A 57,671-nucleotide genomic window follows, 5' to 3' on the forward strand; every position below is an offset into this window, starting at 1 on the left:
GGCTGGGCGGAGTGGCGAAGTACTTCGACGTGCACCCGGAGAATCCGCAGACGCGGACCATTCACCAGATCGTGGACCTGATCCGGGAGGACGGGCTGATCGCCTATCCGACTGACTCGTGCTTCGCGCTCGGTTGCCGGATGGGCAACAAGGACGGACTGGACCGGATCCGCAGCATCCGGCATCTGGACGACAAGCATCATTTCACCCTGATGTGCCACGACTTCGCTCAGCTCGGGCAGTTCGTGCAGATCAATAACGCGCTGTTCCGGGCGGTCAAGGCGAACACGCCGGGGCCGTACACGTTCGTCCTGCCGGCCACCAGAGAGGTACCGCGGCGGCTGCTGCACCCGAAGAAGAAGACAGTGGGGGTACGGATCACCGGGCACACCACCGCTCAGGCGATCCTCGCCGAGCTGGGTGAGCCGCTGGTCTCCAGCACGCTGCTGCTGCCCGGCGAGCTCGAGCCGATGACCCACGGCTGGGAGATCAAGGAGGCCCTGGATCACGCGCTGGACGCGGTGGTCGACTCCGGCGAGTGCGGAACCGAGCCGACGACAGTGGTGGACCTGTCCGGGGGCGTGCCGGAGATCCTCCGGGTCGGGGCCGGCGACCCGTCCCGCTTCGGCGGCTGAAACAGCGTCAGCGGCACCGCGGCGGCCAGCGCCAGCGCGCCCGCGTCGTTCGGGTGCAGGTGGTCGCCGCTGTCGTAGCCGTGCCAGAGCCGCTCCGGGGACGCCGGATCGCGCACCGCGGCGGCGAAGTCGATCACCGCGTCGAACTCCCCGCCCTCCCGGATCCACTGGTTGAGACGGTTGCGGGCGGCCCGGTGCGCCGGCTCGTCGTAGACGCTGCCGGCGAACGGCAGCACCGTGCCGCCGAACACGCTCACCCCGGCCGCCCGCGCCCGGGCGATCAGCCGGCGATGACCGGCGATCAGCGCCGTCGCGCCCACCCCGTGACCGAGGTCGTTGACGCCGATCAGCGTGATCACGTGGGTGGCGCCGGGCTGGGCGAGCACGTCGCCGGCGAAGCGGCGCACCGCGGCGGGGCCGATGGCGCCAGCGGCGTCCGGCACGTCGGCGGCGGGGAGCAGGCGGTTCCCGCCGATCCCGGCGTTCAGCACGCCGACCGGGAGCCCGGCCGCGCCGATCCGGGCGGCCAGCAGGTCCGGCCACCGGCGGTTGGCGCCGACAGTGGAGCCGGCCCCACAGGTGATCGAGTCGCCGAAGGCCACGACCGCGGAGCTCGGCCCGGGCGTGTCCACGCTGACCCCGCCCAGCAGCAGGTAGCCCGCGGTGACCACGCCGCCCCCCGGGTCCGGCACCGCCGCGACGTCACCGGTCAGGATGTGGTTGCGCTGGTAGGAGTGCTTGTTCAGGGTCTCGATCCGGTCGCTCTCCGGCAGGTGGAAGCTGATCACCAGGTTGTCGCCGGCCGCCACCGGCAGGTCCGAGACCGGGTCGCCGAGCAGGGTGCCGCCGGCCGGGAGCACGGCCCCGGAGCGGCCGCCGAAGGTGACCGGGCGGATCGTGGCCGGCCACATCGCGGCGCTGTCCGGGCCGCCGGCGCGCAGACCGGCCCACACCCGGCCGAGGCGGACCGGGGCCGTGCCGTACACATTGGTGAATCTGATCGCCGGCGCGGTCCCGCCCAGGCTGAGGTGGACCACCTGCCGGACCGTGCGGTCGGCGGCGAGCGGCGGACTGTCCGGGGCCGCCGCCTCCGGCGCGGTGGCCCAGCTGCCGGTCCGGGTGGACGGCGAGGCGGCCACGCCAGGGACGGCGGCCAGTGCGGCGGCGCCCGCCCCGCCGAGGATCAGGGCGCGCCGGGTGACGGCGGGCAACAGATGGTTTCGCAAGATAGGCGGAACCTAGCGAACGGATCCGGGGGTGTGAACGCATGTCACACCCCCGGACCCGGGGATCACCCGGTCGTGCAGCTCAGGTTCTGCACGGTGGCCGGCGCGGTGCCGGAGGCGAGGAACCCGAAGGTGACGTGGTTGCCCGCGGTCACCGTGCCGTTCCAGGCCTCGTTGCTGGCGTTGACCTGCGAGCCGCTGGAGGTGGCCTTGGCGCTCCAGGCGCTGGCCAGACTCTGGCCGCTCGGCCAGGTCCAGGAGACGCGCCAGTTGTTGATCGCCGTGGTGCCGGCGTGCACCATCACCTCACCCTGGAACCCGCCGGTCCAGGTGGAGGTGATGGTGTACATCGCGGTACAGCCGCCACCGGTGTTCCCGCCGGGGTTCGACGTGGACGGCGACGGGGACGGGCTGGACGGCGGGGGCGAGCTCGGCTGACTGCCGATCCCGGTGACCTCGCCGTTGCCTCCGTCGAAGACCACGTCGGAGCAGCCGTAGAAGGTCTCCTGGCTGTCCGAGCGGGACCAGACGGAGTAGATCAGGTGCTTGCCGGTCTTGCCGGACGGCAGCTTCCCGGTCCAGTAGTAGTGCCCGTCGTCGGTGCCCGGCCCGCCGTTCGCGGGCGGGTTGGTCACCTGGTCGAACGGCGTCGGCTCCAGATCGCTCCAGGCGAGCGGCTTGGTCGGGTTGTAACCGTCCTTGGTGATGTACAGGTAGAACGTGCCGGGGTGCTTGGCCCAGTCGTTGTAGCGGAACTGGATGTTCGCGCCGGCCGTCAGGTGCGTGGTGGGCCAGTCGTTACGGGCCAGGTTGAAACCCGTGAAGTTGTACGGGCCCCCGGTGCCGCCGCTGCACAGCTGGCCGTCCGGCAGGAAGCCGTTCACCCGGCCGGCGCCGTCCGAGCGGAGCACGGCGAACCAGTTGTACAGCGAGGTGGTGCCGCTCTGGGCGACTGCCGCGGCGCAGGCCGGGTTCTTCGGCTCGATCGCGCCGGTGCTGGCGTTGCGGCCGTCCTGGTAGCAGAGCCAGGTCCGGCTGCCCGGCACCTGGATGGCGCCGTGTGCCTGGGCCGCGCCCGGCAGGGCGAGGATCCCGGCGGCGGTGGCGAGGGCCAGCGCCGCGACGATGCGCAGAATTCTCATGTGCTTCACCCGTTCGGGAAGAGCCGGGCGTAGTCGGCGTAGCCGGTGGCGACGTCGACCTGGGCCCAGAACCGGTGGTAGTTGAAGGTGGGTGCGGCCCCTCCGTTCAGGTACGCCTGGACCTTCGGGAAGTCCGGGTCGTTCTTGTAGAAGGAGCGGATGTCCAGGAACGACACCCCGGGCTTGATCACGTCGCCGTTCGGCATCTTCCCGGTCCAGCCCTGCGGGATGTAGATGCCCTGACCGGTGGAGGCGTTGTAGGTGTCGTCCATCCGGTTGTAGTCGGCGCGGGTCTCGGTGACCGAGACGCCCTTCCCGTCCTTGTGCGTCCAGATCGCGTCGAGCAGGTTCTTCGCCGCGGTCTTCGCCGCCGTGTTGCCGGACTTGGCGGCGTAGAAGGTCAGCAGCTTGGCGAACGAGCCCGCCACGCCCAGGTCGGTGCCCTTGCTCTTGACCGTGACGTGCAGGTTGGTGTTGGCGGCCGGGCTGGACGCGTTCCAGGTGGCCGGCGCGCCCGACCAGGTCAGGTCGGACGGGATCTCGAAGCTGCTGGCGGTGATGGTGGAGTTCGCCAGCGCCCAGGTCACCCACTTGTCGAGCACCGACTTGGCCTTGGTGTCACCTGTCGTGTAGTAGTACTCGGCCAGGCGCTCCAGCGACCAGGTCTGCATGCCGAACCACTGGTTGGACGGCGGGTCGGCGTAGACCGGCGCCTCGGCGTAGGCCAGCCCGTAGAAGGTGGGCGTGCCGGCCGGCGGCGCCGAGTAGTTGCCGTTCCAGCTGTTGGTCGCGCCCCCGGCGATGGCGCCCTCGCTGGACTGCAGCCACTGGTAGAACTCGAGCTGCCGGCTGAGGCTGGCCTGCCAGTCGGCCTTGCCGGTCGGCGACTTCGGGTTCAGCACGCTGACGTTGCCCAGCGCGTACGCGGCCATCGGGTTCTGGTAGCCGAAGTGGCTGGTGCTGGAGCCGATCCGCCACGCCCAGCCGGCGCTGGTGTCGTACGCGCCGCCCCAGGCGTAGTACCAGGACATCAGGTTGTTGGAGCTGTTCTTGCCGGTGCCCGCCGGGCACGAGGTCGACGTGCAGCCCGGCTGCTTGAAGTACTTGTCGTAGAACGAGTACCGCAGGTAGTCGCCCATCTTGGCGGCGTTCGCCACGGTGCCGGAGATCTGCGACTGCTTGCCCTGGGCGGTGGCCCACTGGTTGGCCCAGTAGGCGACCTGGACGGCGCGGGCGTCGGCGTCCGGCGCGTTGGTGTACTTCCACTGCTTGGCGTACGACGTGTCCTTGGTGAACAGGTCCAGGAAGCCGTTCGGGCCGCCGAACTTGAACGTGTCGCAGGACGGCTGCGGGACGGTCTCGAAGGTCGACTCCTGCTGGCCGCGCTGGAAGGTGTTGATGTAGGTGACCCGGCTGGTCCCGTCACCGCAGTGGCCGAAGCCGTAGACGTTGTCCACGTCCATCAGCCAGTGCATGCCGTAGATGTCGTCGGTGTTGTAGGTGCTCTTCAGCTCCGCCGCCAGCGGGTCCGACCCGACCGACACGGACGAGTCGAGCTGGGACGGGTACTGCGAGGGCAACGGGTACTCGGCCGCGTACGTGGCCGGCTTGGACGCGTTGTAGTTCGCGTTCGTCGGCTGGTCCGCGTGCGACGGGATGATGTACTTCTCCATCGCCGCCCAGGCGCTGTTGAACGGCGCCCAGTCCCCGGTCACCTGGCCGTGCTCGGCCTCCAGCCACAGCCAGTAGCTGAACGCCTCGCTGGTGGTCTCGTGCCCCTGGTCGGGCGCCTCGTCGATGAGCGTCTCGACCGAGTGGTAGGGCACGCCCTCCGGGCTGAAGTAGCCGTTCGACGGGTTCTTGATGTCGTTGTACATCTGGGTGAACCGCGCGTCCACCGCGCCCGCCTTGACCACTGTCACCGCGACGTTCGCGGCGGTGTAGCCGCTGGCGGTGGCCGCGATGGTGGCGGTGTCCCCGGCCGTCGCCGAGGCGGCCGCCGCGATCGTCACGGCCTGCCCGGTGCTCCAGTTCGACGGGGTGAACGTGAGCGTGGCCGGGGTGGCGGTGACCGCGGTGCTGCCGGCGCTGCGGGCGACCGCCACGGTGACGTTCTCGGCCGGCGCCTTGCTCAGCGCGATCTTGAACGATCCGCTGGCGCCCGGCTCCAGGGTCGCCGACGTGACGTCGGCGACGATCGCCGGGGTGGTCGAGGCGTCCACGTAGACCGGCACGTCCGCGGTGCTGCTCTTGGTGCCGGCGTTGTCGTACGCGATCGCCTGCAGGTGGTAGGCCGCGGTCTGCGCGGGAACCCCGGTCCAGGTGTACGCGTACGGCGCGGACGTGTCACTGCCGAGCAGCAGCCCGTCGTGGTAGAACTCGACCTTCGCGATGCTCTGCCCGCTCGCCGGGGTGGCGGTGGCCGCGATCGGGATGGACGCCGGCGCGGTGTACCGGGCGTTCGCCGCGGGGCTGCTGATCGCCACGGTCGGCGCCGCGGCCGAGCCGTTGCAGGGCTGCCCGTTGAGCGTGAACGCGGTCGGCACCGGGTTGCTGGAGCCGAACGTGCCGTTGAACCCGGTGCTGGTGGAGGCGCCGGTACCGAGCGTGCCGTTCCACGACGCGTTGGTCACGGTGACGTGCCGGCCGCTCTGCGCGTAGGTGCCGCTCCAGCCCTGACCGACCTTCTGGGCCGCGTCCGGGAAGTCGTACTCGAGCTTCCAGGACGTCAGCGGGTCGCCGGAGTTGGTGATCGCGATGTCGCCGGTGAAGCCGCCGGACCACTGGCTCTGCACCTTGTAGACGACGGCGCAGCCAGCCGCGGCATAGGCGGGTGGTCCGCCGGCCACGAAGACCGCGCCGGCGCCGAGAACGGCGGCGCCGAAGACGGCCAGTCTGCGTCGCAGACCTTTGACGGGGGGTCTCACGGGGTGTCCTCCTAGGGGACGCGGGAGCAGGAGACGAGAGACGGGACGGGATTGGTGGTGCCGGTGGTGCCGCCGAGGAATCCGAACGTGGTGGAGGCCCCGGACGCGAGGGCGCCGTTGTACGACGCGTTGGTGACGGTCACCGCGGTGCCGGACTGGGTGGCGGTCCCACCCCAGGCCTGGCTCACGGTCTGGCCGCCGGTGAAGGTCCACTTGACGGTCCAGCCGGTGGTGGCGGTGGCGCCGTTGTTGGTGACCGTGACCTCTCCCTGGAAGCCGCCGGACCAGGAGCCGGTGACCTTGTACGCCGCGGAGCACCCGCCGGACGTGGAGGGGGAGGCCGAGGGCGAAGCGGAGGGCGGGACCGACGCCGACGGGGACACCGGGGACGACGGCCGCACCGAGGAGGACGGGGTCACCGAGCTGGACGGGACCGGGCCGGTCCGGTCGGCGTAGAGGATGCCGCGGCCGTTGGTGCCCAGGTAGACCCGGCCCCAGATGCGCGGGTCGCCGGCCAGGGCGTCGCCGGCGTTGCCGTACCGGTGCTTGTCGTCGTTGATCCGGAGCCAGGTGGCGCCGGTGTCGTCGGAGCGGTACACCCCGTTCACGCCGTCCACCGTGCCGACCAGGAAGACGCCGGGTGCGTGGCGCCCGGGGCGGCCTTGCCGAAGGCGACGGTGATCCCCTCGGTGACCTTGGCGGAGACCGAGGCGAACGTCTTCCCGGAGTCGGTGGAGCGCAGCAGGCCGGTGCCGCCGGCCACCCACACCTCGCCGGCGATGCCCGGGACCGCCTTGAGGTGCAGGCGCCCGGTCGCCGGCAGGGTCACCGACTGGGCGGTGAACGTCGCGCCGCCGTCCGTGCTGGTGTAGAACCTGCCGGCGGCGTACGCGTAGAAGGTCCTGGGGTTGACCCGGTCGGATTCGACTGTCGCCCCGGCCGGCACTCCGCTGGAGGCGGTCCAGCTGCTCCCGCGGGTGGTCGAGTAGTGCACGCCCGTGCCGGCCGGCGACCAGACCACCGCGTTGGCGTCGGCACCCACCGCGACGGTGCCGCCACCGGTCACGCCGGACGGCTGCTGCCCCTGGTACCAACTCTTGCCGCCGTCGTTGGAGATGCCGATGTGCGGCGCGGCGTCGGCGTTGCCCACCCGGACGAAGAACCCCGGGCTCAGCTCGGCGAAGTCCAGGCTGGTGTTGCTTCCCAGGCTCGGCGTGTCGTGGAACTGGGCAGGCACGGTGTCCAGGTCGGCGTGGTAGAAGCCACCGATGTCACCGAGCGCGCTGACCAGCGGGGCCCCGCTGGGCGGGCTGGCCAGGTCGAGGACCGCGGTCTCCTCGATGCCCTTGGCCACCGGCTTGATCGTGATGGTGCCGCCGGAGTCCCATCGGGTCAGGTCGGTGGTGCCGTAGAGCGTGGCGCCGGTGCCGTAGAGCAGCCGGTTGGAGTCGAACGGGTCGATCGCCAGGGACTCGTTCATCCAGCCCAGCTTCGGGCTCTCCTCGGGCGCCTGGGCGGTGCTGTTGAAGTCCAGCCACGGGTTGGCGGAGATGTCCAGGGTGTAACGCTTGGTGCGGCTGGGGTAGCTGCTCCAGTCCCAGGCCCGGGTCCAGGTGGCGCCGTAGTCGGTGCTGCGGAAGAAGATCGCGTCCGGCCACCAGGAGATCTGGGTGGCCACCATCAGCGTGCCCGGGTGCTGTTCATCCACGGTCAGGCCGGAGTAGCCGTAGTAGCGGTCGGCGACCGGCGTGGGTGAGATGTCGGTCCACGTGCCGGTGCTGATCCGGTACTTCCACACCTCGCCGGCGGTGCCGTCGTACGGCCCGCCGGTGTCGCTCGTGGCGATGAACAGGTAGTCGCCCTGCACGACGCCCTTGTGCGCGAGGTAGCCGGTCGGCTGGCCGGCGATCCGCGACCAGGTGGCGCCGCTGTCGGCGGACGTGTAGACCGGGTTGTCCTGGTCCGCCACGCCCACGAAGATCCGCCCGGCGGCGCCGAACGTGACCCAGGTCAGGCCCTGGTTCTGAGCGAGGTAGCCGTTGGCGTCGGCGGGGTCCTGGACGTAGTTGCCGGCGTTCGGGAAGTTGGCCACCCTCGCCCAGGTCACGCCGTAGTCGGTGCTGCGCCAGAGCCCGTTGCCGCCCTCGGCCGCGAAGTAGACGTTCCGGTTGTGGTCCGGGTCCACGGCGAGCCGCTCCCCCATGCCGCGGCCGGGCATGTTGCCGCCCACCTTGAACGGCAGATTCGTCTGCTGCCAGGTGCCGCCCTTGTCGGACGAGCGCAGGATGGCGCCGTTGTTCGGGTCCCAGCTGTTGGTGTACATGCCGACCGCGGCGTAGACCCGGTTGGTGTCCACCGGGTCGGGGGCGATGCTGAGCACCCCGTTGTGGCCCCAGTCGTCCTGGCCGACCCAGTCGAGCAGCGGGGACCAGCTCTGACCCGCCTGGTTCCAGCGGTAGGCGCCGCCGATGTCGGTACGGGCGTAGATCAGGTTCTTCTCGCCCGGGTTGAAGACGACGCCCGGGATGAATCCGCCACCGTCGATCCGGACGTTCTTCCAGGCGTACGGGCCGCTGGTCGCGGCCGAGGCGGACATCGGCTGCGTGACGACGGCGACCGCGGCGGCGGCGACCGCCAGGGCGGCGACTATGACGCCGCCGGGGGACCTTCTCATGGGGCCAGACCTTCCATTGACGCGCATGAACCTGGGAGCGCTCCCAAAGCGTCTGTCCCCGTCATCGTCATGTCAAGAGCCGGAAACACTCCACACCTGTCGCCGTGTAACTACGGAGAGCGACAATTTCCCGAGCGACCGGGCTCGATCCGCGGACCCGCGGGCAAAACCCCACGTCAATCCGGGTAGGCACCGGTCCGGCGCTGTGAGCTGGGACAAGTTTCCAAAGGGGCGGCTGTGTATCATTCGGCGGAATGCGCGGGCCATTGCCTACCGGTCGGGTCCGCGGCCAATCGGCGGCTAAGTGACCGGTACACGGCGTGACGACGGCCCGGCGTAGCGGTGGAGGAGATTGCATGAAGGTTTGCGTTGTGGGCACCGGCTACGTCGGCCTGACCACCGGCGTCAGCCTCGCCTTCCTGGGGCACGAGGTGACGTGTGTGGATCTCGACCAGGCGAAGGTCGACTTGCTGCGCGCCGGGAAGTGCCCGATCTACGAGCCCGGGATGGAGGAGCTCCTCGCCGAGGCGGCGCCGAACCTGCGCTTCACCACCAGCTACGACGACGGTGTGCCCGGGGCCGACGTGGTCTTCGTGGCGGTGCAGACCCCCTCGGCCGCCGACGGCAGCCCCGACCTGCGGTACCTGCGCTCGGCAGCGGAGAGCGTGGCCCGGTCGCTGGACCACGACTTCACCGTCGTGGTGAACAAGTCGACAGTGCCGATCGGCAGCGGCAACTGGGTCGACGCCATCCTGCGCGAGTCGTTCGCGCAGCGCGAGCAGCGCCCGGCCGGCGTCGAGTTCGCTGTCGCGTCCAACCCGGAGTTCCTGCGCGAGGGCAACGCCATCGCGGACACCCTCTACCCGGACCGGATCGTCATCGGCTCGGACAACCCGCGCAGCCTCGAGGTGCTGAACCGGCTCTACCGGCCGATCATCAACCAGACCTTCACCCCGCCGTCCTTCCTGCCCCGGCCGCAGGACGCCACAGCGGTCCCGCTGGTCTCGACCGACCTGGCCTCGGCCGAGCTGATCAAGTACGCGGCCAACGCGTTCCTGGCCCTCAAGATCAGCTACGCGAACGAGATCGGCCAGCTCGCCTCGAAGGTCGGCGCCGACATTACCGAGGTGGCCCGCGGCATGGGCCTGGACCAGCGGATCGGCTCGCGCTTCCTGCAGCCCGGCGTCGGCTGGGGCGGCTCCTGCTTCGGCAAGGACACCAAGGCGCTGATCGCCACGGCCGCGGAGTACAACTACGAGATGCCGATCGTGAAGGCGGCCCGCGACGTCAACCAGCGGCAGCGCGCGATCGCCGTGGAGCGGCTGCAGGACGAGCTGCGGATCCTCAAGGGCCGCAAGATCGGCCTGCTCGGCCTGGCGTTCAAGCCGAACACCGACGACCTGCGGGACGCGCCGGCGCTGGACATCGCGAACCTGCTGCTGTCCCGGGGCGCCCGGGTGCGGCTGCACGACCCGGTCGCGGGTGAGCGGTTCCGCCGGGAGCAGCCGGAGCTCGCGCCCTTGCTGACCGAGTCGCTGGACGGCGTCTTCGAGGACTGCGACGCGGTCGTACTGGTCACCGAGTGGGCGCAGTACCTGGAGCTGGACTGGAGCAAGTTCGTCGGGCTGATGCGCAACCCGCTGGTGCTCGACGGCCGGCACGCGCTGGACCCGGAGCGGATGCGCCGGCTCGGGTACAAGTACCTCGCAGTGGCGGGCTGACCGCCGTACCGCAACCCCCGAACCGCCGTGGCTAGATCGCCACGGCGGTTCCTTTTTGCGCCGTAGGGCCGAATCCGCCCGGGCTTCCCGGTTGCCGGCTCAAGCCGGTTCCCACGAAGACCAACAAAACCGGCTCACCGTCCGTACCATGACCGATAACTGCGGAAAAATCAGTCTTAATAATCCCGGAAGGACCAGGCACTTCCGTCAATCTTCTTAACCGGTTAAGGTGCGCTGCCGCCGCAGCTATATCGTTACCGACTCGATCACGCGGAAATCATTGCGCAACGTGCCGGTTACCTCTTGACTGTTGGTCAAGAAGCGCTTCGGACGGCGGCGTCGTTGACGCCGGAGGCGCTCAAGACATAGGGAGCGGTATGTTCGGTCACAGTGGGAGTTCGCGATCCCGAGTCGCGCTCGCCGGTGCCCTCGGCGTCGGGCTGGTCTTCGGCCTCGCCGCGTGCGGCGGCGACAAGGACGGCGACTCGAGCGGTTCCACCGATTCGGCGGCGTCGAGCATCGACTGCGCGCAGTTCAGCCAGTTCGGCGAGCTCAAGGGCAAGACGGTCTCGGTCTACACCGGCATCGTCACGCCGGAGGACGCCCCGCACAAGAAGTCGTACGAGCCCTTCGAGAAGTGCACCGGCGTCACGGTGAAGTACGAGGGCGACAAGTCCTTCGAGACGCAGATCCTGGTGCGTGCGAGGGCCGGCAACCCGCCGGACCTGGCGTTCGTGCCGCAGCCGGGTCTGCTGCAGCAGCTCGTCGCCACCGGCAAGGCCGTCGCGGCCCCCAAGGAGGTCGCCGACAACACCGACAAGTGGTTCGGCAAGGACTGGAAGGCGTACGGCACGGTCGACGGCAAGTTCTACGCCGCGCCGCTGGGCGCCAACGTCAAGTCCCTGGTGTGGTACTCCCCCGCGGAGTTCAAGGACAAGGGTTACACCGTCCCGACCACGCTGGACGAGCTGAAGGCCCTCAGCGACAAGATCGCCGCGACCGGCTCGAAGCCGTGGTGCGCCGGCATCGGCTCCGGTGACGCCACCGGCTGGCCGGTCACCGACTGGGTCGAGGACTTCATGCTGCGCCTCAACGGCGTCGACGCCTACGACAAGTGGGTCAAGCACGAGGCTCCGTTCAACAGCCCCGAGGACATCGCGGCCTGGGACGCGGTCGGCTCTTACCTGAAGAACGACAAGTACGTCAACGGCGGTCTCGGCGACGTCAAGAGCATCGCGTCCACCACGTTCCAGGACGCCGGCCTGCAGATCCTCGAGGGCACCTGCTCGCTGCACCGCCAGGCCTCGTTCTACGCGGCGAACTTCCCCGAGGGCACCGACATCTCGGAGAACGGCCAGATCTACGCGTTCTACCTGCCGGGCAAGGACGCCACGACCAAGCCGGTCCTGGGTGGTGGCGAGTTCGTGCTGGCCTTCGCCGACCGCCCCGAGGTCAAGGCGTTCCAGTACTTCCTGTCCACCGACACCTGGGCCAACCTGAAGGCCAAGTCGTCGAGCGGCTGGGTGAGCGCCAACAAGGGCCTCAAGATCGAGAACCTGACCAACCCGATCGACGCGCTCTCCGCGAAGATCCTGCAGGACCCCAACGCGCAGTTCCGGTTCGACGGCTCGGACCAGATGCCCGCCGCGGTCGGCTCCAACGCGTTCTGGCGGCAGGCCACGGCCTGGATCACCGGCCAGGACACGCAGACCACGGTGAACAACATCGAAGCCGCGTGGCCCAAGAAGTGATCTGAGTTCCACTCCGAGGCCGGCCGGGATGCTCCCAGCATCCTGGCCGGCCATCGCCCTCTTTCCCCTCGGAAACACCGAAGGAGGTCCGGGTCGCGTGTTTTCCACTGCGAGCACCACCCCAGAAAAGCTTCTGCAGATGCTCTCGGCGCTGCTGCTGTTCGCAGCCGTGCTGGGCGTCGTCCTGTTCTTCGCGAGCCGGGTTCGCGGCAAGCGCTCCGACAACCTGGTCGGTTACCTCTACCTGCTGCCGGTCGTGCTGCTGCTGGCCGTCGGTCTCGTCTACCCCGGCCTGCGCACCATCTACGAGTCGTTCTTCGACGCCCAGGGCAACGCGTTCATCGGCGTCGACAACTACAAGACCATCCTCACCGACGGCGACCAGCTCACCGTGCTGGGCAACACGATCGTCTGGGTGCTCATCGTCCCGGTCGTGGCCACCGCCGTCGGCCTGATCTACGCGATCCTGGTGGACAAGTCGCGGTTCGAGTCGTTCGCCAAGGCGCTGATCTTCCTGCCGATGGCGATCTCGATGGTCGCGGCCGGCGTCATCTGGAAGTTCATGTACGAGTACCGCGTCGACCAGCCGAACGTGAAGCAGATCGGCCTGATCAACCAGATCCTCGTCTGGTTCGGCGGCAAGCCGGTCCAGCTGCTGATCACCGACACCGGCAAGCTGAACACCCTGCTGCTGATCGTGGTGTTCATCTGGATCCAGGCCGGCTTCGCCATGACGATCCTGTCGGCGGCGATCAAGGCGATCCCGGACGAGATCGTGGAGGCCGCCCGCCTCGACGGCGTCAGTCCGTGGAGCATGTTCGTCAAGATCACGCTGCCCAGCGTGCGGACGACCATCGTGGTGGTGCTGACCACGCTCGCCATCGGCACGCTCAAGGTGTTCGACGTGGTCCGCACGATGACCGGCGGCAACTTCAAGACCAGCGTCATCGCGAACGAGTTCTACAGCCAGCTGATCCGGGCCGACAACCAGGGTCTCGCCGCGGCTCTCGCGGTCGTGCTGTTCATCCTGGTGATTCCGATCATCGTGTACAACATCCGCCAAGTCCGTCAGGAGGCATGATGACGGTCACCCCGCTGACGACCACGCCGGAGGTCACTCCGGTGCAGCTGAGCGCCGCCGCGGTGGCGAAGAAGCGGCTCAGCTCGCCGTGGGCGTCCCTGGCCGCGATCGTGATCGCCGTGCTGTGGACGCTGCCGACGTTCGGTCTGCTGCTCTCGTCGTTCCGCCCGGAGCTGGACATCAAGCGGACCGGCTGGTGGACGTTCTTCACCGACCCGCAGGTCACGCTGGACAACTACCGCGCGGTCTTCGACAGCGACAGTGTCAACCTCGGCACCTACTTCGTCAACTCGCTGATGATCTGCATCCCCTCGGTGCTGATCCCGCTCTCGCTGGCCGCCCTGGCGGCCTACGCGTTCGCCTGGATCAACTTCCGTGGCAAGAACATCCTGTTCGTGGCGGTCTTCGCCCTTCAGATCGTCCCGCTGCAGGTCACCCTGATCCCGCTGCTGACCATCTTCGCGAAGGTCGGGATCGCGGGCACGTTCTGGCCGCTGTGGCTGGCACACTCCACGTTCGCCCTGCCGCTGGCGATCTACCTGCTGCACAACTTCATCAAGGAGATCCCGGCCGGTCTGATCGAGGCCGCCCGGGTCGACGGCGCGGGCCACGTGTCGATCTTCTTCCGGGTGATGCTGCCACTGCTCACCCCGGCCCTGGCGGCCTTCGGCATCTTCCAGTTCCTCTGGGTCTGGAACGACCTGCTGGTCGCCCTGGTCTTCGCCGGCGGCGGCGACACCGTCGCCCCGATCACCCTCCAGCTGGCCAACCTGACCGGTACCCGGGGCACGGCCTGGCACCTGCTGGCGTCCGGCACGTTCGTCTCGATCATCGTGCCGGTGACGGTGTTCCTGCTGCTCCAGCGCTACTTCGTCCGCGGCCTGCTCGCCGGCAGCGTCAAGGGCTGAGACCCGCGCACCATCCCGGGGCCGCGCCGATTCCGGCGCGGCCCCGGTCTGCTTTCCCGCCCTTGGCGGTACGCCGCTGAGCCGTCCACGGCAGCCCCGCCCGGCCCGGGCGCGGAGTGCGGCGCAGGTCCCGTGCCGGCCCTACAGCGAGTCCACCAGCCGGCCGTCGCGCAGGGCCAGGACCCGGTCGGCGCGGTCCATCAGGTTCGGGTCGTGCGTGGCGACCAGAGCGGTCATGCCGCGCGCGTCGACCACCGCGCGGAGCAGGTCCATGATGGCCCGCCCGGTGTCCGAGTCCAGCTGCCCGGTCGGCTCGTCGGCGATCAGCAGCTCGGGATCGTTGGCCAGCGCCCGGGCCAGGGCGACGCGCTGCTGCTGGCCGCCGGAGAGCTCGCCGGGACGCTGGTTCGCCTGGCCGCCCAGGCCGACCATCTCCAGCAGCACCAACACCCGCTCGTCCCGCTCGCGCGGGTCGCGCCCGGCCAGCCGCATCGGGATGCTGACGTTCTCGGCCGCGGACAGGATCGGGATCAGGCCGAACGACTGGAAGACGAACCCGATCGTGTCCCGCCGCAGCACGAGCAGGTCGGACTCGGCCGCGCCGGTGACGGAGCGGCCGGCGACGGTGATGCTGCCGGCGGTCGGCCGGTCCAGGCCGCCGATCAGGTTCAGCAGGGTGGTCTTGCCGGCGCCGGACCGGCCGCGCACGGCGACCAGCTCACCCTTCCCCGCGGTGAACGACACCTCGGACAGCGCGCGCACGACCCGCTCGCCGGCCCCGTAGTCCCGGGAGAGCGCGGACACCTCGACGACGCTCATGCCGCCACCTCGGCCGCACCGGACGACCCACTCGCCAACTCGCTCATGCGGACTCCCCGGGACGGACTTCGACGTGGTCGGATTCGAGGTCGAGACGGACCCGGTCGCGCAGCTCCAGCGCCTCCACGAAGGCCGCCGGGAGCTGGAGCCGGCCGGCCCGGTCGAGCAGGGCGTACTCCTCGGAGACGTGCTGCTCGGTGCCGTCGGCGGCGAGGCGGGCGGAGCGTCGTACCTCGGAGGCGGTCTTGCCGTCACGGATCGCTACCGCGCGGCGGACCTGGCCCGCCACCGCCTTGTCGTGGGTGACCACCACGACGGTGACGCCGAGCTCGGCGTTGACGGTCCGCAGCGCGCCGAAGACCTCGTCGGCGGTCGCCTCGTCCAGCTCGCCTGTCGGCTCGTCGGCGAAGAGCACCTCGGGGTCGTTGGCCAGCGCGACCGCGACGGCGGCGCGCTGCTGCTCGCCGCCGGACATCTCGGCCGGGCGGCGGCCGGCTCGATGCGCGATGCCGACCATCTCCAGCAGCTCGTCGGCCTTCCCGCGGCGGCGGGCGCCGGCCAGCCGCATCGGCAGCTCGACGTTCTCCCGCGCGGTCAGGTACGGCAGCAGGTTCCGCGCGGTCTGCTGCCAGACGAACCCGACGATCCGCCGCCGGTACTCCAGCCGCTTCTTGGCGGTCATGCCGAGCAGGTCGAAACCGGCCACCTTGGCGATCCCGGCGGTGGGCTCGTCCAGACCGGAGAGGATGTTGAGCATCGTCGACTTGCCGGAGCCGGAGGCGCCCACGACGGCGAGCAGTTCGCCGCGGTCGACCACCAGGTCCAGGCCCTGCAGCGCCATCACCTCGACACCTTCGGTGCGGAAGATCCGGACGAGGCCGTCGCAGACGATGTGCCCGCTCAGGCGGTCCTGTCCCCCGGCCCGGGCGGCGGCCCGCTCGGCCGCCCGCCGTTCCAGGTCCGCGAGATCCGCGCTCATGCCGGTTCCTCCGCCCGCCGCCGCGCAACGAACGGACGACTCACGACTGCTCCTCTCCGAGCAGCCGGGAAACACAGCGGACAGCTCACGACTGCTCCTCTCCGAGCCGCAGCACCGTGCCGAGGCGCAGGCGGCGGTTCGCGACGTTCTCCAGGGCGAGCGCGACGATCACGGCGAGCACCGCGAGCGCCAGGACACCGCCGGCCAGCCACGGGTCCAGACTGGTGCCGGCGGACACGCCGGCGGTGAACCCGCCCAGGTCCAGCGCCGGGCCGATCAGCGCGGGCAGCGCGAACCCGGCCAGGCCGCCGGCGACCACCGCCACCGCGATCAGCGGGACCAGCTCGAAGACCAGCAGGCGGCGGCCCTGCCCGGGGGACAGGCCCATGGTGCGCAGCCGGGACAACGTACGGCCCCGCGCCGGCGCCCCGGTCAGCACGGCGAGTGCCACCGCCGTCAGCGACAGCACCGCGGCCGCGATCATCCCGGCGACGAAGGTGAAGCTCAGCGCCCCGTCGACGCCGCGGTTCTCCAGCGCCGAGCGGTACGAGTCCCGGGTCAGCACGCTCGCCGGCACGGCCAACTGATGGTCCTCGACGACCCGCCCGGTCGCCCGCCTGAGTTGCTCGCGCTGCCCGGCGTCGGCGGCCTTGCGGATCTGCGCCACGTCGAACCCGGCGCCGTCGACCAGGATCCGGTTCGGCTGGACCGGCTGGTAGTCCGGGATCGGCATGGCCTGCTGCGGCAGCACCAGGAAGTCGCGGGTCCCGACGGGCAGGCCCGGTACCTGGCCGGTCACCTCGGCGACGGTGAACTTGTAGCTGCGGCCCAGCACCTCTACCGATCCGCCGGCGCCGATCTGCCCGGCCAGGTGCGGCGAGACGACCGCGGGCACCGGCCCGCCGGTCCCCCGGGCGCCGGTGAGCACCGCCGGAAAATCGAGCCCGGCGGTGGCCGCGTCGACCACCATCGTCTGGCCCTGCAGGATGTTGACGCTCGCCTCGCCGCGGATGGTGGCACCGGACGCGAGCAGCATCGGGGTGGCCTTGCGCACGTGCGGCAGCGCGGCGATCTGGCGCGCGGTCTCCGGGGTGAAGTAGAAACCGCTGACCACGGCGTCGGCCGGCACCGCCAACTCCGCGGCCCGGTCCCGGGAGGCGCCGATCGTGCTGGTCACGGTGCCGGTGAACAGGCCTGTCGCGATCGCCACGACCAGCACGGCCAGCGGCCCGGAGTGCAGCGGGGCGCGCCCGGCGCCGCTGAGGCCGAGGAAGGCGATCGCGCCGCGCGCGCGGGCGGCCAGCCGCCCGGCCCAGCGCAGCGGGACCGGCACCGCGCGCAACGCGACGACCGAGGCGGCCAGGGCGAAAAGAACAGGAACGCCGATGAGGTACGGATCCACGCCCGCCCCGGCGTCCAGTCCGCGCAGCCGGACCAGGTAGATCCCGCCGGCGGCGAGCAGCACCAGGAAACCCTCGGCGGTGAGCCGGCGCGGTGACGGGCGCAGCGCGGCGACGTCCGAGCGGTGCCCGGAGAACGCCGGATGCCGGGCGACGAGGGCCGCGGAGACCGGCGCGGCCAGCACCGCGAGCAGCGCGACGCCGCCGATCAGCACCGGCTCGAAGTGGTCGGCCCGCCCGGGGGTGAGCATCCCGCCCAGCCAGCCGATCGCGACCGCTGCCGGAACCACGACGAGAACTTCCTGGAAAGTCCGGGCGGCCACCGCCCGGACCGCGCCACCACGCGCCCGGAGCAGGGCGAACTCGGGTCGCCGCCGGTCGGTCATCAGCCGCGCGGCGAGCAGGATCAGCCCGGCGGCGGTGGCCAGGATGCCTGCCTGCACCACGGCGAGCAGCGACCGTACCGCATGGACCTGCCTGTCGAACTCGGCGAGCGTGCTGTCCACACTGCTCTGGACGGTGGTCTTCTCCGGTGGGGTGCGCCGCGCCTCGGCCACTGCCCTGGTGAGCGCCGGGACCTGGTCGGCGGTGATCCGGTTCTCGTCCAGGCGATACCGCCACCGGTCGGTCAGGTCGTTGATCAGGCTTCCGGCGGCCCGAGCGCCCTCCTGGTCGGTGAGCAGCACCGCCTCCTCGCGCAGGCCGTCCAGCGGGTCGGGGCAGCCACCCTTGGCCAGTTGCTGGTCGGACCAGATCGGGTCGGCCGGGTTCACCGGGGCGAACACGCCGGCCACGCGTATCGGCGCGCTCCCCCAGCGGGCGTTCATCGCCAGCCGGTCGCCGACCTTGAGCCGGAGCGCCTGGGCCGCGTCCTCGCTGACCATCGCCTCGGTGATCTGCGCGGACTCGGGGGCCCGCCCGGCGACGACCCTGATCGCCGCGGCGGTGGCCGGCTGGTATCGCAGCACCGCCACGTCGGGGCAGGAGCGCGGCGCGGCGCCGGCCGGCAGGATCCCGGCCTGGCCGGTCTCGGCGATGTACCAGGCGCCGCTGATCAGGCCGGGCAGCGGCCCGGGCAGCTCCTGCCGGATCGTCGGGACCCGGCCGGCCCCGGTCGCGGAGCTGATCTCGCCGAGCACGTGCACACCGGAGAAGGTGAGGTCGCGGTTGGCGGCGGCCAGCCGGCGGATGTCGCCGCGCAGGCCGTCGTCGGTGCGACCGTTGGCCAGCCGGGCCGGCCCGGAGACCAGGAACGCGGTCAGCCCGCCGAGCACCGCCAGCAGCAGGAGTTGCCCGGAGAAGGCACGGACACGACGCAGGACGATCACCGGTCCTCCCCCAGGCGCAGACGGGACGCCGGCAGCCGGCGCGTGGCGGAGACCGCGGTGATCGCGCTGACCGCGAGGGCGGTCACCACCAGCAGGGCCGCGCTGCCCAGCGTCCGTCCCCAGAGGACCTGCAGGACCGCGTCGGGGATCGGGCGGCCGGCCGCCGGGGTGAGCACCAGCAGCGGGGCCATCGCGGCGGCGACCAGCAGGCCGACACCGAGGCCGGCGAGCGCGCCCAGCCCGGCCAGCAGCGCCTGCTCGACGACCAGCGAACTGGCCAGCAGCCGGGGGCCGGCGCCCAGGGTGTGCAGCACCGCGAGCTCGACGGCGCGGTGCCGGGCGGTGGCCCGGGCGTCGGCGGCGATCCCGGCCACGGCGAGCAGCATCGCGCCCAGCGCCGCGCCGAAGAGCGCGAACCGGGCGACGTCGCCGAGCGGGTCGCTGCCGGACGCCAGCTCGCGCCGGTCCAGGACCTGCAGGCCGGTGAGGTCGGCGACGCCCTCCGGGTGTCCGCCGATCCACCACTCGCCGGCGTCGCGGACCGCGCCGAGGTCCCAGAAGAGCCAGTTGTCCAGGGCGGTCCGGTCGGCCAGGATCGTGGTGGCCCGGGTGCTGCCGGGCACCCGGGCGACGGTGGCGACCACCACGACCCGGATCGAGTCCCCGCCGACGGAGAGCGTGGTGACGTTGCTGAGCGCGTCCCGGGTCGCCTTGGTGATCGCGACCGGCACCGGGGGCGGCGGCTCCTTGCCGCTGACCGTGAGCCGGCCGAGGAACGTGTAGGCGCCGTCGGGTGCGGGCAGCACCGTCGGCCCGCCCTGGTCGCGGGCTCGCCAGTCGTCGCCCTGGCCGGTGATCCGCCAGCGCACCGGCTCCTGGGCCGTCGACTCGACGACGAAACCGAGCAGCCCGGCGCCGCCGGCCGGGAACGACAGGGGTTTGCCGGCGTCGGTCCCGCCGAGGTCGACGCGGCGCCCGCCGACGAAGACCGCTGTGGTGCGCGCCGGTCCGGAGCTGGTGATCCGCCCCGCTCGCAAAGTGGTGGCCGGTGGCGGGCCGGCCGCCGTGGACAGCGTGGCGAGCAGCCGGCCGGGCGGCCCGCCGGTGGCGTCGCCGCGGGCCTGGACCACCCCGGCGGCGGCCGTGGTGTCCAGGGCGATCAGCTCGGCCGGGTCACGGCCGGCGATCAGCGGCACGGAGTCGCGCCAGGCCGGCGCCACGGCCCGCACGCCGGGGAGCGCGGCGAGCTGCTCGCCCCGGCCGGGCGGGGCGATCCCGCCGGTCTCCACCAGCCGCAGGTCCGCGCCCACCTGCTGGACCGCCTGGTCGGCCCGGGACTGCTGGGCGGTGGCGGCCAGGCACCAGGAGACGGTGGCCGCGGCGACCGCGAGGGCCAGCATCACCATCGGGCCGGCGTGCGCCCGGCGGCCGGCCTGCCAGGTGCCGAGCAGCGCGGCGCGGGCCCGCCCGCGGCCGAGCCGGGCCGCGGTGAGCCGGGCGACCGGCGGCAGCAGCCGGATGGCCAGGACCGCGCCGGTCAGCACGCCCAGGGTGGGCGCGGCGGCGAGCAGCGGGTCGATCCCCAGGCCGCCGGCGCCGGTGGGCGTCGAGTACTGCCGCAGCTGCAGCCAGGCGAGGGCGGCCACGGCGACCACGACCAGGTCCAGCCCGGCCCGGCGCAGCATCGGCAGGCGTTTGCGGCCGGCCGTCTCGGCCACGTAGGTGCCGCCGCGGCGCAGCGCCGGAGCGGTCAGGGCGAGTACGCCACCGAGCGCGACCAGGGCGGCGACCAGCCAGACGCCGGCGTCCAGCGCCACCCCGGAGTACCTGCGTCCCAGCAGGGCGACGGCCAGCGGCGGGCCGATCAGCGCGGCCGGCAGCACCAGCGCCGCCGCTTCGACGCCGGCCAGGCCGGCCAGCTGGCGGCGGGACGCGCCGCGGGCGCGCAGCAGCGCGGTCTCGCTCCGGCGGGACTCGGCGAGCAGCACGGCGACCAGCGACAGCGCGTAGCCGCCGAGGACGACGACCAGCAGCATCGGGGTGACCAGTGTGGACCGGCGGACCAGGTCGGCACGGGTGAGGCGGTCGGCCAGCTCCGGCAGCCCGGTGTTCACCGTCGCCGACGCGCCGAGGCCCGAGGTGCGCGGCAGGCTCGCCTTGGTCGCGGCGGCGTTTTCCGCGGTACGGCGGATCGAGTCCAGAGTCGGATCGGCCAGATCCGGTTCGGCCAGCCAGCCGCCCGACGCCCCGACGAAGAACGCCGGGTCGGTGCCCACGATCGGTCCGTAGGTGGCGGTCTGCGGCAGGTGACCGGCCGCCACGTCCGGGGTGAGCAGCCAGTACGGGTCGGCCGGGTCCCGTGGCCGCCACACGCCGGCCACCGTGCGGGCCAGCACCTTGCCGGTACGCCGGTCCTCCAGCCGCAGCACCTGTCCGCTGGACAGCCCGAGGGCGGTGGCGGCCGGCTGGGCGAGGGCGACCTGCCGCGGCCCGGTGGGCCAGGCGCCGGACACCAGCTCGGCGTGCTGGTCGAGGCCGTCGAGCCGGACCAGGGAGGCGTAGACGACGCCGGAGGAGTCGGGCACCGCGGTGCCGGCGGCGCCGCGCACCGCCCACCCGGAGCCGTAGCGGGCCGCGCTGACCCGGGCCGGGGCGTAGGCGTCGCGCACGGCCTCGTCCCGGGCCTGCGCGTCCTTGTCCAGGGCGCCGCGGACCAGCACCGATCGCTCGTCCGGGCGGGCGGCGCCGACCGCGGCCCGGAGCCCCTCGCCAGCCGAGACGGCAGCGTACGCGGTCAGCCCGGTGAGCAGGAGCATCGCGGCGATCATGACCGCGACCGCCGCGGCGAGCAGTCCCCGGGCTGCCGCCGCACGCCGGATGATCAGCGCCATGGGCGCCCCGGTTCGAGCATGCGGCGGATCTTGCCAGACGGGAACGTCCTTCGGGTACCCGCACCCGGGCTCCGCCCGGGTTTGACCCGCTACACCGTTTTTCCCATCAGCACTCGCCCACCCAGCACCCTCGTCGGCTGGTCGCCATGGGTCTCTCAGGGCCTCGGCGACACCCATGACTGCCGGCCGGGAAGTGGGACCGCCGGTACGAATTATCAGGGGAGGCCCATTCGCCCATTCGGACATAATTGCGTGGAGAGAGGATGGTGTTTTCCCATTTTGCTCCGCAAACGTGGGGCTGCGATTTCACGGGGGAATGCGACGGGACAGGGTTCACGGCGTACCGACGCAATCGCGGCAGAACCACAGCGGACCGGAACGGAGAAACGGCCGGGGGCCGCATCCGTGGCGGACGCGGCCCCCGGCCGGAGCGGGACAACCCTGTTCAGTTCTTCTTCCACGAGCCCGGACCGCCCCCGTACGAGCCGGGACCGCCGCCATGCGGGCCCGAACCGCCCCCGTACGAGCCCGGACCGCCCCCATACGGGCCCGAACCGCCCCCGTACGAGCCCGAACCGCCCCCATACGGGCCCGAACCGCCCCCATACGGGCCCGAACCGCCCCCATACGGGCCCGGACCGCCCCCGTACGGGCCGCCGTGGAAGTCCTGGCCGTAGTCCACCTTCAGCAGCCAGCCACGCCGGAGGTCCGCCCGGAGCGGGACGCAGTCGAAGTCGATCCACTGCTTACGGAACGCGCCGCGCTCGCCTTCCAGATGGCATGCGCCCAGGGTGCGGTAGAAGCCGACCACCGGGGAGTGCGACCAGTCCTCGGTGGCCGGGGCGGCGCCGGACGGCGCGCCCGGGATCGCGGCGGAGGTGGACGAGGCGGCGGCCGGGCCGGCGCCGACGACCAGGCCCGCGGCGACCGCCAGACCGGACATCGCGTACCCGCGAATCGCCTTCTTCATGGGATCACCTTTTCCTTATAAAGGTAATTACGGATAAACCGATCATATGGATCGCGTGACTGTCGGCCGGGCGACACACGAACACGATCAGGTGACCCCGTACTCCCATTCGGCTTCGGCGACTCTTGATCAGCCGACCATTGCCGCGGCTCATTACGCATTCACCGGAACGCCGGGCCCGGCGGCGGGCCGGGCGCGCGAATCAGACCGCGATCGTCGCGCGGACACCGGGCCGCAAGTAGACCGCCCAGGTGACCAGCACGCACAGGGCGTAGAAGCCGATGAACCCGAGATATGCCGCGTCCGCGTCCCGGTAGGTCAGGAACGACTGCCGGAACGCCAGGTTGACCAGCACGCCGCCGACCGCCCCGATCGCCCCGGCGATGCCGATCACCGCGCCGGAGATCCGGCGCGCCTGGTGCCCGTCGGCGCCGTACTTCCCCTTGAAGATCGCCGGGATCATCTTGTACGTCGACCCGTTGCCCAGCCCACTGAGGACGAACAGGCTGATGAACCCGGCGATGTACAGCGGCAGCGACTGTTGCTGCGCGGCCACCAGGACCACGCCCGCGCCCAGCCCCATCGCGATGAAGTTCACGAACGTCACCCGCGCCCCGCCCAGCCGGTCGGCCAGCGCCCCGCCCACCGGCCGGACCAGCGAGCCGAGCAGTGGCCCGAGAAAGGTGAGATAGGCGGCCTTGATCGGGGTGTCGAACTGGCCGGCGAACTGCACCTGCAGCACCTGGCCGAACGCGAACCCGAACCCGATGAACGAGCCGAACGTGCCGATGTAGAGCAGCGACATCACCCAGGTGTGCCCCTCCCGCACGGCGTCGCGCATGCCGCGCCTCTCGTTACGGGCCTGGCTGAGGTTGTCCATCCCGATCGCCGAGCCCAGCGTGGCCAGCACGATCAGCGGGAGGTAGACGCCGGCCACGATCCCGGGGTGGCCGGCCCCGGACACGGCGAGCACGAACAGGCCGACCAGTTGCACCGCGGCGACGCCGATGTTGCCGCCGCCGGCGTTGATGCCCAGCGCCCAGCCCTTGTAACGGTCCGGGAAGAAGGCGTTGATGTTCGCCATCGAGGAGGCGAAGTTCCCGCCGCCCACGCCGGCCGTGGCCGCCAGCAGCACCAGCGTCGTGAACGAGACGCCCGGCTCAATCATGAACGCCGCCAGGATCGACGGGACGAGCAGCAGGGACGCGCTGACGATGGTCCAGTTCCGGCCCCCGAAACGGGCGACGGCGAAGGTGTACGGGATCCGCAGCCCCGCCCCGACCAGCGTGGGAACGGCAGTGAGCAGGAACTTCTGTGCCGGGTCGAATCCGTACTGCGGGCCCAGGAAGAGCACCGTCACCGACCACAGCGACCACACCGAGAAGCCGATGTGCTCGGAGAAGATCGAGAAGATCAGGTTGCGCCTGGCGATCCGGGCGCCACCGTTGGCCCAGAACACCGGGTCCTCGGGATTCCAGTCGTCGATCCAGCGACCCGTGAGCGAAGCGGAGGAAGGACGCTCGACGGCGGCAGTTCTCATGTCACTCTCCCAGAACGATCTGACCGTCGTCGGCCCGGACCGGGTAGACGGCGATCGGGGGTTGGCCGGACTGGGAGCACCCGGTGGAGAGGTCCCAGGAGAACAGGTGCAGGGGGCAGACCACCACGGAGTTGTCGATCTGCCCGTCCGCCAGCGGGCCGCCCTTGTGCGGACAGACCGCCGAGACCGCGCGCAGGGAGCCGTCGCGGAGGCGGAAGACGGCGATCATGTCGTCCCCGACGGCGTAGGCGCGTCCCTCGCCGAGGGGGATGTCGGAAAGTGGGCCGAGAACGGTCAGGGTCTTCATGAGCGCACCGGGACCTGAGGGAGGACGGTCAAGGGAAGGGAGGTACGGAACTGGCCGGGCGTGGCCGGTTCGGCACGCTCCTTCCAGGGATCCCGGTAGGCCTGCACGGCCTCCTCGACGGCGGCGTCCAGGGCGGCGGCGATACCGTCCACGTCGTCGACGACGATCTCCCGGATCCGGTCGATACCGACCCGCGGAACGAACGCGTACGTCCGCTCCAGCCAGTTCGCGTTCTCCCGGTAGTACTGCAGGAACCGGCCGGTCAGCCGGATCACCTCGTCGGCCGAGCCGACCGTGGTGAGCAGGTCGCCCTTGCGGATGTGCGCCCCGGCCGCCCCGCCGACGTAGATCTCCCACTTGCCGCCGTCGATGGCCACCACCCCGAGGTCCTTGACGTACGCCTCGGCGCAGTTGCGCGGGCACCCGGTGACGGCGAGCTTCATCTTCCCGGGCCCTTCCAGGCCCTGGTACCGCTCCTCGATCGCGATGCCCAGCGCGGTGGAGTCGCCCACGCCGAACCGGCAGAAGTCCGAGCCGACGCAGGTCTTCACGGTGCGGAAGCTCTTGGCGTACGCGTACCCGGACGGCATGCCCAGGTCCGCCCACATCGCCGGCAGCTGCTCCTTCGGCACGCCGAGCAGGTCGATCCGCTGGCCGCCGGTCAGCTTCACCATCGGGACCCGGTACTTCTCGGCCACCTCGGCGATCCGCTTCAGCTCCGCCGGGGTGGTGACGCCGCCCTTCATCTGCGGGACCACCGAGAAGCTGCCGTCCTTCTGGATGTTGCCGTGGACGCGGTCGTTGATGAACCGGGCGTCGCGCTCGTCGACGTAGTCCGCGCCCCACATCATCTTCAGCAGCGAGGCCAGGCCCATCTTGCTTTTGGCGTCCTCCGCGCCGCCGGGAACCAGCGTCGCGAAGACCGACGAGACGCTGGTGAGACGATGTTTCCGGATCGCCGCCATGAGCTCCGGCTTCGGCATCGGGACGCCGGGGACGTACCAGGAAGCGGCCGGATCCTCCTCGGCGGCCCCGCCGTTGGCCCACTCGACGATCCGCTGCACGAGCGGCTTGCAGGTGCCGCAGCCCTTGCCCGCACGGGTCTTGTCCATGACCCCGCCGACCGTCGCGCAGCCACCGGCCACCGCCCCGCAGACGGCGCCCTTGCTGACCCCGTTGCAGTTGCAGACCTGGGTGTCGTCAGGCATCTGTTCGGGCGAGGCCTCGACCGCTCCCCCGATGTCGAAGATCAGCTCGGAGCGCTCCTCGGGAAGCGCCGTGCCCCGGTCGAAGTGCCGGATCAGCGAGGCCGCCTTGCTGTTGTCCCCCACCAGGGTCGCGCCGACCAGCACGTCGTCCCGGATGATCAGCTGCTTGTAGACGCCCTTCTTGGGCTCGTTGTAGACGATCACCTCGTCCTCGTCGTGCTCCGGCGCGATCAGGCCCATCGAGGCGACGTCGATCCCGGCGACCTTGAGCTTGGTGTGCAGCTTCGAGCCGGTGTAGGCGACCCCGGCCGTGCCGGTGATGTGGTCGGCGAGCACCCTCGCCTGCTCCCACAGCGGCCCCACCAGGCCGTACAGGTTGCCGCGGTGCTGCGCGCACTCGCCGACCGAGTAGATGTCCTCGTGGCCTCGCACCCGCATCTGGTCGTCGACCACGATGCCGCGCTCGACCGGCAGCCCGCTGTCCGCCACCATCCCGGTGTTCGGCCGGATACCGGCGGCGATCACCACCACGTCGCACTCGACGACCGTGCCGTCGGCGAGCGTGACCCCGGTGACCCGGTCCTTGCCGAGGATCTCGGTGGTCATCGCGTTGGTGATCACCTTGATCCCGAGCTTGCCCTCGACGCTGGCCTGCAGCATCTGGCCCGCCTTCGGGTCGAGCTGACGCTCCATCAGATGCCCCATGGCGTGCAGCAGGGTCACGTGGCTGACGTGGTTCTGCAGGCCGCGGGCCGCCTCCAGGCCGAGCAGGCCGCCGCCGATCACGACCGCCCGTTCGTGGTCCCGGGCGTACCGGATCATCCCGCGGGTGTCGTCGAGCGTGCGGAAGGCGAAGACGCCCTGGTGGTAGCCGCGCTTCGGGTGGTGGATCCCTTTGATCGGCGGCGTCCACGAGTAACTGCCGGTCGCGATGATCAGCTTGTCGTACGGCGTCGCGTTGCCCTCGGCGTCGTAGACGGCCTTGCCCGCGGCGTCGATCCGCTCGATCCGGGTGCCGGTGTTCAGGGTGATCCCGTTCTCCCGGTACCAGGCCAGGTCGTTGAGGAAGATGCCCTCCTCGGTCTCCACCCCGGCGAGCAGGTTGGACAACATGATCCGGTTGTAGTTGCCGTACGGCTCGTCACCGAACATGGTCACGGAGAAGCACCCGTTGCGGGCGAGGATCTCCTCGACCGTGCGGGCCCCCGCCATGCCGTTGCCGATGACGACAAGCTTTTGAGTCACTGCACTCGGTCCCTTCTTCTCCGGTGCGGTCACTCTGTCGGCGCGTCGTTAACCCGGAAGACCACTTACGGTGACGCTGTTGTTCGGAAATCCCTACAACCGGCCGGCCGTCGTTGTGAGGGCTCCGGGCGTACTCCATCCGCGTTCGTGCGGGCCTCAGACGTACTCCGCGCGGCCCGTCGCCGGGGCGGTGACCGCGGCGTCGAAGCGGCTCAGCACCAGGTCGGCGATCGCGGCGTCGTGGCACAGCGGGGGCGTCACGAAGTCCGCGCCGGCATCCCGCAGCGAGCGGTAGAACAGACCTTCGGCCAGCAGGTACGCGGCGATCGCGACGCGCTTCGCGCCCTCGGCCCGGAACTGGGCGACGACGTCCGGCACCCGCGGCCCGGCGCCGGAGACGTAACCGACACGGACCCGCGGCGCGCCGCCCGATCGCGCCAGCCGGGACGCGACACCCGCCACGTCCGCGCGCCAGCCCGGGTCCGAGGAGCCCGCCGCGGCCAGGACGACCGCGTCGGCGGGCGGCAGGGCGCGGGTCAGGATCTCCAGCAGCACGGGGTCCGGCCCCAGCGGCGCGGTCACCGGGATCCCGGTGCCGGCCACCGCCTCGGCGATGTCCACCCGCACGTGATATCCACAGGACAGCAGCAGCGGCACCACGACGGCGTCCGGCGCGGTGGGCACCACCGCGGCGACCTTCGGCTCCTGCACGTCGACGTAGCACAGCCGCACGTCGGCGCCGGGCCGCCGCCGCGCCACCGAGGCGGCGAGTTCCCGCAGCTGGCGGCGTCCGGCGGCGGAGCGTGTCCCGTGGGCGACAGCGATCAGAGTGGGCACGGACTCCTCCAGGATCACAAGATTGATGTCGTACGCCGTGGCGGGTAGCGGCCGCCGCACCCGCCGAGGGCGCCGCCCGATCAGGAGGCCTCGTCCACCCTGAGCCGGTAGCCGCGTTTGATGACCGTCTCGATGTGCCCGCCGGAGCCGAGCGCCGCCCGCAACCGGGCCACCGCCACGTCCACGGCGTGCCCGTCGTTGCCCCGCGGCAGCGCCGCCGCCAGCTGCTCCTTGGAGACCACCGCGCCGGGCCGGCGGGCCAGCGCCGACAGGATCGCCATCGCGACCGGCGCCAGCGCGTGCGGCGCTCCGTCGATCAGGACGGCGTGACCTCGTACCTCCAGGGTCGAACCCGCGACCCGCAGCCGGAGCGCGCGCCGCGGCAGCTCGTCGGTCACCAGCTTGATCAGCGCCCCGAGCCGGAACCGCTCCGGCGTCACCACCGGAACGTCCCGCTCGATCAGCGGCGCCGCGGTCACCGGTCCCACGCAGGCGGCCAGCGTGCCGCCCCGGAAGGCGCCCTCGACGTCCGCGCGCGCGTCCCCGGCGACCCGCAGGAAGGCCTTGACCGCCGGCGCGCTGGTGAACGTCACCGCGTCGATCTGACCGGCGGCCACCTGCTCGGTGAGCCGGCGTACCGGGGTCACGTCCGGCGGCAGCGCCCACCGGTAGACCGGCACCTCGACCACCGCGGCCCCGGCGGCCCGCAGCGCGTTCACGAAACCGGTCTGCGGCTCGCCGTGCTCCTGCACGACGATCCGCCGGCCAGCCACCCCGTCCGCCAGCAGCCGCTCGAGCACCTCCTCGGAGGCCTCGGTCCGGGCCGCCCAGTCCTCGGAGAGCCCGGCCGCCCGGATCGCCCCGCACGGCTTCGGTCCGCGGGCGATGATCTTCGCCCCGTTCAGCGAGGCGCGCAGACTGTCGCCCAGTCCCCACCCCTCGGCCGCCTCCAGCCAGCCCCGGAACCCGAAGCCGGTGGTGGCCACCACGAGATGCGGCTCCAGCCCGATGCAGGCCTCGGTGGCCGCGCGCAGCGCCTCGTCGTCGATCAGCGGCACGATCGTGATCGCCGGTGCGCTGACCACCCGCGCGCCGCGCCGCTCCAGCAGCGCGGTCATCTCCCCGCGGCGTCGCTCCGCGGTGACCGCCACGGTGAAGCCGGCCAGTGCGCCCTCGGTCATCGGCCCTCCCGTCCTGTGCGCTGTTTCCGCTGCAAGACTCCTAAGACCTGATTTCCGGAACGGTAGGCGGATGTTTCCGGGGTGATAACGCCGACTCACTTACCGCACGAACCCGCTTGTGAACAGCCGCTCACACCGCCCGCGGATCATCCGGCCTCTCGAACAGCGACCCGGTCACGCCGAGGATCCCGCGCACCTCGTTGATCAGGTGGAACGCCGCGATCCGGCCGTCGAGCAGGCCGATCCGGTAGTCCGCGCCGACCTCCGGGTCCTCGGCGATCTGCGGGTCGCGTTGCCCGGCGGCCCCGTCCACCCGTCCGGCGTTGTAGGCCACCAGCGCGTCGTCCATCGATCCCACTCCCCATCAGGCATACGTCGGGCGTCAATCTCGCACGCCCCGCGCCGCCGCATCCACCGCCCTTCGGCCGTGATCACTCCACCCACCGGCCGGTCCCCGTGGTCCGCCTGTCACCCGCACACCGGCAACCGAGCTGAAACCGTCCCGCACCCGAGCGACCTCCATCACCCGGCTGACTCTCCGCCACACCTCTCTTGACACACCGGCTGGACACCAGAAGCCTCGCGGGCACGCCGACACACCTCTGGTTGCCGGCCATCAGCCGCCGGTCGGCGCTGTGCGGGGTTCTGGCTGGTCAGCGGGTGGTCCAGGTGGCCAGGACCGCGCCGGAGGATTCGGTCACCTGGATCTGGGTGTCGCCGGTGGTGGGTGGACGGAACGGGATTCGCCAGGTCTGGGTGACGCCGACGTGCAGGGTGAAGGCGACCGGTGGGATCGCGCCGGCGGCCGGCGGCGTGTCGTCCGGACCGGCCGTGTGACGGAGGCGGACGAGGGCCGGGCCGAATTCGTAGGTGCCGCGGAGGACGTGGACGGTGACCCGGACGATGTACTGATCGGCGGCGGCCACGGATCTGGCGACGGTGATGCGGGCGGCGAGGTCCCGGGTGCGGATGTCCTGACCGGAACCGATCGGGCGCGGTCCGCGCAGCCGCGGGGCCGGGGACGCCACGATCGACCGGGACGGAAGCCCTCGGCCGGCCGGAATCGCACTGCCGGCCGCGGCGGTCTCCCCCGGCGCGATGCGGCTGCCCACCACGGGGCGGGCCAGGTTGGCGGGGGTGTGCGGCGCGGCCGGCCGCGGCGCTGCCGGCGGTTCCGAGCCGCAGCCCGCGGTGAATCCTCCGATCAGCGCGGCGAACAGCAATATCGCTCGGCGCATGCATTCCATCAAACCTCGACGATCCGGTTCCGCAACTCCCCGAAACGGGGGAGGCTTCCCGGAATCCGGTGCTGACCAGCGGATACAGTCGCTCCGATGTCGACATGCCGACTGTGGAAAAAGCCGCACAAGCCGCCTATGCACCAGCCGGACGAGCACGCGGGGAGGCGCCGGAAACCCGGCGAACCAGGCGATAAGAGGTCCAGGCGGCGTCCCCTCGCGCCGCCCGGACCTCCGGATCAGGCGGCCACCGACGCCAGCATGGGGCGCACCAGCCCGGCGAAGTCGTCCGGCCGTTCGATCTGCGGCATGTGCCCGGTGTCCGGGAACATGTGTGACTTCGCATGCGGGAACGCCGCCAGCGCCGCCGCCAGGTGATGACTGGGAAGGATCAGATCTCGCTCGCCCCAGACGATCATCGTGGGCTTCTCCAGGCCGGCCAGCGAGGACAACAGCCGCGAACGCCAGGCCGGCGCCACCCCACGGAAGCCGCCGAGCGCCTTGGCGACCTCCAGGTAGACCGGCGCGAAGTCCGGTTGCCGCGCGATCCGGATCGCCATCTCCACCCGCTCCGGCGTCACCAGCGCGCGGTCGCGGAACAGCGTGCGCTCCACCCGCGGCGCGGTCCGCTCGTCGATGCGGCGCAGCATCTGCCGGCCCAGCCCGGGCACGGCCAGGATCCGCAGCGCCCAGGTCACCTCCTTGCCGAACCCGGCGCTGTTCACCAGGGTCAGCGTGGTCACCCGCTCCGGCGACGAGGCCAGCATGGTCATCGAGACGGCCCCGCCCAGCGAGTTGCCCATCAGGTGCACCGGCCGGGTCTCGCCGAGCGCGTCGAGCGTCGCCCACACCCCGTCGGCGAGGACCGGCAGCGTCGTCGGCGCGGGCAGCCGCTGGGACAGGCCGAAGCCGGGCATGTCGATGCTGATCACCCGGTACGAGTCGTCGAACCGGGCGTGCTGCGGCGACCAGTCCTCCAGGCTGCGCCCGATCCCGTGCAGCAGCACCACCGGGGGCGCGGCCGGGTCGCCCGACTCGTGGAAACGGATGCGCGAGCCACGTACGTCGACATGGTTCATCGCCCGGCACCCACCCTGGACCTCCCGGCGGCCTTGACCGAGACGGACGTCAGCTTGCGGATGATGTCGGCGGAGCCGACCGGCAGCAGGCGCTGCAACAGGTCGGGGCCCTTCGCGTTGGCCGCGATGAGCAGCCGGGCCTTGCGCTTCTCGACCGCTTTCAGGATCAGCTCGGCGGCCTTGTCGGCGGGGAAGCTCAGCAGCGCGGCGAACAGCTTGCGGGTCGGCTCGATCTCCGATCGTGGGACGTCCGCGCCGATCAGCGCGCTCTCCGCGATCCGTGTGCGGATGCCGCCCGGGTGCACCGTCGTGACGCCGGTCCGGCTCTCGATCAACTCGCCGCGCAGCGACTCGCTCAGCCCGCGCAGGGCGAACTTGCTGGCGCAGTACGCGCTCTGCCCGGGCGGGGCGATCAGCCCGAACAGGCTGGAGACGTTCACCAGGTGGCCACCCGGGGCCGCGGTCAGCGCGGGCAGCAGCGCGTGCGTCAGGAGCATCGGAGCGCGGAAGTTGACGTTCATGACGTGCTCGAACTGGTCCACGCTGACCTGGTCGAAGCGGCCGCCGAGCGCGACGCCGGCGTTGTTCACCAGGAGCCCGATCGAGGCCGGCGCCTGGGCCGCGACGTCCGCGACGGCGGCCCGGTCGGACAGGTCGGCGACGACGGTCCGCACCGAGAGCTTGGGGTGCGCGTGGCGGATGCGCGTGGCGACCGGATCGAGCCGGGCGCCGTCGACGTCGACCAGGACAAGGTCGCTGCCGCGGTGCGCCAGACCGTAGGCGAGCTGCTCGCCGATGCCGCTGGCCGCGCCGGTGAGCACGGCGGTGCGACCGGCGAACCGGTAGGGATCAAGACGGGTCATGGAACCACCTCGGTATGGGGGACGGTAGCGGTACGCCGGGCGAAGGTCATTTCCCGGGTGACATCGGCACGCGGGGTCGAAAGTACGTCACGCAGATAGTTCTGCCTGGTCAGCCACGGATCGCGATCGCCCTGTCGGGGGAACTTGTCGAGCGCGCGCCGGACGTACCCGGAGGAGAGGTCGAGCAGGGGGCGGCCGGCGGCGGCCGGCTGGGCCGGGGTCGCGACGTCGAAGCCGTGCCGCCGCATGTGGTCGAGCAGCTTGAGCACGTAGCGGTGGGCCAGGTCGGCGCGCAGGGTCCAGGACGCGTTGACGTAGCCGATGCAGTACGCGAAGTTCGGCACGCCGGAGAGCATCATCCCGCGGTAGGCGGCGTGCCTGCCGATGTCGATCGGCTTGCCGTCCAGGCTGACCTGGACCCCGCCGACCGGCAGCAGCGACAGCCCGGTCGCCGACACCACGACGTCGGCCTCCAGGACCCGGCCGGACCTCAGCCGGATGCCCTCGGGGACGAACGTGTCGATGTGGTCGGTGACGACGGACGCGCGGCCGGACCGGATGCTGCGGAACAGGTCGCCGTTCGGGATCACGCAGAGGCGCTGGTCCCAGGGGTCGTAGCGGGGCTTGAAATGCTCCTCGACGTACCCCCGGTCGCCCAGGAAGCGGCCGGCGAGACCCTGCAGGACCCGGCGCACCTGCTTCGGCCGGTGCCGGGCGAGCTGGTAGAAACCCTGGCTGAGCAGGATATTCTTGGCGCGGGCGACGCGGTTGGCGGCGGCCGGGGGCAGGACGCGACGGGCGAGGTCGGCGATCGTGTCCCGGTTGGGCAGCGGGATGACGTACGTCGGTGAGCGCTGCAGCATCGTCACCTGTGCCGCGTCGTCGGCCATCGCCGGCACCAGGGTCACCGCTGTGGCGCCGCTGCCGATCACCACCACCCGCTTGTCGCGGTAGTCGAGGTCGCCGGGCCAGAACTGCGGGTGCACGAGCCGCCCGGAGAACCCGGCGAGGCCGGGGAAGTCCGGCTGGTGGCCCTCGGCATAGCTGTAGTAGCCGGCACAGGCGTACACGAAACCGGCGGTATAGACATCTCCGTCGGCGGTCCGGACCGTCCAGCGGGCCTCGGCCGACGACCAGTCCGCGCTGATCACCTTCTTGCCGAAGCGGATGTGCCCGGTGATCCCGGCCTCCTGCGCGGTCTCCTCGATGTACCGGCGGATCTTCTCGCCGGACGCCAGCGACTCCGGTTCCCGCCACGGCCGCCATGGATAGCTGAGCGTGAACATGTCCGAATCGGATCGCACTCCGGGGTAGCGGAACAGGTCCCAGGTGCCGCCGATCGCGTCGCGGGCCTCCAGGATCGCGTAGGTGTCCCGGGGGCGCTGCTTCTGCAGACGCCACGCCGCGCCGATCCCGGACAGCCCCGCCCCGATGATCAGGACGTCGACGTCACCGCTCATGGCCCACCACCGGGAACCAGGGCGGAGTGCCGGCGCCGGTGATCCGGACGCCGCCCCACGGATCGGGCTCGCTGAGCCGGACCGGGGTCCGCGGCGCGCCCGGGATCTCGAGGACAGCTGTGCGCAGCCCGGCGCCGACCCGCTCACGCAACTCCTCGACCGGATTCGTGCGGCCCATCCACCGGAACCGCCCCTCGATCGGCTCGAAGTGGGCGGACATCCGCACCTCGACCGCCACCGCTCCGTCCTCCAGCCGCAGCGTGGCCGGCCCCCGGTACTCCTCCTCGTCGGTCACCGCATCGACCATCCTTCCTGTGAGGCCGCCAGTCCGCCGGGGGTGTCGGCCGCGCGGCTGATGCCGGCGACGCCTCCCCAGAGGAACGTCGTCAGGTACTCGCCGAGCGCCTCCCGGCTGATCGGCTGCTGCTGCCGGAGCCACCAGTCACCGACCGACTGGACATAGCCGACCACGCCGTAGGCCCACGGCAGCGAGGCGCCGGAGTCCAGCCCGCGGGCGCGCAACCGGTCGCCGAAGATCCGGGCCAGACCGCTGGCCACGGTGTCCACCACGTCGGCGACCACGTCACGGCGCCGGGCGATGTCCGGCTGGTGCACCACGAATCGGTACAGGTTGAGATCGGCCTCGATGTGCGCGAGGTAGACGTCGATCGCCGCGCGGATCGCGGCCCGCTCCTCGCGCACCTCCGCGACCGCCGGGACCATCGCCTCCAGCACCATGGCGCCGGCCTGCTGGCCCACCGCCAGCCACAGCTCGGACTTGTCGGCGAAATACCGGTAGAGCACGGGCTTGCTGACCCCGGCGTGCGCGGCGATCGCCTCCATGCCGATCTCCGGCCCGTGCTGCCGGATCGCCTCGATCGCGGCCGCGGTGAGCTCGGCCCGGCGCCGCTCACGATGGCTGTCCCAGCGGCCGCGGCGGCCGTCGGTGTTGACGGGTGGAGTGACCGAGTTCATAGTACTAGAAGTAACGGTTACCGCCGGTAACGTCAAGCACCTGGTCTTTTGGAGGGCCGATGACCGTGTCCGATCGGGACCGCACCGCCACCCGGCTCCTGCGGTCCTCCGCCGAGCACTCGTACGATCCGGAGATCGAGATCGACTGGGACGCTCCGTTCGTGGCCGGCAAGTTCTTCGTCCCCGAGCACCGCTCCAGCCTGTACGGCACCGCGCTCTGGGACCGGCTCACCGCCGACCAGCGGATCGAACTGACCAAGCACGAGGTCGCGAGCATCGCCGGCCTGGGCGTCTGGTTCGAGACGATCCTGATGCAGCTGCTCATCCGCGGATACTCCAAGCAGGACCCGACGGCCCCGCACGCGCAGTACGCGCTCACCGAGATCGGTGACGAGTGCCGTCACTCGGTGATGTTCGGCCGCCTGATCGGCCGGCTGGACACCCCGGTGTACCGGCCGGACGGCGTCAACGAGTTCCTCGGCAGGTGGATCGCGCACACCGCCACCGGGCCGCGGATGTTCGCGGCGATCCTGATCGCCGAGGAGATTCTGGACACGCTGCAGCGCGAGGCGATGGCCGACCAGAACGTGCAGCCGCTGGTCCGCATGGTCTCCCGGATCCACGTGGTGGAGGAGGCGCGGCACGTCCGCTACGCCCGCGAGGAGTTGGCCCGGCAGATCCGGTCGGCGAGCCGGTCCCGGCTGACCTTCGACCGGCTGGTGATCGCGCGGGCGGCCTATCTGACCGGGACCCGCCTGGTCGATCCGCGGGTGTACCGGGTGGTCGGGATCAGTCCGGAACAGGGGCGCCGGGCGGCGCGGGCCAACCCGTACCACCAGGAGACGATGCGCTGGGCCGGTGAGCGGGTGGTGGCGTACCTGGCCGATCTGGATCTGATCGGCGGCGGCCCGGCGAAGGCCCTCTGGAAGGCGTCCGGCCTCCTGCCCCGCTGACCTGCCCGGCACTCGGCGGTGCGTCAGCACAGGCGGCAAGCCGGCCGCGGAGGTCGTGTTCTTCGACAGTCATCAGCGATAGCCGCCTGGTTCCCTAGCAGTCCGGGGGGGGTTCGCGCGGGCGGATTCCGCTCAGGTGCGCATCGTGGGTGATCGACCGCATCCCGCCCGGAAGTCGCGCGTTCATCTTCCCAGAAGGTGCTGTTGACCAGCAGAAACCACCTTCTGGCCGACGCCGGCCGGCGTGGCCTCCGCCGCGGGGAAGGCATCCGATGGTCGTTACTACGCGCAACTCCGCGCCCGGCGACCCGTCCGATGAGCAGCCGTGCGAACCACCGGCGGGCGAGCGGCCCGCCGACGCGACCGCAGGGTCACCGGAGAAGAGCGCCGAGCCCGAGCCCGCGGCGACGGAGAACACGATCCGGACCGCCGAAGGGGAGCCGGCCGCCTTTCCGAAGGACCGGATCGAGCGCGTCCGCCGCGGCAAGGACCTGATCGAGGCGCTGGTCGCCGTCGTCCTCCTCGCCTCCGCCGCCTATTCCGCGCTGGGCAAGGTCCGCACCACCGCCGGCTGGTCCGGCATCACCGCGGTCACCGGCGGGACGCTGATCCTGAGCGGCGGACTCCTCTGGCTGCTCACCCGCCGGGCGGGGCCCGGGCGGCGGCGGCTGAGCCTGAGCCTGATCGCTCTCGGCCTGGTCGCGGTGGGCGTCTCGTACCGGGCGGCGCGGCCCCACGGCCGGCCGTCCGCGCTCCCCCTGCCGTCCGCGGCCGCCCCACCGGCGTCGACCGAGGCCACCACGCCGCCGCCCACCGCCGCGGCCACCACCGCGGTGCGGTCCCGGCACGCCCCGGACCGGGATCGTGACCGGACCGGCCGAGTCACGGCCGGCCCGCCACCGCCACCGCCACGGACCCCGCGCCCCGCCGATCCCGTCACCGGCGCGGCCGCCGGCACCCCGGTCCCGGACCCGCCGGACCCGGCGCCCACCACGACCGCGCCCACCAGCAGCCCGACCCCCGAGGTGGAGGCGGCGATCCGGATCACCGGCCCGGCCGAGAACGGTTACCTGGACGCTCTGGGCGTCGACGGGGTGGCCGGGCTCCCGCCCGGTCACCGCATCTGGCTGCTCTGGCAGCACGGCGCCGACGACCGCTACGAGGTGGCCGGCCCGTGCGCCCCGGCCACGAGCTTCCACTGCGACCAGGTCGCTCTGCCCGCCGACGGCGTCCCGGACTTCCGCCTCACCGTGATCGTGGTGGACCCGGCCACCGACGCGCGCCTGCACCCCGGCCTCTGCCTGACCGCGCTCCCGCCGCACGCCGCCGAGCACTCGATCGCGATCCTCCGCCCGGCCTACTGAGCGGCGGGATCGCGGCCCGAGTACTGCCCGGTGGGGCGGAAGCGGGCCGGTCGGTTGGCGTACTCCTCGAGGGCGTGCGCGAGCCAGCCCGCCGTGCGGGCCACGGCGAAGACCGCCTCGCCGGCGTCCGCCGGCATGTCGAAGCGCAGGGTGAGCGCGGCCAGCGCCAGGTCGATGTTGGGCAGGATGCCCGAGCGGGTCCGGACGACGCCCGCCAGCCGCCTCGCCGCCTCCCCCGCCGGATGGTCCCCGAGCAGCTCGAACAGCGTCCTCGCCCGGGGGTCCCCGGACGGGTAGAGCGGGTGCCCGAACCCGGGGATCCCCCCGCCGGCGCGCAGCCGCTCCGAGATCACCTCGATCGGATCCGCCCCGGCCACCGCGGCGGCGAGCAGCGGGTGCACGTGCTCGCTCGCCGCCCCGTGCAGCGGCCCGTCCAGGGCCGCCAGCCCGGCGCTGATCACCGCGTAGGGGTGTGCCCGGGTGGAGGCGGCGACCCGGGCCGCCAGCGTCGACGCGGCGATGTCGTGATCGGCCAGCAGGATCAGCGCCGCGTCCAGCGCCCGCAGGCCGTGCTCGGACATCGGCTGCTCGGTCAGCCGTGGCCAGAGCAGCGCGGCCAGCGACGCCGGCCCGGACGGGTCCGCGGCGCGGGACCGGCGCGGGAGGGCGGCCACCATCGTGGCGATCAGCGTGCGCCCGGTCGCCAGCACCGCGGCCGGCGTCGTGTCGAACCGCAGCGGGTCGGCCGCCGCGACCGCCGCCACCGTCACCCGCAGCCGGTCGGTGAGCCGCGCGGACCCCGGCAGCGGCGCGCCCACCCGCTCGGCCAGTTCCCGCAGCGCGGGGTGCACCGGGAACGGCGCCGGGTCCGGCTCGCCGGTCCAGATCAGGCCGGCCACCGCCTCGTAGGTCCTGGTCCGCGCCAGTTCGGTCGCGTCGTGACCGCGGTAGTACAGCCCGCCGTCGCGGATCAGGGTGATCCCGGTCCGGATGTTCGGCGTGACCCGTCTGCGCCCGGCGATCAGCGCGTCGACGTCCGCCTTCGCGAACAGGCTGCCCTTGCCCGCGGCGTTGCGGCGGCTCGGCAGGAGGCCGCGGCTGACGTACGCGTAGACGGTCGCGGGTTTCACCCCCAGCCGCTCGGCGACCTGCTCAGTGGTGAGGAGCTGCATGTGCGCATCCTCTCATGTTGACTGAATCAACATTGACCGGCAGATCGTCACGTCGAATCGTGAAGTCATGATGACCGTGAACCCAGGACTTGCCGGTGTCGTCGCGTTCGACACCGAGATCGCCGAACCGGACCGCGACGGCGGCTCACTGCGCTACCGCGGTGTCGACATCCGCTCCCTGGCCGGCCGGGTCTCCTTCGGCGACGTCTGGGCGCTGCTGGCCGACGGCGACTTCGGCCGGCCGCTGCCGCCCGCCGAGCCGCTCCCGCTGCCGGTGCGCTCCGGTGACGTCCGCGTGGACGCCCAGGCCGCGGTGTCGATGCTGGCCCCGCGCTGGGGGCTGGGCCAGCTGATCGACATCGACGACGCACAGGCACGGGACGACCTCGCCCGTACGTCGGTGCTGGTCCTCTCCTTCGTGGCGCAGGCCGCGCGGGGCCCGGAACCGGCGGCGGTGCCGCAGCGCCTGGTCGACGCCGGCCGCAACGCCACCGAGCAGTTCATGATCCGCTGGCGGGGCGAGCCGGATCCGCGGCACGTGGCGGCGCTCGACCGTTACTGGATCTGCGCGGCCGAGCACGGGATGAACGCGTCCACGTTCACCGCCCGGGTGGTGGCGAGCACCGGCGCGGACGTCCCGGCCAGCATGTCGGCCGCGATCGCGGCGCTGTCCGGGCCGCTGCACGGCGGCGCGCCGGCCCGGGTGCTCGGCATGATCGAGGAGGTGGAGCGCGGCGGCGACGCGCGGCGGTATGTGCGCAGCGTGCTCGACAGCGGCCGGCGCCTGATGGGTTTCGGTCATGCGGTGTACCGGGCCGAGGACCCGCGGGCCCGCATCCTGCGACAGGCGGCGTTCGAGCTGGGCGCGCCGCGCTTCGAGGTGGCCCGGGAGCTGGAGCTGGCCGCGCTCGCCGAGCTGCGCGAGCGCAAGCCGGACCGGGTGCTGGAGACCAACGTCGAGTTCTGGGCCGCCGTGGTGCTGGACTTCGCGGGTGTCCCGGCCGAGCTGTTCACCTCCCTGTTCACCTGCGCGCGGACGGCCGGCTGGAGCGCGCACATCCTGGAGCAGAAACGCCTCGGCAAGATCATCCGACCGTCGGCCGACTACGTGGGGCCGGGCGCACGCGAGGCGGCGGACCTGCCCGGCTGGCGGGACGCCGTCCGCCGCAACGGCGGGGCGTGAGCCGCGCCGGCTCACCGGCGCAGGCCACGGCCGGCTTCGGCTGCCGGTCCCGCACCGCGTCCGGGTGGTCCCGCGCGCAAGATCAGGACGCCAGGGCCAGCGTCGCGTAACGGCCGCCCGACGAGATCAGCGAGTCGTGGCTGCCGGCCTCCAGGACCCGGCCGTGATCGATCACCACGATCTGGTCCGCGTCGCGCACCGTGGACAGCCGGTGCGCGATGGTCACCGTCGTCCGGCCGCGCGACAGTTCGTCGAACGCCCGCTGCACGGCCCGCTCGGTCTCGTTGTCCAGAGCGCTGGTCGCCTCGTCGAGGACCAGGATCCGCGGGTCGCGCAGCAGCGTGCGGGCGATCGCGATCCGCTGCTTCTCGCCGCCGGAGAACCGGTGGCCACGGGAGCCGACCATGGTGTCGTACCCGTCGGGAAGCGCGGCGATCAGCGAGTGGATCTGCGCGGCGGAGGCGGCGGCGACGATCTCCTCGTCGGTCGCGGACGGCTTCGCGTAGCGCAGGTTCTCCCGGATCGTGGTGTGCAGCAGATACGTCTCCTGACTGACCACGCCGACGATGTCGGACAGGTCGGACAGCGCGAGGTCCCGGATGTCGACACCGTCGATGGTCACCCGCCCCTCGGCCGGGTCGTAGAGACGGGAGATCAGCGCGGCGGTGGTGCTCTTGCCCGATCCGGTCTCGCCCACCAGGGCCAGCGAGGTGCCGGCCGGGACGTCCAGGGTCACGCCGGCCAGCGCGGGGGTGCCGGCGCCGTCGTACGAGAAACTGACGTCCTCGAACCGCAGGTGGCCTCGGACCTCGGCCAGGCGCACCGGGTTCTCCGGCTCCTGGATCTCGACAGGCAGGTCGAGGTACTCGAAGATGCGCGCGAAGAGCGCGAGCGAGCTGGTCATCGTGACGCTCACGTCGAGCAGGCTCATCAGCGGCCGGAACAGGTTGCCCTGCAGCGCGGTGAACGCGACGAGCGTGCCGATGCTCATCCCGCCGGCCGCGAACGACAGCCCCGCGGCCAGGTAGATGGTCGCCGGGATCACCGCGAAGATGATGCTCATGGCGGCCATCCGCCAGCGGCCGGACAGCTCGGAGCGCAGCTCCAGGTCGATCAGCCGGCTGGACGAGCCGGTGAAGCGGGCCACCTGGGCGGTGCCGGCGCCCATCGTCTTGCTGAGCTGGATGCCGTTGATCGACAGGCCCTCTTCGATGATCACGTTGAGCTCGGCGAGCTCGCGCTGCCGCTCGGCGGTGATCTTCTGCCGCATCCTGGCGACCCGGCGGGTCAGGTAGATCGCCGGAGGCAGCACGAGCAGCGAGATCAGGGTGAGCTGCCAGGTCAGCGCGACCATCGCGACGATCGTGGCGACCACCGTGGTGAGGTTGGCCGCGATGCTGGTCGCGGTCGAGGTGACCACGGACTGCATGCCGCCGATGTCGTTGGTGATCCGCGACTGCACCTCGCCGGTGCGGGTGCGGGTGAAGAAGCCGACCGACTGCCGCTGCAGGTGGCTGAAGACGTCGACGCGCAGCCGGTGCATCACCCGCTGGCCGACGGTGGTGGAGATCCACGTCTGCAGCACGCCGAGCACCGAGGTGACCGCGGCGACCACCACCATGCCGAGCACCAGAGAGATCAGCAGCCGCAGGTCGCTCTGCGGCAGGGCGACGTCGATGATCTCGCGGAGCAGGAACGGCGACGCCATGCCCAGCACGGACGCCACCACGATGATCGCCACCACCAGCGCGAGCTGCTTGCGGTGACCGATGAACAGGGCGCCGATGCGGCGCAGCGAGACGGAGCGGGCCTGCGCCCTCTCCGCGGGGGTCACGGTCCGTGGCGCGCCCCGGCCTTGTCCTTGAGCCAAGTGCGAGAACCTTTCTCGGTACGACCGAACAAGCTGAGGTTACCTCAACATGAGGCTACAACGGTAATCGCTGGTAGCTTGTTCCCGTGGAGGAAGAGTCGCTGCACGAGGCGTTCTGGGCGGTCAGCCGCCGGATGCGGGAGCAGGCCAAGCGCGAGATGGAGCCGTGGGGCGTGGCGCCCTCGCAGTTCCGGGCGCTGAACACGCTGCTCGCGCACGGGCAGATGCGGCTCAGCACGCTCGCCGAGCACCTGCGGATCGCGCCACGGTCGGCCACCGAGGTGGTCGACGAGCTGGAGAGCCGCGGCCTGGCCGAGCGCCGCCCCGACCCGGCCGACCGACGCGCCACGCTGGTGGCGCTCACCGCGCAGGGGCGCTCGACCGGCACGGAGATCCGGGCGGCACGGGCCGCGGCCGGCGCCGCGCTGTTCGCGACGCTCGACAGGTCGGACCGGGCCGAACTCGCCCGGATCCTGCGCAAGCTGCTCTGACGCCTACAACCGACGGAACGCCACGGCGCCGCAGCCGGCCACCGCGCCCAGGCACAGGATCACGACGTGGACGGCGGCCGGCACGGTCAGCACCGACGTGGCGCTCAGCACGCCGAGCACCAGCAGCGCGACCAGGCACCAGGTCAGGCTGACCCGGGCGGCGTAGCCGAGCGCGTCCCGCACCAGGGCGGCCCGCTCGTCGACCCGGCCCCGCGGGCCCACCCGCATCGACTCGGCGAACTCGTCAGCGGCCTGGGCCAGCGACGACGCGTCCACCACCGACGCCATCGCGATCTCGAACAGGGCCAGCGTGCGGTGCGCCCCGGGATGACCGGGCTCCAGCGCCAGCGCCCGCCCCACCGCCTCGCGGGCGGTGAGCGGACGCCCCGCCGCGAACAGCGCCCGGCCATACGTCACGTGCAGGTCCGCGTCGTAGCCGGCCAGCTCGACGGCGATCCGCAACCCGTCCAGCGCGTCGCCGACCCGCCCGGCCGCGAGCTGCGCCTGCGCGAGCCGGTTGTGCAGCCGCGGGTTGCCCGGGTCCTCCCGGCACGCGGACGCCGCCGCGTCCACCGCCTCCCGGTGCCGGCCCAGCTCGGTGGCGGCCCGGCTGAGCCAGTACAGCGTCTCCGGCCCGTGCGGGTCGAAGTGCCACGCGGCCCGGGCCGCGCGCAGAGCGTCCTCCGGGTCGCCCAGGTCCAGCCGCGCGCGGGCCATCCGGTGCCAGGCGCCGACGTTCTCGGGTTGCCGGCCGACGATCGGCGCGAGCAGGCGGGCGGCGTTCTCCGCACGACCTCGGGCAAGCAGGTCGTCGGCCTGGGACAGCAGGGGCTCGGTTCGCACGGGTCCGCATATCGGCGGCGCTCCGGCAGATCTTGACGAACCGCACGTTGCGGCCCGGTTGCGTTATCCGCGGCGCAGTTCGTCCCGATAGTCGGTCAGCGCCTGCACCATGCCCTGCACGAACCGCTCCACCACCTGCAGCTCGGTCACGTCGAACCGGGCCATCACCGCGTCGGTGCGCGGCGCCAGCGGCGTGAAGAACGCCTGCGCCAGCGACATCCCGGACTCGGCGTACCGCAGGTGCACCACCCGGCGGTCGCTGCTCTCCCGGACCCGGCGCAGGTGCCCGAGGCGCTCCAGCCGGTCGATCATCGCGGTGGTGGCGCCGGAGGAGAGCCCCATCGTCTCGCCCAGCCGACCCGGGCTCAGCGGCGCGCCGGCCCGCTCGGCGTGCATCACCGCGAGCAGCGCGTGCAAGTCGGGCCCGTGCAGGTCATGCCGCCCGGCGAAGGCGTGCCCGATGTGGTTCGCCTCGCTGGAATACGCGTTGAGCAGATCGACGAGCCGGGAGCGCAGCCGCCGCCGTTCCGGGTCTTCGGTTTCCTCCACGGAGGTAAGTGTTGCAGATCCCGCGGCGGGTATGGAGAATCTCGACCATCGAGATTCTTCTTCCTGGAGGCTTCATGAGACGGGCGTGGGCGTCGCTGCTCCTGGCCCTGGTGCTCGGCGGTCTGGTGATCGGCCTTTCCGGGTCGGCCCGGGTCAGCAACGACCCGAGCGCGTCGCTGCCGTCGTCCGCCGAGTCCACCCGGGTGGCGCGGCTGCAGAAGCGGCTGCCCTCCGGCCGGACCAACCCGGCCCTGGTCGTCATCGCCAAGGGCGGGCAGGCGCTCACCGACGCCGACCTGGCCACGGTGACGCCGCTCGGCCGGCCGATCCGGAGCGAGGACCGGAAGGCCGCGATCATCTCGGTGCCGCTGCCGGCCGGCATCCCGTCCGACGAGATAATCGAACGGGTCGCCGGCCTGCGGGCCGCGGCGCGGGCGGACCTGCCGGCCGGGGTGACCGCGCAGGTCACCGGCGGCGCCGGTTTCACCGCCGACCTCGCCGACAGCTTCACCGGGGCGAACACCCGGCTGCTGATCGTCACCGTGGTGGTGGTCGCGCTGCTGCTGCTGATCACCTACCGCAGCCCGCTGCTCTGGCTGGTCCCGCTGGCCGTGGTGGGGCTCGCCGACCGGGTCACCACCGGGCTGGTGGCGCTGATCTCGCAGCACACCTCGCTGCCGGTCAGCGGCTCCACCACCGGCATCGTGACCGTGCTGGTGTTCGGCGCCGGCACCGACTACGCGCTGCTGCTGATCTCCCGCTACCGGGAGGAGCTGCACCACCACGAGGACCGGTTGACGGCGATGCGGCGGGCGCTGCGCGGGGCCGGCCCGGCCATCGCGGCCAGCGCCGGCACCGTCGTCCTGAGCCTGCTCACACTGCTGCTGGCCAGCCTGGAGAGCAACGTGTCGCTGGGCGTCACCGCGGCCGCCGGCATCGCGGTCGCCGCGCTCTCCGCGCTGCTGGTGCTCCCGGCCGCGCTGGTGGTCTGCGGCCGCGGACTGTTCTGGCCCTTCGTGCCGCGGACCGGGCAGGCCGGCGTGGAGGCCGAGAAGGGGTTGTGGGCCAGGGCCGGGCGCGCGGTGGCCGGCCGACCGGCCGCGGTGACCGCGGCCTCGCTGCTCGTCCTCGGCGTGCTCGCGGCCGGTGGTCTCGGCACCCGGCTCGGCCTGTCCCAGACCGAGCAGTTCCGGGTCGGGTCGGAGTCGGTGGCCGGCCTGGAGACGCTCGCGAAGTACTTCCCGGCCGGCGCGGCCAGCCCGACCGTGGTGCTGACCAGCCCCGCCCAGGCGCAGCCGGTGCTCACCCGGATCTCCGGAACGCCCGGAGTGGCGCAGGCCCGCCTCGCCGAGCAGAACGCCGAGCAGGCCGCCATCCAGGTGATCCTGGACGCCGCGCCGGACACCGCCGAGGCGTTCGACACGATCCGCGCGCTGCGCGCCGGGCTCGACGGGCGGGCCCTGGTCGGCGGCAGCGTGGCGACCAGCCTGGACACCCGCGACGCCACCCGCCACGACCTGCGGGTCATCGTCCCGGTGATCCTGCTGGTCGTCCTGCTGGTCCTGGTGGTCCTGCTGCGCGCCCTGGTCGCACCGGTGCTGCTGATCGTCACGGTGATCATCAGCTTCGCGGCCGCGCTCGGCGCCGGGTCGTTCCTGTTCGGCCACGCGCTGGACAACCAGGTGCCGCTCTTCTCGTTCCTGTTCCTGGTCGCGCTCGGCGTGGACTACAACATCTTCCTGGTCACCCGGGCCCGGGAGGAGGCCGGCCGGCGCGGCACCCGGGACGGCATGGTGCACGCGGTGGCCGTCACCGGCGCGGTCATCACCAGCGCGGGCATCCTGCTCGCGGCGGTCTTCGCGGTGCTCGGCGTCCTCCCGGTGATCACGCTGACCCAGATCGGCGTGATCGTGATGATCGGCGTGCTGCTGGACACGCTGCTGGTCCGTACCGTGCTGGTCCCGGCCCTGGCCAGCATCCTCGGCGACCGGTTCTGGTGGCCCGGCCGGCCCTGACCGGAGGTCAGGACGGGGTGGCCGGGGTGGGGACGCCGGCGAACGGGATCACCGCCGGGGCCGTGTCCCGCTCCCCCGCCGGGTGCCGCCAGAGGCCCCGGCGGCGCAGCTCGGGCAGCACCCCCTCGCCGAACCAGTACGCCTCCTCCAGGTGCGGGTACCCGGAGAGGACGAACTCCGAGATGCCCAGCGCCGCGTACTCCTCGATCCGGTCGGCGACCTCGGTGTGGCTGCCGACCAGCGCGGTGCCGGCGCCGCCGCGGACCAGGCCGACGCCGGCCCACAGGTTCGGCGCGACGACCAGGCCGTCGCGGTTGCCGCCGTGCAGGTCGAGCATCCGGCGCTGGCCCTCGGACTCGCTGCGGCGCAGCCCGGCCTGGACCGTGGCGATGTCCGCCTCGGAGACGTTGCTCAGCAGCCGGGAAGCCTCGGCCCAGGCGTCCTGCGCGGTGTCCCGGGTGATCACGTGCAGCCGGATGCCGAACCTCATGTCCGGCTTGAGCGTGCGGATCCAGGCCAGCTTCTCGGCCACCTGGGCGGGCGGCTCACCCCAGGTCAGGTAGACGTCGGCGTGCCCGGCCGCGACCGGGCCGGCGGCCTTCGAGGAACCGCCGAAGTAGATGGCCGGCGGCACCTCGGGCACCCGGGAGAGCTTCGCGCCCTCCACGCGCACGTGCTCACCCTCGTACGACACCGTCTCACCCCTCAGCAACCCCCGGACCACCGTGAGGAACTCGGCGGTGCGCGCATAGCGCGCCTGTTTGTCCAGGAAGTCCCCGAACTGTCGCTGCTCGCTGGACTCGCCACCGGTGACCACGTTGAGCAGCAGCCGGCCGCCGGACAGCCGCTGGAACGTCGACGACATCTGCGCCGCCAGGGTCGGCGAGATCAGCCCCGGGCGGAACGCGACGAGGAACTTCAACCGCTCGGTGACCTCGGTCAGCATCGCCGTGGTCAGCCACGCGTCCTCGCACCAGGCGCCGGTCGGGGTGAGCGCGCCGACGAAGCCCAGCTGCTCGGCGCTGCGCGCGATCTGGCCGAGATAGCCGATGGTCAGCGGCCGCACCCCGCCCGCCGAGCCGACCGGGGTGCCGTGCCCGCCACCCACGATGTCCCGGCCGTCGCCGTTGGTCGGCAGAAACCAGTGGAAGTCCATGACCCGGAGCCTACCCAGATCTCCCATCGAGTCGATAGGATGCTCCAGCATGATCGATGAGGCTGCATACGACGAGGCCCGCCTGCGCGACTGGGCGGCAGGGCGGGCCCGCGGATTCTCCCGGCGGAACCTCTTCGCCCTCGCCGCGGCGGTCGGCACGGCCGGCCTGGTCCCGTCCCCGGCCCGGGCGGCGGACTCGCCCATCGTCAAACCGCTGCCGCCCGAACTGTTCACGGTGCTCGGCACGAACGCGGAGACGAAGTGGTCGGCGCTCAAGGACCAGGGGTACCTCGTACCGGTGGACCGGTTCTTCGTCCGCAATCACACCAGCACGCCGCGCCTCGACGGATCGACCTGGCACCTGGAGATCTCCGGCAGCGGCCTGCGCGGCGAGGCCGCCCACCTGACCCTCGCCGACCTGCGCCGGCTGCCGGCACGGACCCACACGGTCACCGTCGAGTGCGCCGGCAACGGCCGCGGCTACTTCGGCACACAGCAGGGACAGACCGTTTCCGGCACGGCGTGGGGCCTGGGCGCCGTGGGCGTGGCCCGCTGGCGCGGGGTGCCGCTGTCCACCGTCCTGCGCCGGGTCGGCCTGCGCCGCGACGCGCTGGACGTACAGGCCGCGGGGCTCGACCCGAACTACGTCACCGGCGGCGTCGACCTGGGGCCGGTACGGCGCCCGATGCCGCTGGCCAAGGCTCTGGACGACGTGCTGCTGGCCTACGAGATGAACGGCGAGCCGCTGCCCCCGGACCACGGCTTCCCGGTCCGGCTGATCGTGCCGCGCTGGATCGGCATCTCGTCGATCAAGTGGGTCGGGACGATCGACGTCTCCGCGGAACCGCTGTTCTCGCCCTGGAACACCCAGTTCTACCGGCTGTTCGGGCCGGGGTTCCCGGCCGAGGGCCGCCCCTTCGACCGGCAGGTGATCAAGAGCGCCTTCGAGCTGGACCCGGGAACCACGTTCACGGCCGGCCGCCGGGTTCGCCTGACCGGCCGCTCGTGGTCGGCGGGGGGGGCCGATCCGCGAGGTCGAGGTGAGCACCGACGGCGGCGTCTCGTGGCGGCGCGCCCGGTTCGCCGGCCCCTCTTACGAGGGGGCGTGGCAGCGCTGGGAACTCGATTGGCGGCCGGCCGCCGGCGCCCATTCACTGCTGGCCCGGGCCACCGACGTGCACGGCAATTCCCAGCCGGACGTGGCGCGTTACAACACGCTCGGATATCTGTTCGACGCGGTGGTCCGGGTACCGGTCACCGCCGCATGAAATCGGGCCGGGGCGAATCGCCCCGGCCCGATCCCGCACCCCATTCAGGACGTGAAGGCGTCCTTGATCTTCTCGCCGGCCTGCTTCAGGTTCGAGCTGGTCTGGTCCGCCTTGCCCTCGGCCTCCAGACGCTCGTCGTCGGTGGCCTTGCCGACGCCTTCCTTGACCTTGCCGCCGAGTTCCTCGGCCTTGTTGTCGACCTTGTCGTCGAAAGCCACAGCGCACCTCCGGGGGTTCAAGTCTGCTTCACCCGTTGCATTACCCACCGGCGCCGTTCTCATACCTCGCCTTTCCGGGTGACGCTGTCCCCGGTCGCATTCACATTTCGCATCTCGTGCGCCCCGTCGCCCGGTCTCGCCTCCCCGTGTCTCCCCGCCCCCGCGTCGCGTGTCGCGCGCCGAACCGGAGTCGGGCGCGACGCCCGCCCTGAACGCGACACGTCCTCCCGGCTGGCGCTCAGAGGTCCCTCGCCGACCTCGAGACACCCTGAGCGCGAGCCGACGGCTGGAACGCGCGGCGCTCCCCGGACCGCGTTGCCGGGCGTGTCGGGCGTGGGCGAGTTGCTGCGTTATGGTGGGCGGCGACCCGGGGAGCGTGGATGCCGTCAAGGAAGGCCGTCAGCGGGTCGGAGGGTGCGCCCGGAGGCGCCGCGGCGTCCGCGGCCAAGCCCCGGGTGAAGGGCACCGCAAGAACAGAAAGAACTTTCACGAGCGCCCCGAAAAGCGCCCCCAAAAGCGGCAAACCCACCTCCACCGATGTGGCGGCGGCGGCCGGGGTCTCCCGATCGGCGGTGTCGTTCGCGTTCAACAACCCGCAACGGATCTCCGCGGCCACCCGCGAGCGGATCCTGGCCGTGGCCGAGGAGCTCGGCTACCGACCCAGCACGCTGGGCCGGATGCTGCAGGCCGGCACGACCAACTCGATAGGCGTGCTGCTGCCGCAGCGGCTGGCGCAGATCCTGGAGAATCCGTACTACTCCCGCTTCCTGATGGGCGTCGGGCAGGTGTGCGACCAGGAGGGCTACACCCTGCTGCTCACCCCGCCGCTGCAGGACTCGGTGCTCAAGGCGATCCCGTACGCCGCGGTCGACGGGTTCATCGTCTGCGGGCTGGAGATCGACCGCGGCGAGGTGGCCGAACTGGACCGGCGCGGGATCCCGTTCGTGCTGATCGACTCGGACCGGCACGAGGGCGCCCCGCACGTCGAGGTGGACGACCGCGGCGGCGCCCGCGAGGTGGCCCGTTACCTGCTGGAGCTCGGCCACCGCCGGCTCGCGGTGCTCTCCATCGACCCCGGCCCGGACGCCGCCGTGCGTGGCTACCGCGGCCCGCTCGGCCGCCGCCTGGCCGGCATCGGGGACGCGCTGGCCGAGGTCGGCATGACCCTGGACGACGTGCGGCTGGCCGAGGTTCCGGCGACCCGCTCGGACGGGTACCACGCCACGAAGGCTCTCCTGCCGGGCGCGCCGACGGCCATCCTGGCGCTCTCCGACGTGCTGGCCTACGGCGCGGTGGACGCCCTCCAGGAGCTCGGCGTCGACGTGCCCGGCGACGTGTCGGTGACCGGCTTCGACGATCTCGCCGAGTCGGCCTGGTTCCGCCCGCGCCTGACCACGGTCCGGCAGCCGATCGTGACCAAGGGCCGGATGGCCGCCGACTTCCTGATCTCGGCGATCCGCGGCGAGGACCAGCACCCGCACCAGACTCTCGGCACGTCCCTGATCGTGCGCGACTCAGCCGCAAAAAAGCCGATAAAGCCGGCGTAGCGCAGTCCTTGCAATAACTTGCAGCAAGAAACCATCCGTCAGACTATGTAACACGTGTTAGTTGCCTGCTACCGTTCGCTGCCATGACTGAGCAACTGGTCGCACCGCCCACCGTCGAGGCGCCGCCGGCATCCTGGTGGCGCAACGCGGTCATCTACCAGATCTACCCGCGCAGCTTCGCCGACTCCAACGGCGACGGGATCGGCGACCTGCCCGGCATCACCAGCCGGCTGCCGTACCTCAAGGATCTCGGCGTGGACGCGGTCTGGCTCTCCCCGTTCTACGCGTCGCCGCAGGCGGACGCGGGCTACGACGTCTCCGACTACCGCACCGTCGACCCGATCTTCGGCACCGTCGCCGACGCCGCCGAGCTGATCACCGGCGCGCACGCGCTGGGCCTGCGGGTCATCGTCGACCTGGTGCCCAACCACTCGTCCGACCAGCACGAATGGTTCCAGCGGGCGCTCGCCGAGGGGCCCGGCTCACCGTTCCGCGAGCGCTACCACTTCCGCCCCGGCAAGGGCGAGAACGGCGAGCTGCCGCCGAACGACTGGCCGTCCATCTTCGGCGGTCCGGCCTGGACCCGGGTTCCCGACGGCGAGTGGTACCTGCACCTGTTCGCCGCCGAGCAGCCCGACTTCAACTGGGGCCACCCGGCGGTCCGCGACGAGTTCAAGACCATCCTGCGGTTCTGGCTCGACCAGGGCGTCGACGGCTTCCGGATCGACGTGGCGCACGGCCTGGTGAAGCAGGACGGCCTGCCGGACGTCGGCGCGGACGCCGAGTGGCACCTGCTGGGCGTCGGCGAGAGCCCGTGCTTCGACCGCGACGGCGTGCACGAGATCTACCGTTCCTGGCGGCGGATCCTGGACGAGTACCCGGGCGAGCGGATCGCGGTCGCCGAGGCGTGGGCGCCGAACCTGGCCCGGGTCTCGCACTACGTCCGCGAGGACGAGCTGCACCAGGCGTTCAACTTCAGCTACCTGGGCACCGCGTGGAACGCGCACGAGCAGCGCCGGATGATCGACGACTCGCTGGCCGCGATGAGCGCGGTCGGCGCCCCGGCCACCTGGACGCTGTCCAACCACGACGTGGTCCGGCACACCACCCGGCTGATGCAGACCGGCGAGGGCGAGGTGGCCGGCCGGCGGGCGGTCGCCGTCGACGAGGCGGCCGGGCTACGGCGGGCCCGGGCGGCCAGCGCGCTGATGCTGGCGCTGCCCGGCTCGGCGTATCTCTACCAGGGCGAGGAGCTGGGCCTGCCGGAGGTTCTGGACCTGCCGCCGGAGGCCCGCCAGGACCCGGCGTTCCACCGCGCCGACGGCCAGGACGGCTACCGGGACGGCTGCCGGGTGCCGATCCCGTGGAGCGGGGACGCCGCGCCGTACGGCTTCGGCCCGCAGGGCGGCACGAGCTGGCTGCCGCAGCCGGCGTCCTGGGCCCGGCTGAGCGTGGCCGCGCAGGCCGAGACGCCCGGCTCGACCCTGGAGCTGTACCGCACCGCGCTCGCCGTGCGCCGCGCCCACCCGGCGCTGCGGCCGGACGGCAACCTGCGCTGGGTGACCGCGCCGGCCGGAGTGCTGGCGTTCGAGCGGGAGGTCGCCGGCGCGCCGGTGTTCCGCTGCACGGTCAACATGAGCGACCAGCCGGTGTCCGTCGGGCGGCCCGGTGAGCTGCTGCTCGCCAGCGGCCCGATCGAGGGCGGCCCGGACGAGGTCGTGCTGCCGCCGGACACCACGGTCTGGTGGTCCCTCTCCAGCTGACACCGGCCCGGCCACCCTCGGACGGTGCGGGTGGGCGGGGAGTGCGGGCGTGGCGCGTCCGAGAGGGACGGGCCACGCCCGCACCGTGTTTGCAAGGTCACCCGAACCCTCAACTGATTCTCGGGGCCGCCGATCGTGCGGGACATGCGACCAGTGGAACGACCGGCCCGCACGGCCGGGCGCATTCTGCTCCTGGCCTGCCTCTGGGCCGGGCTGAGCATCGTGCTCGGCGTCGCCGGCGTCCTGGCGGACACGCCGCCGGCCTGGCTGCTCTGGCCGAGCGGGATCGCGGCGGCCGGGACCGCGGCGTACGCCTGCCTGGTCACCGCGGCGGCGACCCCGGGCACCGCACGGCTGTTCTGGCGGCGGCTCGCCGCCGCCGCCGCGCTGCTCACCGCCGGCACCGTGTGTCACGCCACGCAGACCGTGCTGGCCGGGCACCCGACGTCGGTGAACCTGCTCAGCGCCACGTGCTATCTGGGCGCGATCGCCGGCGTCGCCTACGCCATGGTGCGTCTGCCGCACCCACCTCGCGGCTGGCGGGTCAACCTGGCGATGTGCCTGGACGTCGCCGTGGTCGGGGTGGCCGCCGTGCTGGTCATCTCGTACTTCCTGTGGAGCATGCCGGTGCCGGTCCCGGGCCCGCCGGGCGGGCGGCCGCCGATGGGCCTGCCGATGCCCGGCCTGGCCGCGGGGCTGCTGCTGATCATGGTGGTCACCGCGCTCACCGCCGTGGTGACGGTGATCCGCGTCGGGGTCACCGGCGCCGGGCCGGTGCACGGTCCCGCGCTCTGGTACCTGGCCCCGATGGGGCTGCTGCCCCCGACCGCCTGGCTGATCTACCCGGTGGTCCGGGACTGGCCGCACCTGAGCGTCACGGCGATCGTGATGCCGCCGCTGGGACTGATGTTCGCCCTGGCCGGGCGGTCCCAGATGGGTCACGGCGGGCGGCCGCCCCGGACGGTGAGCCGGCACTGGGTGCGGCGCTGGCGGCGGATCAGCGTGGTGCCGTACGCCGCGGTCGTGGTCACCGTCGGCATGCTGGTCTTCGTCACCGCGCACCGCGGCTTCCTCCCGCCCGGCCTGGCCGGCGGCTCGATCCTGCTGACCATGCTGGTGGTGATCCGGCAGATCGTCGCCCTCTCCGACAACACGGTGCTGCTGGAGCGCCTGGAGGAGCAGGCCAACCACGACGACCTGACCGGGTTGCCGAACCGGCGGATGTTCGCCGCCACCCTGCAGCAGCGCACCGCGCCGGGCGCGGTCGCGGTCTGCGACCTGGACGGTTTCGGCACGCTCAACGATCGGCTCGGCGACGAGCGGGGGGACGTGCTGCTGCGCGCCGCGGCCGCCCGGATCGCGGCGACGTTCGGCCCGGACGCGCTGGTCGCCCGGCTGCTCGGCGACGAGTTCGGCGTCCTGGTCCCGGGCGGCGCGGAGCACCTGGGCGAGCGGCTGGTCCGCGCGTTCCGGCTGCCGTTGCGGGTGGACGGGCACGATCTGCTGGTCACGGTCACCGTCGGGGTGGCCGCCGGCCGCGACGAGGTGGTCCCGGACCTGCTGCGCCGCGCCGAGCTGGCCCTCAAGGCCGCCAAGCGGGCCGGCGCCAACCGGTTCCAGGAGCACACCGCCGAACTCGACGACACCGCGCAGCACGACGCCGACCTGGCCGCGGCCCTGCGCCGGGGCCTGGACATGGGCGAGTTCCGGCTGGCCTACCAGCCGATCGTGGAGTTGCCCGGCGGCCGGATCACCGGGGTGGAGGCCCTGATCCGCTGGCAGCCGGCGGACGGCCCGCCGGTGTCGCCGGCCGAGTTCATCCCGGTCGCCGAGCAGACCGGGTTGATCCTCGACCTGGGTCTCTGGGTGGTCGAGACGGCCTGCGCGGACGCGGCGCGGTGGCAGCGGCGGTACGGCGCGGACGCGCCCCGGGTCAACATCAACGTGTCGGCCCGGCAGCTGCTCGACCCGGACCTGCCGGATCAGGTCGCCTCGACGATGGCCCGGTACCGGCTGGACCCCGACAAGATCACGCTGGAGATCACCGAGACCGCGGTGTTCGGCGGCGGAGCGGCGCTGAGCACCGTCCGGGAGCTGCGCGCGCTCGGCGTCGGCCTGGCGCTCGACGACTTCGGCACCGGCCAGTCGTCGCTGACGCTGCTGCGGACCTGCCCGGTCACCACGCTGAAGGTGGACAAGTCGTTCATCGACGAGCTGAACGGCACCGCCGAGCAGGAGGCGATCGCCACCTCGCTGAGCACGATCGCGGCGACGCTGGGGTTACGCGCGGTCGCCGAGGGCGTCGAGACCCGGGAGCAGGCTGTCCGGCTCGAGGCCCTCGGCTACCGCTACGCGCAGGGATACTACTTCGCCAAACCGGGGCCCGCGGCGGCGATCGACGCGGCCCTGGAGGACAAGGTCCGGCTTCAGCAGTAGGTGCTCTCCTTGCCGATCACCCGGTACGGGCAGTCGGCGATCTCGGCCAGCCGCAGCGCGGCCTCCCGGTTGCGGGCGGTCTGCGTGGCGATCACGCTGCCCGGCGGGTAGAAGCCGCCGCCGGACGAGCTCTTCGGGTACATCTCGAAGGTGTACGCGAAGATCTTGTACGTGCCCCACAGCCAGTCCAGCAGGTCGCCGTCGGTGATGTAGAGGGCACTGGACTGCTCGGCGGTGTAGTTGTTGGTCGCGGCCATCTGCCGGCCCAGGGTGGCCAGCGCGTTGTTGTCGTCGGTGGTCAGCCCGGGGGCGGTCTTCGAGGTGGTGTAGCCGAACGGCCACAGCACCAGCTCGCTGTAGGAGTGGAAGTCCATCACCGCTTTGATCTGCTGCTTGCCGCCGACCACCCGGCCGGCCACGAAGTCGCGGACCACCCTGGTCTCCGGCGCGGAGAACGCCGACGGCCCCCGATAGGTCTCCGACGACTTCGAGCTCGACGACCCACCACAGCAACCCCAGTTGTACGAGTAGTTGCGGTTCAGGTCGGTGCCGACAGCTGTGGACCCGGAGTTCGGCTGGCGGTTCTTGCGCCACGACCGGTAACTGCCGGTGGCGACGTCGTACTCGGAGCCGTCCGGGTTGACCGACGGGATGATCCAGATCTCCCGGCTGTCGACGACCGCTTTGACCCGGCTGTCGCTCGCGTAGTCGTCGGTGAACTCGTGCATCAGGTAGAGCGCCTGCTCGACGGTGATGTGCTCGCGCGCGTGGTGGTTGGCGTCGTAGAGCACCTCCGGCTCGGCCTCGTCGGTGGCCACGTTGTCGGAGATCTTCACGGCCACGATGTCGCGGCCCTCGTACGACTTGCCGAGCACCCGCTTCGCGGCGATCGCCGGGTATTTGGCGACGATCGCGTTCACGTCAGCGATCATCTCGGCGTAGTTGTGGTACGCCGCGTCGGCGGGCGGGAAGTCGAGCACCCGGTTCACCGGCTCGACGGTGAAGCCCTGCCGTCGCAGCCGGCGTACCTCGGCGGGGGTGGCGGTGATCTGCACGACGGCGTGCTCGACGCTGTCGATGGCGGCGCCGGCACTGGCGATCGCGTTGCGCTGGGCGGCGGTGCGCACGTCGTAGACCTCGTACGCGCCCGCCTGCGTCTCTTCGGGGGCGGCCGCGGCCGGGTCCGCGGCGATCAGGGCGAGGGCGACGGCCGCGAGGGCCGCCAGGGGACGTCTTCTCATCCCCCCACTACATCAGCAGACATCTATTCCCGGTAATCCCGGCCCGGCCCGGGTTCCGGCGTGATGGACCCGTCGCCGGGCGCGGCCCGCATGGCCCGGTGCATGCGCGCCGCGTCCGCCTCGTAGTCGTCGATGTGCTCGTCCACGCCGGCCGCGATGCCCGAGAAGTCGTTCTCCCCGGTCCGCGCGTAGTGCAGGACCGCCCACACGATCAGGTCGGCGTCCTGCGGGTTGAGCGGCAGTCCCCAGCGCCGGATGAACGACGACATGGCCGCCTTGCCCCGCAGAAGCTCATCGATGCTCACCGAAGGCTCGCTCATCGGCCGAGTCTGTCAGACCACCGCCCGATCGCGGATGGCGTGACCCACCTCGGCACGCAGGGCGGCGAACTCCGGCGAGCCGCGCAGCTCGCCGGCCGGCACCCCGGTGCGGGGCAGGCCGATCGGCAGGTCCAGCGCGACCCGACCGGGCCGCGGCGTGAGCACCACGACCCGGCTGCCCAGGAACACCGCCTCGTCCACGCTGTGCGTCACGAACACGCAGGTCCGCCCGGACGCGGCGCTGACCTGGCGGAGGTCGGCCTGCAGCCGTTCCCGGGTCAGCGCGTCCAGCGCCGCGAACGGCTCGTCCAGCAGCAACAGCGGATTCTCCACGGCCAGGGCTCGGGCGATCGCCACCCGTTGCTGCTGGCCGCCGGAGATCTGCCAGGTCCGCCGCTTGGCGACGTCGTGCAGGCCGACCCGGGCGAGCAGTTCCTCGACGCGTGCGGGCGAGGCGTCCAGGCCGGCGTAGCGCAAGGCCAGCGTGATGTTCCCGCCGACGGTCTTCCAGGGGAAGAGCCGCGGCTGCTGGAAGACCAACCCGGCGCCGCGCCCGGGCACCGGGGCGGCGCCGGCGGTGCGGACCGTCCCGGTGGTGGGCTGCTCGAAGCCGGCGATCAGGCGCAACAGCGTGCTCTTGCCGCAGCCGGACGCGCCGACCAGGACCAGGAACTCGCCGGCCGGCACGGTCAGATCGACCGGCCCGACCGCGGTGACGTCCCCGTAGGAGTGCGTCACCGCGTCGATCACGACCGCGTCATCAGCCGAGGACACCGGGCAGGCCCTTCACGTAGATCGACTTCTTGACGTCGTCGAGCGCCGGCACCGCGTCGATCTTCTGCTGGGCCTTCAGGAACTCGGCGGCGCTGACCAGGTTGTCGGCGATCTTCCCGACGTTGTTCTCGGTGCCCAGCCAGTCGGCCGACGAGAGGTCCGCGGGCTTCAGGAAGACACCCTGCTCGAGCTGGTCGAGCGCGTCGCCGGCGGAGAGGTTGAGCTCGGCGCCGACCGCCTTGGACGCGGCCGCCGGGTCGTTCGCGATCAGGTCCAGGGCCTGCGCCTCGGCCTTGCGCCACGCGTCGACGGCGTCCGGGTGCGCCCCGGCGAACGCGGTGGAGACCACGCCCAGGTCCAGGGTGGGCTTGCCGGCGGTGGCCAGCTCGCGGCTGCTGATCAGAACCTTGCCGTTCTTCTTGATCTCGTCGAGGACCGGCAGCCAGGTGTACGCGGCGTCCAGGTCGCCCCGGGTCCACGCGGCCTGGATGTCCTGCGGCTCCAGGTCGACGATGTCGACCTCGGACTCCTTCACGCCGGCCTGGTCCAGGGCGGCCAGCAGGCTGTAGTGCGAGGTGGACGCGAACGAGGTGGCCACCTTCCTGCCCTTGAGCCCGGCGACGCCGCTGATGCCGGAGCCGTTACGGGCCACCAGCGCCTCGTTGTCACCGGCCACGTCCAGCACGAAAGCCACCTGGTACGGGATGTTCAGCGGCGCCGAGAGCCCCCGGGCCACCGGGCTCGACCCGATCGCCGCGATGTCCACGCTCTTCGCGACGAAGGCGGTGTTGATCGACGCCCCGGAGTCGAACCTGGTCCAGGTGATCTTGTAGTCGGGCAGCGCCTTCTCCAGCAGCCCCTGGTTCTTGACGATCAGGTCGCCACTGGGAAACGCCTGGTAGGCGACCCGGATCGTCTTCCGCGAGGAGTCACCGCCCCCGCTGGCGGCCCCGTTGCCGCACGCCGCGACGAGCAGAAGCGACAACAGCGCAATAGCCTTCTTCATCTCACGAGATCCTTAACTAATGCCCCGCCACGGGATCAGCCGCTGCTCGGCGATCCGTAACAAGGCGTCGATGAGCAGGCCGGACAGCCCGATGGCGAAGAGCCCGAGCACCACGACGTCGGTCTGCGAGTAGCGCTGGGCGTCGCGGACCATGCCGCCGATCCCGGGCACCCCGTTGATCGTCTCGGCGGCGACCACCGACGAGTACGCGACGCCGACCGCCAGCCGGATGCCGGTGAAGATCTCCGGCAGGGCGCTGGGCAGCACCACGTCGCGGATCGACTGCCACCGGCCGGCGCCGAGCGCGCGGGCCGCCTCGACCAGGCCGGACGGCGCGCCGTGCACCGCGGCGGCGGTGGCCACCGCGACCGGCGGGAGCGCGGCGATCGAGAGCAGCCACAGCTTCGGGGTCTCGTCGATGCCGAACCAGATGATGAACAGGCTGAAGTACGCCAGCGGGGGCAGCGCCCGGACGAACGTGACCACCGGCTCGGCGACCACCCGCAGCCAGCTCACCGTGCCCAGCAGCACGCCGACGAGCAGGCCGGCGGCGACGCCGACGGCCGAGCCGATCACGATCCGCCGCAGGCTGACCGCCAGGTGCTCGATGAGCAGGTGGCCGCTGTACCCGCGGACGCCGTCGTGCACCGACGAGGTGATGATCAGTTGGTGCCAGACGGCGCCGGGCGACGGGATGAACGTCGGGTTGTCCAGGGCGCGGGCGGTGATCTCCCACAGCGCGTAGAGCACGAGCAGGGCGAGCAGCCGGAGGGCGACGCGGCGGCGCAGGCCGCCGCCGGGCGCGAGCGCCGCCGGCGGCTTCGCCGCGGGCTCGGTTGCTTCGGCAGGGGCAAGCAAGGTGGTCACGGAAAGCTCCAGGCAGCGATACGGGGGAATGCCTGCTATTCCTATCGCAACGATGGGGTTACTGGCAATGCACGTCCCGCGGGATGGATGGCTGTAACTTTCTCGTAAAACATATTAGATCGATAGGACTTGTGGGCAACACGGATGGCTCCCTAGCGTCAGCGACGTGAGCGTCATATCTCCACCGCGCCCCACCGGAACAGCCGGTGGGGAACTGAAAGTGGTCCCCGCCCGGCACCCCTGGCGCTGG

Annotated in this window: 45 protein-coding genes and 3 pseudogenes (1 of these 48 running past the window's edge); 15 read left to right on the forward strand and 33 right to left on the reverse strand. The window is 72.0% G+C overall.

Annotated elements, in window-relative coordinates:
• Positions 1-11: 11 nt before the first annotated feature.
• A complete protein-coding gene (locus Asi03nite_RS15385) occupies positions 12-635 on the forward strand; it encodes an L-threonylcarbamoyladenylate synthase (RefSeq protein WP_203680584.1) in 624 nt (207 codons plus the stop codon).
• 29 nt (positions 636-664) lie between these two features.
• Here the strand turns inward: Asi03nite_RS15385 and Asi03nite_RS37875 are convergent.
• The 5 genes and pseudogenes from Asi03nite_RS37875 to Asi03nite_RS15400 form a co-directional block, all read right to left on the reverse strand.
• Positions 665-1,546: pseudogene (locus Asi03nite_RS37875) on the reverse strand (GDSL-type esterase/lipase family protein); the annotation flags it as partial.
• A gap of 380 nt (positions 1,547-1,926) precedes the next feature.
• A complete protein-coding gene (locus Asi03nite_RS15390; protein ID WP_203680388.1) occupies positions 1,927-3,003 on the reverse strand; it encodes a lytic polysaccharide monooxygenase auxiliary activity family 9 protein in 1,077 nt (358 codons plus the stop codon).
• A gap of 5 nt (positions 3,004-3,008) precedes the next feature.
• Positions 3,009-5,930, reverse strand: coding sequence for a glycoside hydrolase family 48 protein (locus Asi03nite_RS15395; protein ID WP_239102706.1), 2,922 nt, complete (start codon positions 5,928-5,930; stop codon positions 3,009-3,011).
• Positions 5,931-5,941: 11 nt separating this feature from the next.
• A complete protein-coding gene (locus Asi03nite_RS38515; RefSeq protein WP_275409397.1) occupies positions 5,942-6,538 on the reverse strand; it encodes a cellulose binding domain-containing protein in 597 nt (198 codons plus the stop codon).
• Complete coding sequence (locus Asi03nite_RS15400; RefSeq protein WP_275409398.1) at positions 6,535-8,604, reverse strand: WD40/YVTN/BNR-like repeat-containing protein; 2,070 nt, start codon at positions 8,602-8,604, stop codon at positions 6,535-6,537. Before Asi03nite_RS15400 ends, Asi03nite_RS38515 begins: the two co-directional genes overlap by 4 nt.
• A gap of 356 nt (positions 8,605-8,960) precedes the next feature.
• On the opposite strand from Asi03nite_RS15400, the gene Asi03nite_RS15405 reads away from it, so the two are divergent.
• From Asi03nite_RS15405 to Asi03nite_RS15420, 4 genes are all read left to right on the forward strand, one after another.
• Complete coding sequence (locus Asi03nite_RS15405) at positions 8,961-10,325, forward strand: UDP-glucose dehydrogenase family protein (RefSeq protein ID WP_203680390.1); 1,365 nt, start codon at positions 8,961-8,963, stop codon at positions 10,323-10,325.
• 377 nt (positions 10,326-10,702) lie between these two features.
• Complete coding sequence (locus Asi03nite_RS15410; RefSeq protein WP_203680391.1) at positions 10,703-12,076, forward strand: ABC transporter substrate-binding protein; 1,374 nt, start codon at positions 10,703-10,705, stop codon at positions 12,074-12,076.
• Between the two features lie 97 nt (positions 12,077-12,173).
• Positions 12,174-13,157 (forward strand): carbohydrate ABC transporter permease, encoded by a 984-nt coding sequence (locus Asi03nite_RS15415; protein WP_373872117.1) that lies wholly within the window; start codon positions 12,174-12,176, stop codon positions 13,155-13,157.
• Positions 13,157-14,065, forward strand: coding sequence for a carbohydrate ABC transporter permease (locus Asi03nite_RS15420; RefSeq protein WP_203680393.1), 909 nt, complete (start codon positions 13,157-13,159; stop codon positions 14,063-14,065). The genes Asi03nite_RS15415 and Asi03nite_RS15420 overlap by 1 nt, the downstream gene beginning before the upstream one ends.
• A gap of 141 nt (positions 14,066-14,206) precedes the next feature.
• Here the strand turns inward: Asi03nite_RS15420 and Asi03nite_RS15425 are convergent, their stop codons facing one another.
• From Asi03nite_RS15425 to Asi03nite_RS15505, 17 genes are all read right to left on the reverse strand, one after another.
• Positions 14,207-14,884 (reverse strand): ABC transporter ATP-binding protein, encoded by a 678-nt coding sequence (locus tag Asi03nite_RS15425; protein WP_203680394.1) that lies wholly within the window; start codon positions 14,882-14,884, stop codon positions 14,207-14,209.
• Between the two features lie 43 nt (positions 14,885-14,927).
• Positions 14,928-15,863, reverse strand: a complete 936-nt coding sequence (locus Asi03nite_RS15430) for an ABC transporter ATP-binding protein (protein WP_203680395.1) — start codon at positions 15,861-15,863, stop codon at positions 14,928-14,930.
• Positions 15,864-15,948: 85 nt separating this feature from the next.
• Positions 15,949-18,591, reverse strand: a complete 2,643-nt coding sequence (locus tag Asi03nite_RS15435) for an ABC transporter permease (protein ID WP_203680397.1) — start codon at positions 18,589-18,591, stop codon at positions 15,949-15,951.
• The gene (locus tag Asi03nite_RS15440; protein ID WP_203680398.1) at positions 18,588-21,482 is read right to left on the reverse strand and encodes an FtsX-like permease family protein; all 2,895 of its coding nucleotides are present in this window, start codon (positions 21,480-21,482) and stop codon (positions 18,588-18,590) included. Before Asi03nite_RS15440 ends, Asi03nite_RS15435 begins: the two co-directional genes overlap by 4 nt.
• Positions 21,483-21,927: 445 nt before the next feature.
• On the reverse strand, positions 21,928-22,452 hold the full coding sequence (locus tag Asi03nite_RS15445) for a hypothetical protein (protein ID WP_203680399.1): 525 nt from the start codon (positions 22,450-22,452) through the stop codon (positions 21,928-21,930).
• A gap of 202 nt (positions 22,453-22,654) precedes the next feature.
• Positions 22,655-23,992: a nitrate/nitrite transporter gene (locus Asi03nite_RS15450; RefSeq protein ID WP_203680400.1), complete on the reverse strand. Its 1,338-nt coding sequence runs from the start codon at positions 23,990-23,992 to the stop codon at positions 22,655-22,657.
• Position 23,993: 1 nt separating this feature from the next.
• Positions 23,994-24,299 carry a Rieske (2Fe-2S) protein gene (locus Asi03nite_RS15455; protein ID WP_203680401.1) on the reverse strand — a complete coding sequence of 102 codons (306 nt, stop codon included), beginning with the start codon at positions 24,297-24,299 and terminating at the stop codon, positions 23,994-23,996.
• Positions 24,296-26,752 carry a nitrite reductase large subunit NirB gene (nirB, locus tag Asi03nite_RS15460; RefSeq protein WP_203680402.1) on the reverse strand — a complete coding sequence of 819 codons (2,457 nt, stop codon included), beginning with the start codon at positions 26,750-26,752 and terminating at the stop codon, positions 24,296-24,298. The genes Asi03nite_RS15455 and nirB overlap by 4 nt, the downstream gene beginning before the upstream one ends.
• 156 nt (positions 26,753-26,908) lie before the next feature.
• On the reverse strand, positions 26,909-27,589 hold the full coding sequence (locus tag Asi03nite_RS15465) for a sirohydrochlorin chelatase (RefSeq protein ID WP_203680404.1): 681 nt from the start codon (positions 27,587-27,589) through the stop codon (positions 26,909-26,911).
• Positions 27,590-27,669: 80 nt separating this feature from the next.
• Entirely contained in the window at positions 27,670-28,770 is a 1,101-nt protein-coding gene (locus tag Asi03nite_RS15470; RefSeq protein ID WP_203680405.1) for a uroporphyrinogen-III synthase, read from the reverse strand.
• A gap of 130 nt (positions 28,771-28,900) precedes the next feature.
• Entirely contained in the window at positions 28,901-29,119 is a 219-nt protein-coding gene (locus tag Asi03nite_RS15475; protein ID WP_203680406.1) for a hypothetical protein, read from the reverse strand.
• Positions 29,120-29,423: 304 nt separating this feature from the next.
• Positions 29,424-30,008 carry a hypothetical protein gene (locus tag Asi03nite_RS15480; protein ID WP_203680407.1) on the reverse strand — a complete coding sequence of 195 codons (585 nt, stop codon included), beginning with the start codon at positions 30,006-30,008 and terminating at the stop codon, positions 29,424-29,426.
• 239 nt (positions 30,009-30,247) lie between these two features.
• The gene (locus Asi03nite_RS15485) at positions 30,248-31,087 is read right to left on the reverse strand and encodes an alpha/beta fold hydrolase (protein ID WP_203680408.1); all 840 of its coding nucleotides are present in this window, start codon (positions 31,085-31,087) and stop codon (positions 30,248-30,250) included.
• Positions 31,084-31,950, reverse strand: coding sequence for an SDR family NAD(P)-dependent oxidoreductase (locus tag Asi03nite_RS15490; RefSeq protein WP_203680409.1), 867 nt, complete (start codon positions 31,948-31,950; stop codon positions 31,084-31,086). Before Asi03nite_RS15490 ends, Asi03nite_RS15485 begins: the two co-directional genes overlap by 4 nt.
• A complete protein-coding gene (locus tag Asi03nite_RS15495; protein ID WP_203680411.1) occupies positions 31,947-33,410 on the reverse strand; it encodes a flavin-containing monooxygenase in 1,464 nt (487 codons plus the stop codon). Before Asi03nite_RS15495 ends, Asi03nite_RS15490 begins: the two co-directional genes overlap by 4 nt.
• The gene (locus Asi03nite_RS15500; protein ID WP_239102707.1) at positions 33,400-33,705 is read right to left on the reverse strand and encodes a DUF4873 domain-containing protein; all 306 of its coding nucleotides are present in this window, start codon (positions 33,703-33,705) and stop codon (positions 33,400-33,402) included. Before Asi03nite_RS15500 ends, Asi03nite_RS15495 begins: the two co-directional genes overlap by 11 nt.
• Positions 33,702-34,385 (reverse strand): TetR/AcrR family transcriptional regulator, encoded by a 684-nt coding sequence (locus tag Asi03nite_RS15505; RefSeq protein ID WP_203680414.1) that lies wholly within the window; start codon positions 34,383-34,385, stop codon positions 33,702-33,704. The genes Asi03nite_RS15500 and Asi03nite_RS15505 overlap by 4 nt, the downstream gene beginning before the upstream one ends.
• Before the next feature lie 59 nt (positions 34,386-34,444).
• Between Asi03nite_RS15505 and Asi03nite_RS15510 the strand changes: the two genes are divergently transcribed.
• Complete coding sequence (locus Asi03nite_RS15510) at positions 34,445-35,338, forward strand: AurF N-oxygenase family protein (protein WP_203680415.1); 894 nt, start codon at positions 34,445-34,447, stop codon at positions 35,336-35,338.
• A 272-nt stretch (positions 35,339-35,610) separates the two neighbouring features.
• A complete protein-coding gene (locus Asi03nite_RS15515) occupies positions 35,611-36,702 on the forward strand; it encodes a hypothetical protein (protein ID WP_203680416.1) in 1,092 nt (363 codons plus the stop codon).
• Here Asi03nite_RS15515 and Asi03nite_RS15520 read toward each other — a convergent pair.
• Positions 36,696-37,874, reverse strand: coding sequence for a citrate synthase (locus Asi03nite_RS15520; protein WP_203680417.1), 1,179 nt, complete (start codon positions 37,872-37,874; stop codon positions 36,696-36,698). The two genes, Asi03nite_RS15515 and Asi03nite_RS15520, sit on opposite strands and share 7 nt — an antisense overlap.
• A 67-nt stretch (positions 37,875-37,941) precedes the next feature.
• On the opposite strand from Asi03nite_RS15520, the gene Asi03nite_RS15525 reads away from it, so the two are divergent.
• Positions 37,942-39,057 carry a citrate synthase 2 gene (locus tag Asi03nite_RS15525; RefSeq protein ID WP_203680418.1) on the forward strand — a complete coding sequence of 372 codons (1,116 nt, stop codon included), beginning with the start codon at positions 37,942-37,944 and terminating at the stop codon, positions 39,055-39,057.
• 82 nt (positions 39,058-39,139) lie between these two features.
• Here Asi03nite_RS15525 and Asi03nite_RS15530 read toward each other — a convergent pair whose 3' ends face one another.
• Positions 39,140-40,891: an ABC transporter ATP-binding protein gene (locus tag Asi03nite_RS15530; protein WP_203680588.1), complete on the reverse strand. Its 1,752-nt coding sequence runs from the start codon at positions 40,889-40,891 to the stop codon at positions 39,140-39,142.
• Between the two features lie 122 nt (positions 40,892-41,013).
• On the opposite strand from Asi03nite_RS15530, the gene Asi03nite_RS15535 reads away from it, so the two are divergent.
• Positions 41,014-41,418 (forward strand): MarR family winged helix-turn-helix transcriptional regulator, encoded by a 405-nt coding sequence (locus Asi03nite_RS15535; protein ID WP_239102708.1) that lies wholly within the window; start codon positions 41,014-41,016, stop codon positions 41,416-41,418.
• Positions 41,419-41,421: 3 nt separating this feature from the next.
• On the opposite strand, the gene Asi03nite_RS15540 is transcribed toward Asi03nite_RS15535, so the two are convergent.
• Together Asi03nite_RS15540 and Asi03nite_RS15545 are read right to left on the reverse strand one after the other, a co-directional pair.
• On the reverse strand, positions 41,422-42,261 hold the full coding sequence (locus Asi03nite_RS15540) for a tetratricopeptide repeat protein (protein ID WP_203680420.1): 840 nt from the start codon (positions 42,259-42,261) through the stop codon (positions 41,422-41,424).
• A 63-nt stretch (positions 42,262-42,324) separates the two neighbouring features.
• Positions 42,325-42,810, reverse strand: coding sequence for a MarR family winged helix-turn-helix transcriptional regulator (locus Asi03nite_RS15545; RefSeq protein ID WP_203680422.1), 486 nt, complete (start codon positions 42,808-42,810; stop codon positions 42,325-42,327).
• Positions 42,811-42,884: 74 nt separating this feature from the next.
• Here Asi03nite_RS15545 and Asi03nite_RS15550 point away from each other — a divergent pair, with 74 nt between their 5' ends.
• A complete protein-coding gene (locus tag Asi03nite_RS15550) occupies positions 42,885-44,825 on the forward strand; it encodes an MMPL family transporter (RefSeq protein ID WP_203680424.1) in 1,941 nt (646 codons plus the stop codon).
• Between the two features lie 7 nt (positions 44,826-44,832).
• On the opposite strand, the gene Asi03nite_RS15555 is transcribed toward Asi03nite_RS15550, so the two are convergent.
• On the reverse strand, positions 44,833-45,981 hold the full coding sequence (locus tag Asi03nite_RS15555; RefSeq protein ID WP_239102720.1) for an LLM class flavin-dependent oxidoreductase: 1,149 nt from the start codon (positions 45,979-45,981) through the stop codon (positions 44,833-44,835).
• A 49-nt stretch (positions 45,982-46,030) separates the two neighbouring features.
• Between Asi03nite_RS15555 and Asi03nite_RS37880 the strand changes: the two are divergent.
• Positions 46,031-46,783, forward strand: a pseudogene (locus tag Asi03nite_RS37880) (molybdopterin-dependent oxidoreductase); the annotation flags it as partial.
• Positions 46,784-47,293: 510 nt separating this feature from the next.
• Here Asi03nite_RS37880 and Asi03nite_RS15565 read toward each other — a convergent pair.
• Positions 47,294-47,467, reverse strand: a complete 174-nt coding sequence (locus tag Asi03nite_RS15565; protein ID WP_203680426.1) for a CsbD family protein — start codon at positions 47,465-47,467, stop codon at positions 47,294-47,296.
• Between the two features lie 539 nt (positions 47,468-48,006).
• Here Asi03nite_RS15565 and Asi03nite_RS15570 point away from each other — a divergent pair.
• The 3 genes from Asi03nite_RS15570 to Asi03nite_RS15580 all read left to right on the forward strand — a co-directional run bounded on the left by Asi03nite_RS15570 (position 48,007) and on the right by Asi03nite_RS15580 (position 53,213).
• Entirely contained in the window at positions 48,007-49,014 is a 1,008-nt protein-coding gene (locus tag Asi03nite_RS15570) for a LacI family DNA-binding transcriptional regulator (protein WP_275409399.1), read from the forward strand.
• An 83-nt stretch (positions 49,015-49,097) separates the two neighbouring features.
• Positions 49,098-50,777, forward strand: a complete 1,680-nt coding sequence (locus Asi03nite_RS15575; RefSeq protein WP_203680428.1) for a glycoside hydrolase family 13 protein — start codon at positions 49,098-49,100, stop codon at positions 50,775-50,777.
• Positions 50,778-50,921: 144 nt separating this feature from the next.
• Positions 50,922-53,213 carry a putative bifunctional diguanylate cyclase/phosphodiesterase gene (locus tag Asi03nite_RS15580; protein WP_203680429.1) on the forward strand — a complete coding sequence of 764 codons (2,292 nt, stop codon included), beginning with the start codon at positions 50,922-50,924 and terminating at the stop codon, positions 53,211-53,213.
• Here Asi03nite_RS15580 and Asi03nite_RS15585 read toward each other — a convergent pair.
• From Asi03nite_RS15585 to Asi03nite_RS15605, 5 genes and pseudogenes are all read right to left on the reverse strand, one after another.
• Positions 53,207-54,454: pseudogene (locus tag Asi03nite_RS15585) on the reverse strand (M14 family metallopeptidase); the annotation flags it as partial. The gene Asi03nite_RS15580 and the pseudogene Asi03nite_RS15585 sit on opposite strands and share 7 nt — an antisense overlap.
• A 23-nt stretch (positions 54,455-54,477) precedes the next feature.
• Positions 54,478-54,774, reverse strand: a complete 297-nt coding sequence (locus Asi03nite_RS15590) for a hypothetical protein (RefSeq protein ID WP_203680431.1) — start codon at positions 54,772-54,774, stop codon at positions 54,478-54,480.
• Between the two features lie 12 nt (positions 54,775-54,786).
• Complete coding sequence (locus tag Asi03nite_RS15595; protein WP_203680432.1) at positions 54,787-55,548, reverse strand: ABC transporter ATP-binding protein; 762 nt, start codon at positions 55,546-55,548, stop codon at positions 54,787-54,789.
• On the reverse strand, positions 55,535-56,554 hold the full coding sequence (locus Asi03nite_RS15600; RefSeq protein WP_203680434.1) for a taurine ABC transporter substrate-binding protein: 1,020 nt from the start codon (positions 56,552-56,554) through the stop codon (positions 55,535-55,537). The genes Asi03nite_RS15595 and Asi03nite_RS15600 overlap by 14 nt, the downstream gene beginning before the upstream one ends.
• Positions 56,555-56,566: 12 nt before the next feature.
• Entirely contained in the window at positions 56,567-57,421 is an 855-nt protein-coding gene (locus tag Asi03nite_RS15605) for an ABC transporter permease (RefSeq protein WP_203680436.1), read from the reverse strand.
• Between the two features lie 166 nt (positions 57,422-57,587).
• Here Asi03nite_RS15605 and Asi03nite_RS15610 point away from each other — a divergent pair, with 166 nt between their 5' ends.
• Positions 57,588-57,671 carry the beginning of an amino acid ABC transporter permease gene (locus tag Asi03nite_RS15610; protein ID WP_203680438.1) on the forward strand. 828 nt of this gene lie beyond the right edge of the window, so 84 of the gene's 912 nt are visible here — the first part of the coding sequence; its start codon is at positions 57,588-57,590; the stop codon falls past the right edge of the window.

Origin of the sequence: Actinoplanes siamensis (assembly GCF_016862395.1) — a bacterium.
In the GTDB taxonomy this organism is placed as follows: domain Bacteria; phylum Actinomycetota; class Actinomycetes; order Mycobacteriales; family Micromonosporaceae; genus Actinoplanes; species Actinoplanes siamensis.

Coding starts and splice junctions, on each gene's coding strand:
- Asi03nite_RS15390 (WP_203680388.1), bottom strand. CDS start 3,003: ATGAGAATTCTGCGCATCGTCGCGGCGCTGGCCCTCGCCACCGCCGCC.
- Asi03nite_RS15400 (WP_275409398.1), bottom strand. CDS start 8,604: ATGAGAAGGTCCCCCGGCGGCGTCATAGTCGCCGCCCTGGCGGTCGCC.
- Asi03nite_RS15405 (WP_203680390.1), top strand. CDS start 8,961: ATGAAGGTTTGCGTTGTGGGCACCGGCTACGTCGGCCTGACCACCGGC.
- Asi03nite_RS15410 (WP_203680391.1), top strand. CDS start 10,703: ATGTTCGGTCACAGTGGGAGTTCGCGATCCCGAGTCGCGCTCGCCGGT.
- Asi03nite_RS15420 (WP_203680393.1), top strand. CDS start 13,157: ATGACGGTCACCCCGCTGACGACCACGCCGGAGGTCACTCCGGTGCAG.
- Asi03nite_RS15425 (WP_203680394.1), bottom strand. CDS start 14,884: ATGAGCGTCGTCGAGGTGTCCGCGCTCTCCCGGGACTACGGGGCCGGC.
- Asi03nite_RS15430 (WP_203680395.1), bottom strand. CDS start 15,863: ATGAGCGCGGATCTCGCGGACCTGGAACGGCGGGCGGCCGAGCGGGCC.
- Asi03nite_RS15440 (WP_203680398.1), bottom strand. CDS start 21,482: ATGGCGCTGATCATCCGGCGTGCGGCGGCAGCCCGGGGACTGCTCGCC.
- Asi03nite_RS15445 (WP_203680399.1), bottom strand. CDS start 22,452: ATGAAGAAGGCGATTCGCGGGTACGCGATGTCCGGTCTGGCGGTCGCC.
- Asi03nite_RS15450 (WP_203680400.1), bottom strand. CDS start 23,992: ATGAGAACTGCCGCCGTCGAGCGTCCTTCCTCCGCTTCGCTCACGGGT.
- Asi03nite_RS15455 (WP_203680401.1), bottom strand. CDS start 24,299: ATGAAGACCCTGACCGTTCTCGGCCCACTTTCCGACATCCCCCTCGGC.
- Asi03nite_RS15470 (WP_203680405.1), bottom strand. CDS start 28,770: ATGACCGAGGGCGCACTGGCCGGCTTCACCGTGGCGGTCACCGCGGAG.
- Asi03nite_RS15475 (WP_203680406.1), bottom strand. CDS start 29,119: ATGGACGACGCGCTGGTGGCCTACAACGCCGGACGGGTGGACGGGGCC.
- Asi03nite_RS15480 (WP_203680407.1), bottom strand. CDS start 30,008: ATGCGCCGAGCGATATTGCTGTTCGCCGCGCTGATCGGAGGATTCACC.
- Asi03nite_RS15485 (WP_203680408.1), bottom strand. CDS start 31,087: ATGAACCATGTCGACGTACGTGGCTCGCGCATCCGTTTCCACGAGTCG.
- Asi03nite_RS15490 (WP_203680409.1), bottom strand. CDS start 31,950: ATGACCCGTCTTGATCCCTACCGGTTCGCCGGTCGCACCGCCGTGCTC.
- Asi03nite_RS15495 (WP_203680411.1), bottom strand. CDS start 33,410: ATGAGCGGTGACGTCGACGTCCTGATCATCGGGGCGGGGCTGTCCGGG.
- Asi03nite_RS15505 (WP_203680414.1), bottom strand. CDS start 34,385: ATGAACTCGGTCACTCCACCCGTCAACACCGACGGCCGCCGCGGCCGC.
- Asi03nite_RS15510 (WP_203680415.1), top strand. CDS start 34,445: ATGACCGTGTCCGATCGGGACCGCACCGCCACCCGGCTCCTGCGGTCC.
- Asi03nite_RS15515 (WP_203680416.1), top strand. CDS start 35,611: ATGGTCGTTACTACGCGCAACTCCGCGCCCGGCGACCCGTCCGATGAG.
- Asi03nite_RS15520 (WP_203680417.1), bottom strand. CDS start 37,874: ATGCAGCTCCTCACCACTGAGCAGGTCGCCGAGCGGCTGGGGGTGAAA.
- Asi03nite_RS15525 (WP_203680418.1), top strand. CDS start 37,942: ATGATGACCGTGAACCCAGGACTTGCCGGTGTCGTCGCGTTCGACACC.
- Asi03nite_RS15550 (WP_203680424.1), top strand. CDS start 42,885: ATGAGACGGGCGTGGGCGTCGCTGCTCCTGGCCCTGGTGCTCGGCGGT.
- Asi03nite_RS15555 (WP_239102720.1), bottom strand. CDS start 45,981: ATGGACTTCCACTGGTTTCTGCCGACCAACGGCGACGGCCGGGACATC.
- Asi03nite_RS15575 (WP_203680428.1), top strand. CDS start 49,098: ATGACTGAGCAACTGGTCGCACCGCCCACCGTCGAGGCGCCGCCGGCA.
- Asi03nite_RS15580 (WP_203680429.1), top strand. CDS start 50,922: ATGCGACCAGTGGAACGACCGGCCCGCACGGCCGGGCGCATTCTGCTC.
- Asi03nite_RS15590 (WP_203680431.1), bottom strand. CDS start 54,774: ATGAGCGAGCCTTCGGTGAGCATCGATGAGCTTCTGCGGGGCAAGGCG.
- Asi03nite_RS15600 (WP_203680434.1), bottom strand. CDS start 56,554: ATGAAGAAGGCTATTGCGCTGTTGTCGCTTCTGCTCGTCGCGGCGTGC.